This window comes from Methanobrevibacter wolinii SH, from assembly GCF_000621965.1.
Lineage (GTDB): Archaea > Methanobacteriota > Methanobacteria > Methanobacteriales > Methanobacteriaceae > Methanarmilla > Methanarmilla wolinii.
Map to the genome: position 1 here is coordinate 1 of NZ_JHWX01000014.1, position 57,671 is coordinate 57,671.

The 57,671-nt window shown below is 25.0% G+C and carries 43 protein-coding genes and 1 tRNA gene; 28 read left to right on the top strand and 16 right to left on the bottom strand.

Annotated features, from left to right (window positions below; genetic code table 11):
- Window positions 1-207: 207 nt before the first annotated feature.
- The 9 genes from T523_RS01595 to T523_RS01640 all read left to right on the top strand — a co-directional run bounded on the left by T523_RS01595 (window position 208) and on the right by T523_RS01640 (window position 14,142).
- A complete protein-coding gene (locus tag T523_RS01595) occupies window positions 208-1,173 on the top strand; it encodes a glycosyltransferase family 2 protein (protein ID WP_042707171.1) in 966 nt (321 codons plus the stop codon).
- Window positions 1,174-1,283: 110 nt separating this feature from the next.
- On the top strand, window positions 1,284-2,144 hold the full coding sequence (locus T523_RS01600) for a glycosyltransferase family 2 protein (protein ID WP_042707172.1): 861 nt from the start codon (window positions 1,284-1,286) through the stop codon (window positions 2,142-2,144).
- Window positions 2,145-2,442: 298 nt separating this feature from the next.
- Window positions 2,443-3,846 carry an undecaprenyl-phosphate glucose phosphotransferase gene (locus T523_RS01605; RefSeq protein ID WP_042707173.1) on the top strand — a complete coding sequence of 468 codons (1,404 nt, stop codon included), beginning with the start codon at window positions 2,443-2,445 and terminating at the stop codon, window positions 3,844-3,846.
- Between the two features lie 509 nt (window positions 3,847-4,355).
- Window positions 4,356-6,731, top strand: coding sequence for an OB-fold nucleic acid binding domain-containing protein (locus tag T523_RS01615; protein WP_042707175.1), 2,376 nt, complete (start codon window positions 4,356-4,358; stop codon window positions 6,729-6,731).
- Between the two features lie 36 nt (window positions 6,732-6,767).
- Window positions 6,768-7,703 (top strand): DNA repair and recombination protein RadA, encoded by a 936-nt coding sequence (gene radA, locus T523_RS01620; protein ID WP_042707177.1) that lies wholly within the window; start codon window positions 6,768-6,770, stop codon window positions 7,701-7,703.
- 548 nt (window positions 7,704-8,251) lie between these two features.
- Window positions 8,252-9,154 (top strand): AEC family transporter, encoded by a 903-nt coding sequence (locus T523_RS01625; RefSeq protein WP_042707178.1) that lies wholly within the window; start codon window positions 8,252-8,254, stop codon window positions 9,152-9,154.
- A gap of 579 nt (window positions 9,155-9,733) precedes the next feature.
- On the top strand, window positions 9,734-11,716 hold the full coding sequence (locus T523_RS01630) for a CoB--CoM heterodisulfide reductase iron-sulfur subunit A family protein (RefSeq protein ID WP_042707179.1): 1,983 nt from the start codon (window positions 9,734-9,736) through the stop codon (window positions 11,714-11,716).
- Window positions 11,717-12,095: 379 nt separating this feature from the next.
- On the top strand, window positions 12,096-13,364 hold the full coding sequence (gene glyA / locus T523_RS01635) for a serine hydroxymethyltransferase (protein WP_042707180.1): 1,269 nt from the start codon (window positions 12,096-12,098) through the stop codon (window positions 13,362-13,364).
- Between the two features lie 67 nt (window positions 13,365-13,431).
- Window positions 13,432-14,142: a dihydromethanopterin reductase (acceptor) gene (locus T523_RS01640; RefSeq protein WP_042707182.1), complete on the top strand. Its 711-nt coding sequence runs from the start codon at window positions 13,432-13,434 to the stop codon at window positions 14,140-14,142.
- 160 nt (window positions 14,143-14,302) lie between these two features.
- Here the strand turns inward: T523_RS01640 and T523_RS01645 are convergent, their stop codons facing one another.
- On the bottom strand, window positions 14,303-14,674 hold the full coding sequence (locus T523_RS01645; RefSeq protein ID WP_042707183.1) for a DUF192 domain-containing protein: 372 nt from the start codon (window positions 14,672-14,674) through the stop codon (window positions 14,303-14,305).
- 234 nt (window positions 14,675-14,908) lie between these two features.
- On the opposite strand from T523_RS01645, the gene T523_RS01650 reads away from it, so the two are divergent.
- From T523_RS01650 to T523_RS01680, 7 genes are all read left to right on the top strand, one after another.
- Complete coding sequence (locus tag T523_RS01650) at window positions 14,909-16,114, top strand: methionine adenosyltransferase (RefSeq protein WP_042707184.1); 1,206 nt, start codon at window positions 14,909-14,911, stop codon at window positions 16,112-16,114.
- Between the two features lie 395 nt (window positions 16,115-16,509).
- Window positions 16,510-19,827 carry an isoleucine--tRNA ligase gene (gene ileS / locus T523_RS01655; RefSeq protein ID WP_042707186.1) on the top strand — a complete coding sequence of 1,106 codons (3,318 nt, stop codon included), beginning with the start codon at window positions 16,510-16,512 and terminating at the stop codon, window positions 19,825-19,827.
- Window positions 19,828-19,883: 56 nt separating this feature from the next.
- Entirely contained in the window at window positions 19,884-22,043 is a 2,160-nt protein-coding gene (gene purL / locus T523_RS01660) for a phosphoribosylformylglycinamidine synthase subunit PurL (RefSeq protein WP_042707187.1), read from the top strand.
- Window positions 22,044-22,263: 220 nt separating this feature from the next.
- Complete coding sequence (locus tag T523_RS01665) at window positions 22,264-23,490, top strand: molybdopterin molybdotransferase MoeA (protein ID WP_042707188.1); 1,227 nt, start codon at window positions 22,264-22,266, stop codon at window positions 23,488-23,490.
- Between the two features lie 14 nt (window positions 23,491-23,504).
- Complete coding sequence (locus tag T523_RS09120) at window positions 23,505-24,215, top strand: class I SAM-dependent methyltransferase (RefSeq protein WP_042707190.1); 711 nt, start codon at window positions 23,505-23,507, stop codon at window positions 24,213-24,215.
- Between the two features lie 453 nt (window positions 24,216-24,668).
- Window positions 24,669-25,832, top strand: a complete 1,164-nt coding sequence (locus T523_RS01675) for a site-2 protease family protein (RefSeq protein WP_042707191.1) — start codon at window positions 24,669-24,671, stop codon at window positions 25,830-25,832.
- Window positions 25,833-26,564: 732 nt separating this feature from the next.
- On the top strand, window positions 26,565-27,398 hold the full coding sequence (locus T523_RS01680; RefSeq protein ID WP_052334599.1) for a class I SAM-dependent methyltransferase: 834 nt from the start codon (window positions 26,565-26,567) through the stop codon (window positions 27,396-27,398).
- Window positions 27,399-27,661: 263 nt separating this feature from the next.
- On the opposite strand, the gene T523_RS01685 is transcribed toward T523_RS01680, so the two are convergent.
- Together T523_RS01685 and T523_RS01690 are read right to left on the bottom strand one after the other, a co-directional pair.
- The gene (locus tag T523_RS01685) at window positions 27,662-28,075 is read right to left on the bottom strand and encodes a ferritin-like domain-containing protein (protein WP_042707192.1); all 414 of its coding nucleotides are present in this window, start codon (window positions 28,073-28,075) and stop codon (window positions 27,662-27,664) included.
- A 201-nt stretch (window positions 28,076-28,276) separates the two neighbouring features.
- Entirely contained in the window at window positions 28,277-29,509 is a 1,233-nt protein-coding gene (locus tag T523_RS01690) for an FprA family A-type flavoprotein (RefSeq protein WP_042707193.1), read from the bottom strand.
- Between the two features lie 508 nt (window positions 29,510-30,017).
- On the opposite strand from T523_RS01690, the gene T523_RS01695 reads away from it, so the two are divergent.
- Together T523_RS01695 and gdhA are read left to right on the top strand one after the other, a co-directional pair.
- A complete protein-coding gene (locus tag T523_RS01695; RefSeq protein WP_042707194.1) occupies window positions 30,018-30,827 on the top strand; it encodes a V4R domain-containing protein in 810 nt (269 codons plus the stop codon).
- A 595-nt stretch (window positions 30,828-31,422) separates the two neighbouring features.
- The gene (gene gdhA, locus T523_RS01700; RefSeq protein WP_042707195.1) at window positions 31,423-32,757 is read left to right on the top strand and encodes an NADP-specific glutamate dehydrogenase; all 1,335 of its coding nucleotides are present in this window, start codon (window positions 31,423-31,425) and stop codon (window positions 32,755-32,757) included.
- A 140-nt stretch (window positions 32,758-32,897) separates the two neighbouring features.
- On the opposite strand, the gene cobI is transcribed toward gdhA, so the two are convergent.
- Window positions 32,898-33,608 carry a precorrin-2 C(20)-methyltransferase gene (gene cobI / locus T523_RS01705; protein WP_042707196.1) on the bottom strand — a complete coding sequence of 237 codons (711 nt, stop codon included), beginning with the start codon at window positions 33,606-33,608 and terminating at the stop codon, window positions 32,898-32,900.
- A 249-nt stretch (window positions 33,609-33,857) separates the two neighbouring features.
- Between cobI and T523_RS01710 the strand changes: the two genes are divergently transcribed.
- A complete protein-coding gene (locus T523_RS01710; protein WP_042707197.1) occupies window positions 33,858-35,693 on the top strand; it encodes a helicase C-terminal domain-containing protein in 1,836 nt (611 codons plus the stop codon).
- A 296-nt stretch (window positions 35,694-35,989) separates the two neighbouring features.
- On the opposite strand, the gene T523_RS01715 is transcribed toward T523_RS01710, so the two are convergent.
- Window positions 35,990-36,063, bottom strand: a tRNA-Arg gene (locus T523_RS01715).
- Between the two features lie 124 nt (window positions 36,064-36,187).
- Between T523_RS01715 and hisF the strand changes: the two genes are divergently transcribed.
- From hisF to T523_RS01730, 3 genes are all read left to right on the top strand, one after another.
- The gene (hisF, locus tag T523_RS01720) at window positions 36,188-37,033 is read left to right on the top strand and encodes an imidazole glycerol phosphate synthase subunit HisF (RefSeq protein WP_042707198.1); all 846 of its coding nucleotides are present in this window, start codon (window positions 36,188-36,190) and stop codon (window positions 37,031-37,033) included.
- A 122-nt stretch (window positions 37,034-37,155) separates the two neighbouring features.
- Window positions 37,156-38,130, top strand: a complete 975-nt coding sequence (locus T523_RS01725; protein WP_042707199.1) for a DNA glycosylase — start codon at window positions 37,156-37,158, stop codon at window positions 38,128-38,130.
- A 341-nt stretch (window positions 38,131-38,471) separates the two neighbouring features.
- Window positions 38,472-39,860, top strand: a complete 1,389-nt coding sequence (locus T523_RS01730) for an MFS transporter (protein WP_042707200.1) — start codon at window positions 38,472-38,474, stop codon at window positions 39,858-39,860.
- 196 nt (window positions 39,861-40,056) lie between these two features.
- Here T523_RS01730 and T523_RS01735 read toward each other — a convergent pair whose 3' ends face one another.
- From T523_RS01735 to T523_RS01745, 3 genes are all read right to left on the bottom strand, one after another.
- On the bottom strand, window positions 40,057-40,485 hold the full coding sequence (locus T523_RS01735) for a peptidylprolyl isomerase (protein ID WP_042707201.1): 429 nt from the start codon (window positions 40,483-40,485) through the stop codon (window positions 40,057-40,059).
- Window positions 40,486-40,623: 138 nt separating this feature from the next.
- Window positions 40,624-41,658 (bottom strand): aldo/keto reductase, encoded by a 1,035-nt coding sequence (locus T523_RS01740; RefSeq protein ID WP_042707202.1) that lies wholly within the window; start codon window positions 41,656-41,658, stop codon window positions 40,624-40,626.
- 75 nt (window positions 41,659-41,733) lie between these two features.
- The gene (locus T523_RS01745) at window positions 41,734-43,296 is read right to left on the bottom strand and encodes an MFS transporter (RefSeq protein ID WP_084486360.1); all 1,563 of its coding nucleotides are present in this window, start codon (window positions 43,294-43,296) and stop codon (window positions 41,734-41,736) included.
- A gap of 426 nt (window positions 43,297-43,722) precedes the next feature.
- Here T523_RS01745 and T523_RS01750 point away from each other — a divergent pair, with 426 nt between their 5' ends.
- A complete protein-coding gene (locus T523_RS01750; protein ID WP_042707203.1) occupies window positions 43,723-44,895 on the top strand; it encodes an acetylornithine transaminase in 1,173 nt (390 codons plus the stop codon).
- 175 nt (window positions 44,896-45,070) lie between these two features.
- Here the strand turns inward: T523_RS01750 and T523_RS01755 are convergent, their stop codons facing one another.
- Window positions 45,071-45,475: an NUDIX domain-containing protein gene (locus T523_RS01755; protein ID WP_042707204.1), complete on the bottom strand. Its 405-nt coding sequence runs from the start codon at window positions 45,473-45,475 to the stop codon at window positions 45,071-45,073.
- A 216-nt stretch (window positions 45,476-45,691) separates the two neighbouring features.
- Here T523_RS01755 and lysA point away from each other — a divergent pair, with 216 nt between their 5' ends.
- Together lysA and dapF are read left to right on the top strand one after the other, a co-directional pair.
- Window positions 45,692-46,975, top strand: a complete 1,284-nt coding sequence (lysA, locus tag T523_RS01760) for a diaminopimelate decarboxylase (protein WP_042707205.1) — start codon at window positions 45,692-45,694, stop codon at window positions 46,973-46,975.
- 20 nt (window positions 46,976-46,995) lie between these two features.
- The gene (gene dapF, locus T523_RS01765; protein WP_084486363.1) at window positions 46,996-47,856 is read left to right on the top strand and encodes a diaminopimelate epimerase; all 861 of its coding nucleotides are present in this window, start codon (window positions 46,996-46,998) and stop codon (window positions 47,854-47,856) included.
- A gap of 360 nt (window positions 47,857-48,216) precedes the next feature.
- On the opposite strand, the gene T523_RS01770 is transcribed toward dapF, so the two are convergent.
- The 7 genes from T523_RS01770 to T523_RS01800 form a co-directional block, all read right to left on the bottom strand.
- A complete protein-coding gene (locus T523_RS01770; protein WP_042707247.1) occupies window positions 48,217-48,801 on the bottom strand; it encodes a HemK2/MTQ2 family protein methyltransferase in 585 nt (194 codons plus the stop codon).
- 2 nt (window positions 48,802-48,803) lie between these two features.
- The gene (rsmA, locus tag T523_RS01775) at window positions 48,804-49,667 is read right to left on the bottom strand and encodes a 16S rRNA (adenine(1518)-N(6)/adenine(1519)-N(6))-dimethyltransferase RsmA (protein WP_042707207.1); all 864 of its coding nucleotides are present in this window, start codon (window positions 49,665-49,667) and stop codon (window positions 48,804-48,806) included.
- A 301-nt stretch (window positions 49,668-49,968) separates the two neighbouring features.
- Window positions 49,969-50,655 carry a DUF655 domain-containing protein gene (locus T523_RS01780; RefSeq protein ID WP_042707208.1) on the bottom strand — a complete coding sequence of 229 codons (687 nt, stop codon included), beginning with the start codon at window positions 50,653-50,655 and terminating at the stop codon, window positions 49,969-49,971.
- A 501-nt stretch (window positions 50,656-51,156) separates the two neighbouring features.
- Window positions 51,157-51,501 (bottom strand): RNA polymerase Rpb4 family protein, encoded by a 345-nt coding sequence (locus T523_RS01785; RefSeq protein ID WP_042707209.1) that lies wholly within the window; start codon window positions 51,499-51,501, stop codon window positions 51,157-51,159.
- 6 nt (window positions 51,502-51,507) lie between these two features.
- Entirely contained in the window at window positions 51,508-51,798 is a 291-nt protein-coding gene (locus T523_RS01790; protein ID WP_042707210.1) for a 50S ribosomal protein L21e, read from the bottom strand.
- A gap of 341 nt (window positions 51,799-52,139) precedes the next feature.
- On the bottom strand, window positions 52,140-53,363 hold the full coding sequence (locus T523_RS01795; RefSeq protein WP_042707211.1) for a tRNA pseudouridine(54/55) synthase Pus10: 1,224 nt from the start codon (window positions 53,361-53,363) through the stop codon (window positions 52,140-52,142).
- Between the two features lie 97 nt (window positions 53,364-53,460).
- On the bottom strand, window positions 53,461-54,804 hold the full coding sequence (locus tag T523_RS01800) for a signal recognition particle protein Srp54 (RefSeq protein ID WP_042707212.1): 1,344 nt from the start codon (window positions 54,802-54,804) through the stop codon (window positions 53,461-53,463).
- A gap of 369 nt (window positions 54,805-55,173) precedes the next feature.
- Between T523_RS01800 and hpt the strand changes: the two genes are divergently transcribed.
- The 3 genes from hpt to T523_RS01815 all read left to right on the top strand — a co-directional run bounded on the left by hpt (window position 55,174) and on the right by T523_RS01815 (window position 57,659).
- Window positions 55,174-55,743, top strand: coding sequence for a hypoxanthine/guanine phosphoribosyltransferase (gene hpt, locus T523_RS01805; RefSeq protein WP_042707213.1), 570 nt, complete (start codon window positions 55,174-55,176; stop codon window positions 55,741-55,743).
- A gap of 102 nt (window positions 55,744-55,845) precedes the next feature.
- Window positions 55,846-56,856 carry a diphthamide biosynthesis enzyme Dph2 gene (gene dph2 / locus T523_RS01810; protein ID WP_042707214.1) on the top strand — a complete coding sequence of 337 codons (1,011 nt, stop codon included), beginning with the start codon at window positions 55,846-55,848 and terminating at the stop codon, window positions 56,854-56,856.
- Window positions 56,857-57,089: 233 nt separating this feature from the next.
- Complete coding sequence (locus T523_RS01815) at window positions 57,090-57,659, top strand: exosome complex RNA-binding protein Csl4 (protein ID WP_042707215.1); 570 nt, start codon at window positions 57,090-57,092, stop codon at window positions 57,657-57,659.
- The last annotated feature ends 12 nt before the right edge of the window (window positions 57,660-57,671 follow it).

A 57,671-nucleotide genomic window follows, 5' to 3' on the forward strand; every position in this document is an offset into this window, starting at 1 on the left:
TTATGTTGTTATTTGATTAGTTATGGTTGGTATGTTAGGATATAATTATGTTGTTATTTGATTAGTTATGGTTGGTATGTTAGGATATAATTATGATGTTATTTGATTTATCATGGTTGATATATTATAATTATTAAGATTAATTATAAATTTATTATGATAATTAATATTATTTGATTTAGTTAAGATTATATGATATGTGATAGTATGAAAGTTTCAATTATTACTCCTAATTATAATGGAGTTAAATTTCTTAAAGACTTTTTTAATTCATTATTAATTGAAGAAGATTATATTAAAGAAGTAATCATCATTGATAATGCATCAAATGATGGAAGTATAGAATATATTAATAATTTATCTTCTAATTATCCAATTGATATTAAATTAATAAAAAACACTAGAAATTTAGGTTTTGCAAGTGCTGTTAATCAAGGAATCAAAGTAGCTAAATCTGAATATTTATATTTATTAAATAATGATGTAGAAATTACTAAGGATACAATTAAAAATCTATTAGTAAAAATCAATTTATCAAATAATATTTTTTCAGTATCATCTAAGATGATTCAGTTTAATAATAGAAATCTTATTGATGATGCAGGTGATGAATATACAATACTTGCTTATACAAAAAAATCTGGAAATAATCAAGATATAAATAATTATACAGAAACTAGAGAAATATTTTCAAGTTGTGCTGGTGCAGCATTATATAAAAAATCTATTATTGAAGAAATAGAATATTTTGATGATAATTTCTTTGCATATATGGAAGATGTAGATTTAGCATATAGAGCTAAAATCAATGGATATAAAAATTATTTTTCTCCAGATTCAATAGTATATCATATTGGAAGTGGTACTACTGGAAGTCAATATAATGAATTTAAAGTTAAGATTGCTGCAAGGAATAATATATGGTTAATATATAAGAATTTTCCTATTCCACAGAAGATTGTTAATTTTATATTCTTACTTATTGGATTTACTGTAAAATATTTATATTTTAAAAAGAAAGGTTTTGGTGAAATTTATCTTTCTGGAATTAAAGAGGGTTTAAATTCAAGAAATAATTTAGAAAAAACAAAATTTAAAAGTAAAAATTGGAAAAATTATTTTAAAATAGAATGGGAATTATTAAAAAATACTTTTTTACTTATTAGAAAATAGATTTTAAACTAGATAAATATCTATGATAATAAAAATATTATATTACTAGAAATAAATTTTATCATTATATTTTAAAAGTTATTTCTAATATTCTTATTAGGGGTTTTACTATGGATTTATCAATTATAATTGTTAATTATAAAACATTTGAGATTACAAAAAATGCAATTAACTCAGTTTTGGATTCTAATATTAATTACAATTATGATATTTATTTAGTAGATAATGCATCAAATGATGGAAGTATTGAAAGACTTAAATCATATTATTCTAATGAAGATAGAATTAAATTTATTGTATCTGATATTAATGGAGGATTTGCATATGCAAATAATCTTGCACTTAGTAAAACCAATAGTGATTATGTACTACTTTTAAATTCAGATACTTTAATTAAAAAAGATACTCTTCAATTATCTATGGATTATATAAAATCTCATAATGATGTAGGTGCATTAGGTGTTAAAGTTTTACTTAATGACAATACTTTAGATAAAGCATGTAGACGTAGTTTTCCAAATCCTACTAATTCTTTCTTTAGACTTTTTCATATTCCAGTTAAAAATGATGATTTAAATAATTATAATTTAGATAATTTAGATGATAATGGAATTTATGATATTGATTGTTTAACTGGAGCATTTATGTTAATAAATTTTAAAGTCTTAAATAAAATTGGTTTTCTTGATGAAAGTTTTTTTATGTATGGTGAAGATATTGATCTTTGTTATAGGATTAAAGAAGCAGGATATAAAATAATTTATTATGGTAAAACAAGCATTACTCATTTTAAAGGTTCTAGTAGTAAAAAACAAAAATCAAAATTAGTATATGAGTTTTATAGAGCGATGTATATATTTTATAGTAAGCATTATACTAAAAAATATAATCATTTATTAAATATTCTAGTTTATATTGGTATAGCTATTTTATGTTTTTTAAAATTAATTATTAACTTTTTTAAAAGATAATTAAGTTTATTTTCTTATTTTTTTAAATCTGTTGAAATATTATTTTTTATAAAAATTTAAACTTATTTAATATTTGAATCAATTAAGAAAGTTTATTTTTAAAAATTTTAAGAATTTCAACAAAGATATTTTTTTATTAAATTTATTTCATTTTCATGAAGTAAATTATTATAATTTTTAAATTTTAAAAAATTTTAAACAATTTCAAAAAATTAATTAAATATTAATATTTTAATTTATATAATTATATATAATATAAAATAATTCATTAGTTTTATAAAACTTAAATAGTGATAAAATGATTAAACAAAATCAAAGATTATTAAATGGTGTATTAGTATTAGCTGATGTTTTTGTGATTGTTTTTTCATTATTTTGTGCAGCTTTTATAAGATTTAAAACTACTATTTTCGGACCTATTGGTGGTCATTTAGGATATGAATCTTATGCTTTATTTTTATTAGTAGCTATTTTACCAGTTTATTTGATTTTATATTTTTCATTTGGTTTATATAAACCATTTAGGACTCATAGAAGTATTTTTTCAGAGGCTAATGAAATTATAAAAGTTAATATTCTCGCATTTTTTGTTCTTATTACAATATTATTTATTATAAATCAACCAAATTTTTCAAGAATATTAATGTTTTTACTTGTAGTATTTGCAACAATATTTGGTGTTTTTGAAAGATCATTTGTTAGATTGTTCTTACAACATATTCGTGAAAATGATAAAAATCTTAAACATATTCTTATTGTAGGAGATAATGAATTAGCATATAATTTTGAGAAAAAAATTAAAGAAAATAAATATTTAGGTTATAAAATCTCTGGATTTTTAGGAAGAGCTGAAAATGTTGGTAAAGATATTGATGGTATTCCTATAATAGGTTCATTTTCTGATTTAGATAAAATCCTTGATAATCATAATTATGATAGAGTTATTCTTGCTATTCCTTTAAAGTATTATAAACATATTAATGAATTAGTAAATAGTTGTGAAAAATCAGGAATTAAAGCAGAAATTATTCCAGCATATACTGATTATTTCCCTGCTAAACCATCTGTAGACATGATTGAGGATATTCCAATTATTAATATTAGATATGTTCCTTTAGATGATGCATTTAATAAAACAATTAAAAAAATTTCTGATATTATTGTAGCAGTTATTGCAATTATTATTACTTCTCCAATAATGTTAGCTACAGCTATTGCAATTAAATTAACTTCTCCAGGACCAATTATATTTAAACAAACAAGAATTGGTTATCAACAAGAACCTTTTACTATGTATAAGTTTAGAAGTATGAAGGTTCAGAATAAGGATGAAGAGAAATCTGAGTGGACAACACCTGATGATCCACGTAAAACAAAAGTGGGAGATTTCATTAGAAGAACAAGTATTGATGAGTTACCACAATTTTTTAATGTTTTAAAAGGAGATATGAGTGTTGTAGGTCCTAGACCTGAAAGACCATATTTTGTAGATCAATTTAAAGAAGAGATTCCTAAATATATGGTTAAACATCAAGTACGTCCTGGTTTAACTGGATGGGCTCAAATCCATGGTTGTAGAGGTAATACTTCTATTAAAAAACGTATAAAGTATGATATTGAATATGTAGAAAATTGGCATTTAGGTTTAGACTTAGCAATAATGATTAAAACAGTCTTAAAAAGTAATTCTAATGCTTATTAATTTTCATTATTCTTATAAAAACTTATTATTTAGAGTTACTTGTAAACTATTATTTTTAAATTTTAAATTCAAAGGTTTTAAAGAACTTATAAATCATATTGTTTTAATACTTTTTTTTAATTTTATAAAAATATTTAATTTGAAAAATTATTTAATTTTCTATAAACTTTTTAATACCTTTAAAATTATTTATTTAGAGGTTTAATTTAAAATATATATACTAAAATTTTTTATTTAAGTTTTAAATTACTAATTAGTATCTTATAATACTTTTAGATTAATATTTTTTAATTATTTAATTCTATTAAAATAGGTATATATAAATATAGTTTATATTATAATCTATGAATTACATAATTATAATTATAATAAATTATTTTCATATTTTTGTATATTTATAATATTTTTTTATTGTAGGATTTTTAAAAATATTAGTTTTCATATGCTCTCGGGCTTGTCCTTTATATATGAAAATTGAAAGTATTATATAATTTATGTGAGGGTCTGGTATGGACGAAGAAATTCAAAAAGAATATGAAAAAATAAAAGATAAGATATCTGAAGAAGATTTTCTTAAGCTTTTAGAAGAAAAAAAGGAGTCTTATGGTGATGTAGATTTTATGGATGATATAGACATTGCACGTTTGATTACTGGTGAATATATCACTGAATCTGTTGAGTCTAAAACTGATGGTGTTATTAATAAACTTGAAGATTTAGAAGCAGGTCAAGATCATATTAGTGTAATTGGTAAAGTAATGTCTATATCAAACCAGAAATCATTTAAAACAAGAAAAGGAAATGCTGGAAAACTTTGTAATATTAGTATTGCTGATGATACAGCAAAAATAAGAGTTACATTTTGGACAAATAATATTCCTTTATTAAACAATTTTAATGAAGGAGATGTTATTCAAATTAATAATGTACAAGTTAAAGAAGGATTTAACAAAAATATTGAAATTCAGTTAGAAAATAATGCTACTATACATGTGTTAAATTCTGATGATTATCCAGATTTTCCAGAATATAAAGAAAACATTACTGATATAGGATCAATTACTCTTGATGATGATAAAGTTAATATAATTGGGAGAATTGCAAGATTAGGTCGTATAAATACTTTTAATGGCCGTAATGGTGAAGGTAAAGTAACTAATATTAAAATTCAAGATGCTACTGGTAGTATACAATACACTTTATGGAATAAAGATGTTGATTTAATTGATACTTTAAATCTTGAACAAGGTGATTCTGTTAAAATTTTAAATGCTAGTGTAGGAGAAAATAGAGACGAAATCACATTAACCCATAGAAATAGTAGAATTATTAAAGGAGATTTTGACATTCCTGAAGTTGAAATTTCTCCATTATTAAAAATTGGAGATGCTGAAGAAGTCAACGATGTAACTTTAATTGGTATAGTATCTAGAATTCAAGATGTTATCACTTTTACACGTAAAGATGGAAGTGATGGTTTTGTTCGTACTGTTGAGATAACCGATGACACTGGTTCTATTGGAGTAAGTCTTTGGGGTAATGATACTAAATTAGACCTTAAAAAAGGAGATATTCTAAAAATCGTTGGAGCTAATATTCAATATGATGATTATTCTTCTTCAGGATATAAAGTAAATACTACATGGGAAACTAGTATTACAATTAATCCAAAAGAACCTGCAGATTTAATTGAATTTTTAGAAGAAAATTATGCAGGTAGTTTTGGACCAATAAAAATAGAACAAGTTCAAAGCATTGATGAAGATGGTGAAGAAGTTGATATCTGTGGTCGTGTAATTACCATTGGAGATACTAGAGAATTCCAAAGGGATGATGGATCTATAGGTAAAGTAAAATCTGTTGATTTTGCTGATGAAACTGGATTGGTTAGTTTGTCATTATGGGATGAAAAATCTGAAGATGAATTAAATGTAGGTAGTGCTTATTTAATTGAAAATGCAAGGACTCGTTTAGGAATGTATGATATTCAATTGAATATTGGTAGAACATCAAGAATTATTAAATTAAATGATGAAGAATCTAAATATATTGCTTCACTTGATACTCTTGAAGAATTAATCTATGAACATAAAAATATTTCAGAATTAGATGAAGATGATCAAAATATTAAAGTTGTTGGAAGAATCTTATCTATTAATCCTATAAACAACTTTGTTAAAGCAGATGGTAGTGATGGTTCAGTTAGAAATATTGAAATTGGTGATAATACAGGTTCAATTCGTGTAGCTATATGGGGTCCTGATCCTGATTTTAAATTTAAAGTATCTGATCCTATTAAAATCATAAATCCACGTTTTAGCTTTAATAATGATGCATTAGAACTAAGTTTAAATGGTAATACTGGTATTTCAACTCCTACTGATAAAGAAATAAAAGCTTTACCATCATTTGAAGAATTACAAGATATTATTTATGTATCTAAAACACTTGATTCAGTTGAAGAGGATGATAAGAACATTAGAATTTCTGGTATGCTTATGAATCTCTCAGCGAATAATCTTTTACTTTCAAAATGTCCTACTTGTAGTAGTAGATTAAGTAAAGACGAAGATGGTTATTTCTGTGAATATTGTGGTGAAGAAGTTGATGAACCTAAATATACATTAATGCTTCCAGGTATGATTTCAGATGAAACTAGTGAAATGCAAATTACCTTCTTCGGTAAATTAGTAGAAGAACTACTTGAACTTAGTCAAGAAGAAATTGTTGATATTGTTTCAAAAGAAGGAGATATAGGTCCTTTAGAAGGTAAAGTTGAAAATCTTGAGGGAATGCAAATTGATTTAATTGCTGATGTAAGATTTAATGAATTTGATGAAGAACTTAGGTTAAATCCTAAAAAAATTATTTCTAAATCTTTTTAAATTATGAATAAAATTTATTATATGTGAGGAATTATTATGGTAGAATTAGAAGATTTACCAAATGTTGGTGAAAAAACTGCTCAAAAATTAAGAGATGCTGGTTTTGCTGATATGATGAGATTAGCAACAGCTACTGCTAAAGAATTATCTGTTAAAGCTGAAATTGGTGAAGGTGTTGCAGAAAAAGTCATTGAAGCAGCACGTAAATCTGAAAAAATTGACTTTGAAACAGCTTTTGATGTAATGGAGAGAAGGAAAAATGTTGGTCATATTACTGTTGGAAGTCAAGCTTTTGATGATTTAATTGGTGGTGGAGTTGAAACTCAATCAATTACTGAAGTTTTCGGTGAATTTGGATCAGGTAAAAGTCAAATTTCACATGAACTTGCTGTAACAGTCCAATTACCTGAAGAACAAGGTGGTTTAGATGGTGAATGTGTATATATTGATACAGAAAACACTTTTAGACCAGAACGTATTGAACAAATTGCTAATGGTTTTGGATTAGATGTAGAAGAAGTTTTACAAAAAATTCATGTAGCTCGTGCATTTAACTCTTCTCATCAAATATTAATGGCTGATAAAATTAATGAATTAATTCAACAAGGTAATCCTATTAAACTTGTAATTGTAGATTCATTAATGGCTCATTTTAGAGCAGAATATGTTGGAAGAGAATCTCTTGCAGTAAGACAACAAAAACTTAATCAACATTTACATGTACTTCAACAAATTGCTAATACTTATAATGTTGCTATATTCATTACAAACCAAGTACAAGCAAGACCTGATGCTTTCTTTGGAAGTCCAACTAAAGCAACTGGAGGACACGTTTTAGGACATGCATCAACTTATAGAATTTGGCTTAAAAAAGGTTTAGCAGGTAAAAGAATTGCTAGACTTGTTGATAGTCCTCATTTACCTGAAGGTGAATGTGTATTTAAAATCACTAATGATGGAGTTGTTGATTAAATATTTAATCATGAAATTTTAATTTTTTTTTAAAATTTCTATACTTTTAGTTTTAAATATTTTTTAATTGTCTAAGATTAAACTTAGTAATATATATAATTTTTGTATTTTTATAGGATTTTTTCTATATTTTTGTAAATATTGCTTATTTTTTCTAAATTTTTATAATATTTTTAATATTTTTTAAAAATATTTTTTTTAATTAATTTCTTTTAAAAATTCTTTATTTTTTATATTTAACTTTTAAATTTATTTATATATATTTATAATTTTTTAAAATCTTATTTTTAATATTTTATTTAGTTTAAACTATATTTAAATTATTTAAATGTTATTTTTTCTTATTTTATTTATAAGTTATCTTTATATACTCATAAAATAATATTTAATTATTTAACTAAATTTTACTTTTAATATTTTTAGTTAATGTAAATTTATAATTATTATTTAAGCTTTATAAAATTTTATTTTAAAATCTTATATTTCTTGATTTTATCTATTATTTTTTATAAGCGGTTATTTTTAATTTATTTATAGTTAGTGATAGAATGAGTCTAATAGAAACATTTATAGTTATTTTAATTATAATCTTTATAGGTTATATTGCTAAAAGGATTAATCTACTTGAAGTAAATAATGTAGATACCTTAAATAAAATTGTAATTAATATAGCTATGCCATGTTTAGTATTCTCATCATTATATACAACAAATACATCTTTATTTCCTAAGTTAGGTATGCTTCCTATTACAAATTTAATTGTTTGTGGATTAATTGCAGCAATTACTTATGGAATTTTATCTATTAAAAAAATAGATACTAAGAAAAAATGGAGTATTGTTTTAGTTGCTGCTATGGCAAATACAGGGTTCTTTGGTTATCCTTTATGTTTAGGAGTATTTGGTAATGATGGATTGATTAGAGCTATATTTTATGATGTAGGTACTACAATACTATTTATCTTATTTAACTTCTTATTCATTTTCATATTTGGTGGTAAACTTAAATCTGTTTTAAAAACAATTGCAACTTTCCCATTATTATGGGCTGTTGTTTTAGGTTTATTATTCAATGTTTTAAATATACAAATAGGTACTGTTGCTACTAATGTTTTAGATTATCTTAAAGCAGTTACTGTTCCTTTAATCATGTTATCATTAGGTTTATCTATTGATTTCAGAGGACTTAAGAAAAATTTAAATTGGGCAGCATTCACTTCTGTATTTAAACTTATAGTTGCTCCTATAATAGCAGTATTTGTTTTAAAACTTTTAGGAGTAAGTGGATTTGAATTCCAAATTGGTGTAATTGAAGCAACTATGCCACCTGCAATGTTAGCTTTAGCTCTTGCAATTAATTATGATCTTGATGTTCATATTGCGTCTGATTGTATTTTTGTTGATATGATTGTGAGTTTAATAATTTTACCTATTGTTATGTCAATTGTTTAAAATTTTAATAAAATTTTCAATTATTTAAATCTTATAATAATCTTTAATTTAAATTTTAATTATTTAAAATTTATAATTGGGATTTTATAAGTTTTTAATTAATTTATAGTTTGATATTTTTAATTGATTACTTTTTTTGCTCTTATTAAATAACTTAAATTTGATAAAATCTATTAGATTTTTAGTGGACTTAATTTAATTAATAATTTTTTTATATTTTATGTGAGATTTAATTATTTTAAATTAATAAATTTTCAATAGATACTATTGATTAAAATTCTATTTTTTAAGTTTTTTATTTAATTTTATTTACGTTCTTATTTTATCTTTTATTAAATATTAAGTTAGTAAAATTATTATTTTATATTTTTATCTTTATTTTTAACTTTAATTTAAATATAATCTTTTAAATACTCTTTATTTATCTTTATTTTTTAAAAATTTTTTTATTATATAAATACTTTACTTAATTTTAAAAATAGAAAGCTTTATTAATTGCAATGTTAAACATACATTTATCTAAGATTTTAATTTTTATAAAATATTAGATAATGTCACATACTTGTACAAGGTGATTTAATGGCAGAAGAAAAAAATAATGAAAACGAAGAATTAAGAATAGGAGTTTATGTCTGTCACTGTGGTGTAAACATTGCTGCAGCAGTAGATGTAGAAGCAGTTGCTGAATACGCAGGTACTTTACCTGATGTTGTAGTTGCTAAAGACTACAAATATATGTGTTCTGACCCTGGTCAATCTCTTATTCAAGAAGATATTAAAAAATATAACCTTAATAGGGTAGTAGTAGGTGCTTGTTCTCCAAGGCTTCACGAACCTACATTTAGAAGATGTGTAGAAGAAGCTGGATTAAACAGATACTTATTTGAATTTGCAAACTTAAGAGAACATGATTCTTGGGTACATATGAATGAACCTGAAGCTGCTACTGAAAAAGCTAAAGATTTAGTACGTATGGCTATTGCTAAAGCTAGATTATTACAACCTTTAACTCCTTCCTTAGTAGATGTAAATAACAATGCTCTTGTTATTGGTGGAGGAGTAACTGGTATTCAAACTGCTTTAGATTTAGGTGATATGGGATTCCATACTTATCTTGTTGAAAGAAATCCTACCATTGGTGGAAGGATGGCACAACTCGATAAAACTTTCCCTACATTAGATTGTTCTTTATGTATTCTCGCACCAAAAATGGTAGATTGTGGTAAACATGAAAACATTGAATTAATTACTTATGCTGAAGTAAAAGATGTTGATGGATACATTGGTAACTTCACTGTTACTGTAGAGAAAAAACCTAGATATGTAGATGAAAAATTATGTACTGGTTGTGGAGCTTGTTCTGAAGCTTGTCCTATCGAAATGCCTAACTACTTTGATGAAGGTATTGGTATGACTAAAGCTGCTTACATTCCATTCCCTCAAGCAGTTCCATTATGTGCTACTATTGATAAAGATTACTGTATTGGATGTAAACTTTGTGATGCAGCATGTGCTCCTGGAGCTATCGATCACGATCAAAAAGCTGAAGAAATTAAACTTGAAGTTGGTACTATTATCGCAACTACTGGTTACGATCCATACGACCCTTCAGGTAAATATGAATATGGTTACGGTAGATACTCTAATGTAATTACTGCTATGGAAATTGAAAGGATGATTAATGCATCAGGTCCTACTACTGGACATGTTGTTAAACCTTCTGATGGTAAAACTCCTAAACGTGTTGCATTTATCCACTGTGTTGGTTCAAGGGATGAACAAATTGGTAAACCATACTGTTCCAGGGTATGTTGTATGTACTCTATGAAAAATGCTCAATTATGTATTGATCACGAACCTGATACAGATGTAACTTGTTACTACATGGATATTCGTGCATTTGGTAAAGGATTTGAAGAGTTCTACAAAACATCACAAGAAAAATATGGTATTGAATTCTTAAGAGGTAGACCAGCAGAAATCATTGAAAACGATGATTTAACTTTAACTATTAGGGCAGAAGATACTTTACTTGGTAAAGTAACTGAATACACCTATGATTTAGTTGTATTATCTGTTGGTTTAGAAGCTCCTCATGGTGCTAACGAATTAAGACAAACCTTAGGAATTTCCAAATCTGCTGATGGATTCTATATGGAAGCTCACCCTAAATTAAGACCTGTTGATACTTTAACCGATGGTGTTTACATTGCTGGTGTAGCACAAGGTCCTAAAGATATTCCTGATTCTGTTGCTCAAGGTTCTGCAGCAGCAGGTCGTGCAGCAATTCCTATGGCACAAGGTAAAGTAGCAATTGAACCTATTACTGCTACTTCTGATGAATCTATTTGTGGTGCTTGTGAAGTATGTGTTGAACTTTGTCCATTTAGTGCAATTAGTATTGTTGGAGACGAAGGTCATAAACATGCTGAAATTAATGTAGCATTATGTAAAGGATGTGGTACCTGTGTAGGTGCATGTCCATCAGGTGCTATGGATCAAAACCACTTCAAAACAGATCAAATTATGGCACAAATCGATGCTGCTCTTGAAGATATGTAGATTTATTGGATTTTATCCAATATCTACTTTTTATCTTTTTTAACTAATTTTAAACTATTTTTATAAGATTTTAAGATTTTTAATAACTATATTTTATTTTAATTATTTTTATCTAAAATTTCTTAATTAAAATATAACTTTTTTTTTAAAATCATTTTTTAAATATAATTTTTAATGATTTTAGATAATTATTATATAATTTTAAAATTAGATGTAAACTAATTTTTAATGATTTTACATAATCATTATATAATTAAAAAATTAAATATAAATTATATAAAATTAATAATTTTAATTTTATTGAAATTTATTTTTTTTAATTTAATTGAGTTAAGTTTATTGACTTATGTTTGTTGATAATATTTATAGGTGTTAATTAATGTCTAATCAAGAAAATATTAGTAAATTCCAAAATTTTATGAAAGATCATAATGATTGGATGAGAAACAGTATTAACCTTATTGCTAGTGAAAATATTACTAGTACTGATGTTAAAACTGCAATGGTATCTGATTTGTCTCATAGGTATGCTGAAGGTAAATCTCATGAAAGATTGTATCAAGGATGTAAATACATTGATGATATTGAAGATTTAACTGTAGATTTAAGTAAAAAATTATTTGATGCTAAATATGTTGATGTAAGAACTATTTCAGGTGTAACTGCTAATTTAGCTACTTTCTTTGCTTTTGCTGATTATGGTGATAAGTTACAAGCTTTAGAAGTACCATTTGGAGGTCACATATCTCATGCAGGTGTTTCAGCTGCAGGTATTCATGGTTTAAAAACAATTTCTCATCCATTCAATCCAGACATAATGAACATCGATATTGATAAAATGAATAAAAAAATCCTTGAAGAAAAACCTAAATTAATTCTTTTTGGTGGAAGTTTATTCTTATTCCCACACCCAGTTAAAGAAGCTCGTGAAGCTGCTGATGAAGTTGGAGCTAAAATTTTATATGATGGAGCTCATGTTTTAGGTTTAATTGCAGGTAAACAATTCCAAGATCCTTTAAGAGAAGGAGCAGATGTTTTAATGGGAAGTACACATAAATCATTCCCAGGTACACAAGGTGGAATTATAATATCTAATCATGAAGAATATGCAAATAAATTAGATAATGCAGTTTTCCCTGGTGTTGTAAGTAATTATCACCTTCATCACATTGCTGGTCAAGGTATTGCTACAGCTGAAATGTTAGAATTTGGTGAAGCTTATGCTAAACAAATTATTAAAAATGCTAAAGCTTTAGCTCAAGCTTTATATGAATTAGGTTTTAATGTTTTATGTGAAGATCTTGGATTTACTGAATCTCACCAAGTTGCTGTTGATGTTTCTGATATTAAACCAGCTAGTCAACTTGCAGTTGAATTAGAAGAAAATAATATTATATTAAATAAAAACCTTCTTCCTTGGGATGATGTAAATAATAGTGATAATCCTTCAGGATTAAGAATAGGTACTCCTGAAATTACTAGAAGGGGATTAAAAGAGAAAAACATGTCTGAAGTTGCAGAATTTATTAAAGCTGTTGCAATGGATGGTAAAAATGTTAAAGAAGAAGTTAGTGAATATATGAATAACTTTGATAAAGTTCATTATGCTTTTAAAAATGATGAAGCATATAAATATATTCAATTCTAATTTTTTCTTTTTTTTTAAATTTAAAAAACTATTTTTATAATAAATTTTAATCAATATTGATGATATTATGCGTATTGGATGGGCATTTACTGGAGCAGGACATTTATTAAAAGAAAGTGTTGATGAATTTGTAAAACTTGCAAAAGATAATTCAGTTACTGTTTTCATGTCAAATGCAAGTATTGAAGTATTAAAAATGTATGGTCTTTATGAAACTGTTGTTAAATACACTGGAGGCCGTTATAAAGAACTTGCTACTGATGAAAATCAAAAATATAGTTATCCTATTACTGGTAGATTATCTTTAGGTAAATATGATATTTTAATCCTATCTCCAGCTACTGCAAATACTGTTGCAAAAATAGTTCATGGAATTTCTGATACAATTGTTACAAATGCTGTAGCTCAAGCAGGTAAAGGTAATGTTCCAACTATTGTAGTTCCTGTTGATATTACTCCTGGTGATATTGATACAGTTTTACCTTCAAAATTAGAACTTAATAAATGTAAAAAATGTGATCCTTGTACAGCAGCACTTGCTTGTCCACATAATGCTTTTATTCCATATAAAGAGATTTCACTTTTAAATTGTGTTGGTTGTGGTCAATGTAAAATATCTTGTCAATATGATGCAATATCTGAAGGAAAAATCATTCAAATGCATATGAGGGATATTGATATTAAAAATACTGAAGAACTTAGAAAAATAGATGAAATCACTGTTTTAGAGCATCCTTCAGAAATTATTCAATATATTGATGAAAATATTAATAAATAAGTTTTTCATTTTTTAAACTATGGTTTTATCTTTTTTTATTTGATGTTTAATAATCTTAAATATTATTAATATTAATTTTTTTTAAATTAAGTATTTTAAAATAAATTTTTATTGATTTTAATATTATTTTTATAAAAATAATGCTTTAACATTTAATATTTTACTTATTTAAATTACTTATTGTTATTTTACTACCTATTTTTATATTATTTTTATTAATAAACTTATATTCTAATTCTATTATATATTTTGATTCTTTTATTGGTGTATAAAAGCTCCAAGGTCTTAAACTACAAGTTTCAAAGATTATATCTTCATCATCAATAAATATAATATCAATTGGAATTCTCATAAAAAAGCTATGGATTTTAGCTTTTACTATATAATGTTTAGGTATAATAAACAATAATGGATATTCTATTTTATTTTTTAACATTAATCCTTTAAATCTTTCTAAAAAGCTGTTACATATCTTAACTTTAATATTTATTGTGTTTTCTTCATTATAAATCTTTAAATTTTTAATTTCCATAATTTTATCTCTTATAAAATTTAAATTTATTTAAGATAAAAATAGAATTTTAATTTTAATTATTTTAAGTTGAAATCTTTATTTAATTAAAAATTTATGCTTATAATAATAATTATTATATACTTTATTGATGAAAAATAAAAATATAATAATTGAATTTTTTAGAAATTTAAAATTCACTAAATTTATTTTATAAATGTTATTAATTATCTAAAAAAATTTCGATGTGATTAAATGAGAAATATAATAGTCGAAGAATTAAATCAAAAGTATATTGAAGATTTAGATATTGAAATTGTTGAAAGGAAAGGAATAGGCCATCCAGATAGTATTAGTGATGGTTTAGGTGAAACTGTAAGTCATGCATTATGTGAAATGTATATGGATGAACTTGGTGGAATCCTTCACCATAATACTGATGAAGTACAAATCACTGCTGGTGAGTCTGACCCTCATTTTGGTGGAGGACAAATATTAAAACCTATTGATATTCTTTTAACTGGTAGGGGAGTTCATGAATATGATGGAATTAAATTCCCTCTTGAAAGAGTTGCTATTGAATCAGCAAAAGAATTTTTAGATGAAACAATTATTAACCTTGATGTTGAAGCTGATACAGTTGTTGAATGTAAAATTGGTCAAGGTTCTGGAGATCTTGTAGATGTTTTCTCAAGACAAGGTGCAGTTTCAAGTAATGATACTTCATTTGGTGTAGGTTATGCTCCATTTTCTGAAGTAGAAACTATTGTTAATAAAACTGAAAATTTATTAAACTCTAAAGCTTTTAAAGCTAAACATCCTGCTGTTGGTGAAGATATTAAAGTAATGGGATTAAGAGAAAAAGATAATATTACTCTTACTATTGGTTGTGCAATGGTTTCTAAATTTGTTGATGATAGGGATGCATATATTTCTATTAGAGAAGAATTAAAAGATATTGTTTCAGATCTTGCATGTAAATATACTAATCGTCCTGTTGAAGTATTTGTAAACACAGCTGATGATGATACTAAAAAAGATGAATCTGGTTATTATTTAACTGTTACTGGTACTTCTGCAGAAATGGGTGATGATGGTTCAGTAGGTAGAGGAAACAGAGCTAATGGTCTTATTACTCCATGCAGACCAATGTCTATGGAAGCAACTTCTGGTAAAAATCCTATTAACCATGTAGGTAAAATCTACAATTTACTTTCTAATAGAATTGCTAATGATGTTGTAGAAAATGTTGAAGGAGTAAAACAAATCAATTTAATGATTTTAAGTCAAATTGGTAAACCTATTGATCAACCTAGAGCTGCTACTTCTCAATTAATTTTAGAAGATGGTTACAAATTAGATGATGTAAATAGTAAAGTTGAAAACATCATTGATTCATGGCTTGAAAATATATCAGTTATTACAGAAGATGTTGTTAAAGGTAAAGCTAAAACATTCTAAGTTTTAGCTTTGATTAAATGATGGTTTTTGTAAACTATTATATTTCATTTTTTTCACTTCTTGAATATAATTAAAGTTTTCATTCATTATCTTTTTAGGTTGAAATATTAATTGTAAATTAAAAGTTTTACTAAATTTACTAGTTTTAATTTACAATTATTATAATATTTCTAATTTATTAGTCTACTAATATTATTAACATTATCTAAATTATTAGATTTTATTTACTTTTTATTAATAATGGATTTTTAACTTAAATACTTAAGTAAAATTTGTTATAAAATTAAATCTTTATTTTAGTTGAGTATTGCTAATTTTTAGTAGTTTAAATTTTTTTTATAATTTAATTTTTTTTATATATTTTTCAATTTAATATCATTAAAAGGAGAAAGTTTATGCCAATAGAAGAGGCAGAAAAATCATATGAATTTGCTAAAATAGATAAATCTGTACATGAATTTTGGGCAGATAAAGATATTTTTGCTAAAGTTAATAAAATAAGAAAAAATGGTCCACAATATTCTTTTCTTGATGGGCCACCATATTGTAGTGGTAAAATCCATTTAGGTACTGCTTGGAATAAAGTTATTAAAGATACTTTATTACGTTATAAAAGTATGAATGGATTTTCATTAAGAAGACAAGCAGGATGGGATATGCATGGTCTTCCTATTGAACATAAAGTAGAAGAATTAATGGGAATTAAGAGTAAACAAGAGATTGAATCTAAAGTTGGTATATCTACATTTGTAGATAAATGTCAAGAATTTGCTTTTAAAAATAAACTTGCAATGACTAAACAATTTAAATCTCTTGGTGTTTGGATGGATTGGGATAATCCATATATGACTTTAGATCCAAATTATATGGAATCTGCATGGTGGACTTTAAAAAGAGCTAATGAACAAAATTTACTTACTCGTGATAAACGTGTAATTAGTTGGTGTCCTCATTGTGAAACTGCACTTGCTGCAGCAGAAATGGATTATGAAGAAAAAGAAGACCCTTCAATTTATCTTAAATTCCCACTTAAACAATCATTCTTATCAAAAGAAGAAAATCCTGAAGGACTTAAAGAATATGTTTTAGTATGGACTACTACTCCATGGACTATTCCTGCAAACCTTGCTATTTGTATAAATCCTAAATTTGATTATAAATTTGTTGAAAAAGATGGGGAAATTTACATTTTAGCTGCAGATTTAGTTGAAGATGTTTTAGGATATGAAAAAACAATACATAAACATATTATTCCTTCCGAAAATGAAGATGAAGAAGATAAGGTAGTTAAAGAAGTAACTGTTAATTATAAGTTTATTAAAACAGTTAAAGGTTCAGATTTAATTGGTTTAAAATATGTTTATCCTTTCCTAGATGAAATTCCTAAACAAAAAGAGTTTGATTCACTTGAAAATGTACATACTATCTTACCTGGTGACCATGTAGAATTAGGTGAAGGTACTGGTTGTGTACATACTGCTCCAGGTCATGGTCCAGATGATTTTGAGGTAGGTAAAGCTTATAATCTTCCTATATTTTGTCCTGTAGATGAAAGTGGTAATTTCAATAAAGATGTAGGAGTATATGCAGGTAAATATACAAAATCTTATAATCCAGTTATTATTGATGATTTAATATCTAAAGGATTTATGTATAAAAATGGAACTATTAACCATAGATATGGTATTTGTTGGAGATGTAAAACTCCTATTATTTATCGTGCTACTGAACAATGGTTCTTAAAAGTTACTGATATCAAAGATAAAATGTTATCTGAGATTGAACAAGTAAATTGGACTCCTAAATGGGCTGGTGAAGGAAGATTCCATGATTGGGTAGATAATGCTAAAGATTGGACTATTTCAAGACAAAGATATTGGGGTATTCCAATACCTATTTGGATATGTCCTGATTGTGGTGAAGTTAAGGTCATTGGATCTATTGCTGAATTAAAAGAATCTTCTCTTATTGATACTAATGTTGAAGATAGTAAATTAGTTCACAGACCATTCGTAGATGAAATACCAATAGAATGTCCTAAATGTAATGGAAAAATGAAACGTATTCCAGATGTTTTAGATGTATGGATTGATTCTGGTGTTGCAGGATGGGCTTCTTTATATTATCCAAATGAAGAAGATAAATTTAATAAATGGTATCCATATGACTTCATTACTGAAGGTCATGACCAAACTAGAGGATGGTTCTATTCTCAATTAGGTACTGGTGTAATATCTTTAGGTAAAGCTCCATATAAAAATGTTTTAATGCATGGATTTGTATTAGATGAAAATGGTAAAAAAATGAGTAAATCTCTTGGAAATGTTGTAAGTCCTGAAGAGGTTATTGAAAAGTATGGTGCTGATGTACTTAGATTCTATCTTTTATGGGCATGTAAACCTTGGGATGACCTTAAATTTGTATGGGATGAATTAAACAATGTAAATAAAATGTTTAATATTCTTTGGAATGTTTATGTCTTCTCTACAACTTATATGTCTTTAGATAATTTCCAACCTGAAAAATGTACTAAAGATAATATCCATTTAAGAAAAGAAGATAAATGGATTATTTCAAGAGTAAATACATTAACTAAAGAAGTTGCAAAAGATATTGAAGATTTATATTTCCATAAAGCAACACGTAAAATCATGGACTTTATATTAGAAGATTTAAGTCGTTGGTATGTACGTTTAATTAGAGGAAGAACTTGGGTAGAAAGTGATGATCCTGATAAATTAGGTGCATATTATGGTTTATATACTGCAATTGTCTCATTAATAAAACTCATGGCTCCATTTACTCCACATATCTCTGAAGTTATATATCAAAATCTTGTAGTTGGAAATCTTTCAGATGCTAAAGAAAGTGTACATATGGAAGATTGGACTGTTAATGAAGATTTAATAAATAAAGATCTTGAATATGAAATGGATATTGTAAGAGAAGTAATTGATGCATCTATACGTGCAAGAGATGTTGCAAGATATAAACTTAGATGGCCTGTAAATGATATTACAGTCGTTTCTGAAAATGAAAAAGTATTTGATGCTGTTAAAGATTTAGAAGATGTAATTAAAGATCAATCTAATACTAAAAATGTAATATGTTCTTCTGAATTTGATGAATTATCTTATATTGCTAAACCTAACCTTAAAATATTAGGTCCTAAACTTAAAGGTGATATTGGTATTGTTAAAAAATACTTTGGAGAAGCTGATGGTAATATCATTAAAGAAAACCTTGAAAATAATGGTTCAATTATTGTTTCAGGTGTTGATTATCAAGGAAATAATAAAGATATTGAGTTATCTTCAGAAGAAGTTTTATTTGATACTGAACTTCCTGATGACTTTGTATCATCTGAATTTAAAGGTGGAAATGTATTTGTAAATACTAAACTTACTCCTGAAATTCTTTCAGAAGCTATGTCTAGGGAATTAATTAGAAGAATTCAAGATATGAGAAAAGATATGGATTTAGATGTTGAAGCTAATATTGATGTTAGTGTAAGTTCCTCAGAATCATTTAAAGATTTAGTTATTAAACAAATTGATTTAATTTCAAATGAGGTTAGAGCTAATAATCTAACTATTAATGTTGGTGAATGTAAAAATATTAAATCTAATGAAGGACAAGATATTAGTAACGAGTATACTAAAAATTGGAAAATTGAAGATGAAGATTTAATAATTAAAATAATTAAAGATTAAATTTAATTATTTTATCTTTAAATTTTAGGAGTATAATAATTATCTCGGTGATTTTAATGACTTTAATGGATTCTGAAGTAGAATATATCACTAATTTATTAGGTAGAAAAATGAATTCCTTAGAAGAAGGAATGTTAGATGTAATGTTTTCAGAACATTGTTCATATAAAAGTAGTAGACCTTTCTTAAGAAGATTTCCTACTGAAGGAAAAAACATTATTTTAGGTCCTGGTGATGATGCAGGACTTGTATCTATAACAGATAAATATGCTCTTGCAGTAGGTATGGAAAGTCATAATCACCCTTCTGCAGTAGAACCTTATGGTGGAGCAGGTACAGGTATTGGTGGAATTTTAAGGGATATTATATCAATGGGTGCTATGCCTATAGCACTTCTTGATCCATTAAGATTTGGACCTTTAGAAGATCAAAAATCTAAATATATCTTTGAAAATGTAGTTAAAGGTATTTCTGATTATGGAAATAGAGTAGGTGTTCCTACTGTTGCAGGAGAAGTTGAATTTGATGAATCATTTAGAACTAACCCTCTTGTAAATGTTATGTGTGTTGGACTTGTTGAAAAAGATAAAATAGTTTATGGTAAAGCACCTAATGTAGGGGATGTATTCTTTTTAATGGGTGGAACTACTGGTAGAGATGGAATTAATGGTGTAACTTTTGCTTCTGAAGAGTTAACATCTGATAGTGAAACTGAAGATAGGCCAGCTGTACAAGTTGGAGATCCATTTACTAAAAAAAGAGTTCTTGAAGCATCACTTGAGATTATGGATAAAATTAAAGTTTCTGGTGTTAAAGATTTAGGTGGTGGAGGTTTAACTTGTTGTATTTCAGAGCTTGCTGGTGCATGTGATAATGGTGCAATAGTTGATCTTAATGCAATACCTCTTAGGGAAACAGGTATGACTCCATATGAAATAATGTTATCTGAATCACAAGAGAGAATGGTTTTTGTTTTAAATAAAAAAGATGTTGATTTAGCTTCTAAAATCTGTGATAAACATGAGCTTCCTTCAGCTGTTATTGGTGAGGTTGTTGAAGGACATAATATGATTGTTAAAGATTTTGAAAAAAATCAAGAATTATGCAATCTTCCTACAATATTACTTTCAGACCCACCTTCAATTGATAGAGAAGTTAAAAAACCTATTAAAGATGAATCTAGGAGGAAAATCCCTAAAATTAGTGTTGAAGATGCATTAATTGGAATTTTATCTTCACCAAATATTGCAAGTAAATCCTGGGTTTATAAACAATATGATTATGAAGTTCAAGTTAGAACTGCAGTAAAACCAGGTGATGATGCAGCAGTACTTAGAATTGATGATGAAACTGCTATTGCATTAACTGTAGATTCTAATCCTATTCACACTAAACTTAATCCATTTGATGGTGGAGCAGGTTCAGTAGCAGAAGGTATTAGAAATATTGTATCTGTTGGAGCAAGTCCTTATGCAATTGTAGATTGTTTAAACTTTGGAAATCCTGAGAATCCTGAGATTTTATGGCAATTTAAAGAATGTATTGAAGGAATGTCTCAAGTTTCTGAGAAATTTAAAGCACCTGTTATTAGTGGTAATGTAAGTTTTTATAATGAAAATGAAGGAGCTAAAATTAATCCAACACCTGCAGTTGGTTTAATTGGTGTTGAAAAACTTGATAATATTAGAACACTTGAGTTTAAAGAAGAATCAGATAAAATTTTATTAATAGGTGAAACTTTTGATGAACTTGAAGGTTCTGAATTCCATAGGGCTTTATTTGATATAGAACAAGGTGATGCTCCTAAAATTAGAATTGATGATGAATTTAATGCAGCTAAATCTATTTTAGATTTAATTGATGAGGATTATGATAAAAATATAACTGCTATTCATGATTGTTCTGCAGGAGGTATTGCTGTTGCTTTAAGTGAAATGGCAATAAAATCTAATATTGGTTGTGAAATTAACACTGATAATATACCTAAAGACTCTGAAATGGATTTATGTAATTTACTATTTTCTGAATCACATGGTAGATATATAATGACAGTTAAAGCAGATGCTTTAGATGATGTCTTATCCAAAATAAATGTTCCAGTAGCATGTATTGGTGTAGTTAAAGGAAACAGTTTTAAAATTAATGATGATATAGATTTATCTGTAGATTCACTAAAAGATGCTTATACTGGTGTTATTGAAGAGCATATGATATAATTTTTAATATAATTATAATTTAATTATTTTTTTATTTTTTTTAAAAATTAATTTATTTAATTATAAAAATATTATATGTTTTTTATTTTTAAATAGAAATTATTTAATAAATTATTTCTTAATCTTTTAATTAAAAATTTATTCTTATAAAATTTAACTTTGTAATTTTATAATTGTCTTTTTATTATAGTTTATTTTTAAAATATAGTTGGGATGTAAAATGTTTTTATCAAAATTAATGCCTCTTAATGAAGCAGTTTCTAAACTCAATGATAATCAGAAATTTACAGATACTGAGAAAATAAGTATTGATGAAGCTTATATGAGAGTTTTAGCTGAAGATATTAAATCTTTTCATAATTCTCCACCATTTGATAAATCTGCAATGGATGGTTATGCTCTTATAGCTGAAAACACATTTGGTGCATCTAATAATGTTCATAAAGATTTTAAAATCATTGATAAAATTGGTGCTGGTGATTTTTCAAATAAAACAGTTCATGATGGTGAAGCAATTTCTATATCTACAGGTGCACCTATACCTGATGGAGCAAATGCTGTTATTATGGTAGAGTATACTTCTTCTAATGGTGATACTTTAACTATTCACTCACAAGTTACTCCTGGTGAAAATGTAAGTCCTAAAGCAGAGGATATTAGTAAAGGTGATGTTGTTTTAAAATCAAACACTTTAATTCGTCCTCAAGAATTAGGTTTAATTGCATCTGCAGGTTATAATGAAATTGAAGTATTTAAAAAACCGAATATTAAAGTTATTATTACTGGTAATGAATTAGTAGAACCTTCTAAAGAATTAGAAACTAAATCTAAGATTATAAACTCTAATAAGTATACAATTGCAGCATTAGTCAAAAGTGCTGGTGCAAATGTTACAGTATCTCATGCACATGATAATTTTGATGAAGTTAAAGAAGCAATTGATAGTGCAAGTAAAGAATATGATGTTGTTATTACAACAGGTGGTACTGCAGTAAGTGATGGGGATGTTGTTCTTGATGCAGTAGAGGATCTTGGAGAGATTCTTTTCCATGGTGTTGCAATGAGACCTGGAAAACCTGCAGGTGCAGGAATCGTTAATGATACTCCTATATTTACATTATCTGGTCAACCTGTTGCAGCAATGAGTCAATTTGATATATTTGCAAGAACTTATATTATGAAAATGCAAGGTATTAAAGATTATGAATTTAATATAGTTAAAAGAAAATCTCAGTTAAAGATACCATCAACTTTAGGACGCACTGATTTTATTAGAACTAATGCAGATAATATTCATGCTCGCCATATCTTAAATAGAGGTTCTGGTATTATAAGAAGTATGGTTGAAGCAAATAGTTATATTATAATTGATGAAAATAATGAGGGTATTGAAAAAGGAGATTCTGTTGATTTAGTATTTTTTGATTCTATGAATTGGAATGCTTGATTTAGGTGAATATTATGGGAAATAGTCTTTTTAATTTTATTTTAAACAAAAGTAATAGTTATAACTATTATAAAAGAGAACATGATAACTTAATAAAAGAAAATAATAATCTTAAAAAACAAATTTCTTCTTTAAATAATCGTGTAAGTGAACTTGAAAAGAATATTCGAGCTCCTTCTAATTTTCCAGGAAGATTTCTAACAAAGGAGGATGTTTTAACAAAGTTCAATGAAACTTATTATGGTGCATCAAGATGGGATAAATTCTATCAAGAAATGGTTGAGGTTTTATCTAGGATGGATGATGTTCATAAAATATTAGAATTTGGTCCTTATAAAGCACCTCTTGTTGAAAATGAGGATGTTATTGATCTTATGGATCGTTCAGAGTATTTCCCATTTAATATTAATAAAGTAATTGTTCATGATTGTACTAAATTTCCTTATCCTATTAAAGATAAAGAGTATGATCTTGTTATTTTATCTCAAGTTCTTGAACACTTTGGTATTATGGGTGAACAAACTGAAGTTTTTAAAGAATTAGCTAGGATTTCAAAAAGAGCAGTTATTGCCTTACCTTATAAATGGTTTAGTCCATTTGCAAGAGATCATCACATGATTGATGAGAAAGTTTTTGATTCTTGGCAAGGTGAATTTAAGTATTCTTATCAAAATATTAATACTAAAAATCAAACAATTTTAAGAATATATGATTTTGAAGATTAAATATATAATCATTAAATATTCTTTAATTATTTTTAATCTGTTGAAATCCTATTTTTTATAAAAATTTAAACAGTATTTAATGTATGAAAATCCATTTTAAGAAAGTTTATTCTAAAAATTTTGAGGATTTCAACAAAGCCATTATTTTAAATATTCTAATTATTTTTAACTTATTTTTAGTATCTTTTTTATTTTTAGTTTATTTTTTTAGTTGTGTTTTAATATTTTTTAACTTATTTTTAGTATCTTTTTTATTTTTATTGTGTTTTATTTATTTTTTAGCTTATTTCTATTTTCTTTTTTTAATTTTTAGAAAATTTATATAATATAAATAATAAAAATTAACTATATTTTTAGCTTTGTTAAATAGTATATTCTTAATTTATTTTTTTTAAATTAAAATTATGAAATTCAAAGTTTTTATTATTTATTAAATTATTATTAAGTGATATTGTGAATGGTATATGGTATTATGTATTTGGTTTTATTCTTGTATGGACCATTTTAGCATTATATAAAATGTATCATGAAGACTCAAACTTAGAAATGGGTTTTCCAATAATTATGTGGAGAACTCATAAATTTATAGATTTTATAGATAAACTTGCTAAAAAAGCCCCTAGGTTTTGGAAATGGTATATGAATATAGGTATTGTTATATGTTTTGGTGCAATGGCATTGATGACATATATTTTAATAATATCTCTTGGAACAGTTACAAAAACTCCATCTGTATCTATTCTTATTCCTGGTGTTGATATTCCAGGTTCTCCTATTTTCATTCCATTCTTATCTGGATTTATTGCACTTGTCCTTTTACTAATTGTACATGAATTTTCACATGGTATTCTTGCAAGGGTAGAAAATATTGATGTTAAATCAATGGGTTTATTGTTATTTTTTATAATTCCTGGTGCATTTGTAGAACCTGATGAAGAACAAGTACTTAAAGCTTCAAGAATAAGCAAACTTAGAATACTTGCAGCAGGATCAATGGCGAATATTGTTCTTGCAGTAATTGCTTTACTTGTATTTGCATTACTTGCTAATTGTGTGATTCCTACAGTTTATGATCAAGAAGGAGTTGAAGTAACACAAATCGTGAATAATGCTCCTGCAGTAGGTCATATTAGTAAAGGGGAACTTTTAACTGGAATTAATAATAAAACTATTAAAAATTCAACAGATTATGTTAATGCTGTCCATAATTTAAGTCCTAATACTACAGTTAAACTGAAAACGAATAAAGGAAATTCTAAATTTAAATTAGGTGAAAATCCTAATAATAAATCTATTGGTTATATGGGTATTAGATGTCAAGAACATTTTGTAATTAAAGAAAATATTAAAAATACATATGGTGATATTTTACCTTGGTTCTGGTTAAGTTTAGAAGATTTATTTAAATGGATTTATATAATTAACCTTTCAGTAGGTTTATTTAATTTACTTCCAATGAAACCATTAGATGGTGGAAAAATGTTTGAAGAATTATTATCTTATAGATTATCTGAAGATAATACTTATTTAATTACATTATTCACTTCAGTTTTTATTGCTATGGTAATTATTGCTAGTCTTATTATTGGTATTTTAGTTGGATTTAAAATTATTTAACTCTATTTTTTTATTTTTTTGGTTTGTTGAATTTATTTATTATAAAAATTTAAACAATAATTAATGTTTGAAAATCAATTTTAAGAAAATTTATTTAAAAGATTTTGAGGATTTCAACAAAGCCTATTTTTTATTAAATTTATTTTTTCTAGTTTAACCTATTTTTAGAATAAGTTTTTTATAAAAATTTAAACAGTATTTAGTATTTTAAAATTAAATTTAATAAGTTTATTCTAAAATCATGAGGATTAAATCAATTTCATTTTTATTAAAAATTAAAACAATATTTTATTGACTTAAAATTTATAAAGATATATATTTTTTTAATCTAAAATATTAAATTTTAAATAGGGATTATTTTTAATAAACTTATTTAAAGATTCTTTAAGTGATTTTATTTTTTAAAAATTTTATAAAACGTATATATTTTAATTAATATATCTACATTACAAATATCAATAAATATATTTTAATATTTAGGATTAATTTAATTAAAAATTTATTAAATTAAAGTAAATAAATTTAAATCAATATTATAATATTTAATGTAAATTTTAATATATTATAATAAATTATTATTAAAAAAATTAGTAAATCTATATTAATAAATTATATATGATATTTTATTTATAATATAAATTGATATTATTGAAAGATTATGATATTATTTAAATATTATTCTAAAAATCATATGATTTCGACAAAGTTATTAATTAAAGTGAGGGGGTTATTATGGGTATTAAAAATTATTTATTATCTAGAAGTAATAGTTTTCAATATTATAAAAATAATAATATTAAATTAAATAAGGATATTGATAATCTTAAAAAACAAATTGAAATTTGTAGAAAAAATAATAATTTACTTAACGAATCAATTAATGATGTTGTTTCAAGTGGTATAGAACGTTTTTGTCCTATATGTAATAAAAAAGTTCCTTTTTTTACAGTGATTAATGGTAGAAAACATGCATCATGTCCTAGTTGTCACTCTTTTGAAAGGACAAGACTTCTCTTTTATTATATTAAAAAATATTATAATGATATCTTTAATTTAAAAGAAAATAAAAAACTATTACATTTTGCTCCAGAAAAACAATTGTTTTCTATTTTTAGTAGATTAAATAATCTTGATTATTGGCCAGTAGATATTGATTCTAATAATAATATTAGAAAACAGGTAGATATGTGCGATATTCCTTTTGATGATGATTATTTTGATTTTATTATTTCTTGTCATGTTTTAGAACATATTCCTAATGATATAAAAGCTATGTCTGAATTGTATAGGGTTGTTAAATCAGATGGTGTGGTATTTTTAATGGTTCCATTATTTAGAGATTTAGATAAAACATTTGAAAATGAGGAGTATAATACTGATGAATTAAGAACTAAATATTTTGGTCAGAAGGATCATGTTCGTAAATATGCTATGGATTTTAAAGATAGGTTAGAATCAGTAGGTTTTAATGTTAGTACTTTTGGTCCAGAAGATATTGATAAGAATTTAGTTGTAAAATATGGTGTTTCAAATAAAAATGATATTGTTTTTATTTGTAAAAAATAGTTTATCTTTTATTTATTAAAAATTTTTTTTATTTAATCTTACTTTTTTAAATCATTAATTTTATAATATAAATTTATTTTTAATTAATTTATTGAAATTTTTAATCTATAAAAATAAAGATTTTTGAAATTAAATTTTAAATAAAATAGTTTAAGAAAATTAAATCTTTAAAATATTTTTAATAATAACTATTAAATTTTATAAAAAAAGTTGAAATCTATAAAAAATTTTTAAAAAAAAGAAAAAATTAGAAAAAATTAAATCTAGAAGTATCTTTCGATAATTCCTTCTAAGATTTTAGCATGACGTCCTTCGTCTTTAGAACTTTCTCTAAAGAAGTCAGCTGCATCTTCTAAGTTTGCTGCTTTAGCTTTTTCAGAAGCTTCTCTTTTTTCTACATTAGCTTTTTGTTCACCATCTAACATCATGTCAATGTTTTCTTTTAAGGTTGGTTTGATTACAGCGTTCATTTCAGCAAATCTTGCTGCATGTTCTGCTTCTTCCCATGCAAGTCTTTTGAAAACTTCAGCTAATTCGCCATAACCTTCTCTAGATGCTTGTCTAGACATTGCTAAGTACATACCTACTTCTGAAGTTTCTCCTTTAAAGTTTCCTGCTACGTCTTTTTCTACATCAGTACCTACAGTAGTACCAATTTTATGAATATATTTTACCATTATATTACCTCACATTTATATATGTACTTTATCTAACTTAAAGTTTTTTAAATTTTTAATTTCTTAATATGATTTTATATTGATAATTTATTTAGTATTTTAGTAAATTAGTTTATTAATTAAATAATGTTTCAATTGTATGGATTAAACATTATTCTTTATAAAATAGATTAAGAGATTAGGATAATCTCTTAATTAAATCTATAAATCAAGTTTTTTAGCTTCTTGAACTAATTTTCTACCTAATTCATAGCTGTCTATTTTTTCATCTTCAGTTGGGATATAGTAAATTTCATCAGTATCAACAACATCGAATCCACAACTGTTTAATTCATCTTTTAAGAATTCAACGGTTCCACCTTTACCTCCCATTGATCCAAAGGTAACTGCTGGTCTTTTGAATCCGGTTCTGTTAAAGTGTAAACCTTTTAAGTAGTACATTAAGTCTCCAAGACTTGGGTATGGTGCATCGTTAATTGTTGGTGCTCCAATTGCAACTGCTTTACTTGTTAATATACTTTTTACGATTTCACTTCTTTCATCTTCATGTAAGAAGAACATTTCTACATCGTAACCTTCTGCCATTGCACCTTCAGCAACTTCATGCGCCATGGTCTGGGTAGAGTAATGCATAGTATCATATACAATGGTTACTTTATCTTCAGCTGCTTTTCCAGTTGCCCAGTTACTATATGCATTAATAACTTTCATTGGGTCAGTCCATATTTGACCATGGGAAGGAGCAATCATTTTAATTTTATCAAGTAATCCAAGATCGATGATTTCATCGAATTTTTTAAGTACTAAATTTGAAAGTGGTGTGATTAAATTTGCATAGAATTTTTGTGCTCCATCCATAAGTACTTCTTCTGGAATGTCGGTATCAAATCTTTTTGAGTAGCATAAATGTTGACCAAATGCATCGTTAGGGAATAATATTCCATCTTCAACAAGTAATGTAAACATACTATCTGGCCAATGGAGTAAAAATGCATCTAAAAATGCTAAAGTTCTTCCACCAATTTCTAAACTGTCTCCAGTTCCAACGGTTTTGAAATCTGCTCCTTCTAATTTAGGGTAGTGTTTTAATAAACCTTTTACTGCAATTTCACTACAGTAAATAGGTGCTTCAGGGAATCTTTTATGTAAATCATATAAAACTCCACTGTGATCTTTTTCAACATGGTTTTGTACAATGACATCGACTTTTACATCTTTTCCTTCTTGTTCAAATGCATCGTCTATACGTGCCATAATTTCTTCAGTTTTACCTGGGTAAGCATTATCAATTACAACATTTTTGTCTTCACCAAATACAAGGTAAGCATTGTAAGTTGTTCCATCTAAGGTGTATCCGTGGTAAGTTCTAATATCCCAGTCGATTACACCAATCCAGTATACTCCGTCTGCAATTTTTTGAGCTTTAGCTTTCATAATATCACATTATTTAACTTTTAATCTTATGTTCGTACTAATTCGAACATTATTTATAAGTAGTTATACATATTATATAAATGTTTTTATTAATCTAGGTAAATTGAATTTTTTATTGAAAGTATTAAATTATTTATATATTTTAATAAAAATTTAAATAATTTTTAAAATAATAGATTAAATTTTAATATTATTATAAATTTAAACCATTATATTAATAAAAATTAAATTATTTAATTTAAGTTAAATTATCTTATAATATAGCTTAAATCTAATAATCCTTAATTATTTATTTTTTATAATTAATTGATTAAATAAATAAAAAGTTTAAGAAAAATAGTATTTTAATTTATTATTTTTAATTTTATCTTAAAATATTGTATATTGTATAAATTTATATAATATGATTAACATATATTGAATTAATTACAAACAATAAATATATTTTTTAATCATTTACTTTTTATCATTTGGAAAAACATGATAAAAAATTTTAGAGGTTGTAAAAATGATTAGCAATAATGTTGAGGGTAAAATATTAGACAAAACTAAACCAATACAAATTTTTTCTAAAAATGATGGTAGTGTTGGCGTTAATGTAGTAAAAAGTCCTGTTAAGCTTACAATTTTAGAAATGCTTAAAACTACTGATATGGAATTTGATGAAATTGTTGCTAATACTGGTAGATCTAAATCAACAATTTCTGTTCATCTTAAATCTTTACGTGAAAAAGGAGTTATTAATTATAGATTTAATCCTCAAGACAATCGTAAAAAGATTTTTTATATTAATTCTAAATTTTTAGGTGAAATTAAACCATCTATACCTAAAGAATTAGATGAAAGAAAAGCAAATTACTTATTAGATAATATTATTAATACTGGTGATGATTTTAATTTCTCATTATTATTATACCATACTTTAAGATCTACTTTAATTCAAGAAGGTTTTAATATAAATCCTATATTATATGAAACTGGATGTAATATTGGTAAAGCATTATTCTCTAAATTGTATGATGAAGATTTAAATAAATTTTTAGAAAATATTAAAAAATTTTGGGAAACAAAAGGTTTAGGTAAACTTAGTGTTGAAGTTGGAGATATAATTGTAGTCACTGCTGTTGACTGCTTTGAATGTGGTTTATTACCAAAAACAGGTAAACCTTCATGTTACTTAGATTCTGGTATTCTTGAATCTTTATTTACTTCTTATTTCAATACTGATGTTGATGTAACTGAAATTCAGTGTTATACTATGGGAGATGAATGTTGTAAATTTACAATTGAATCTTTAAATGATGAGTTTAACCTTTAAATTTTAATATTTTCTTTTTTATTTTTATATAATAGATTTCTTGTTTAATTAACTATTTTTTTAATTTATATAGTGGATTTTTTCTTTAATTAATTATTTTTTTAAAGAATTAACTTCTTATTAACTTTACTTGTTTTATAAAATCTTTAATTTATTTAAAAACTTAAGTTCTTATTAAATTTAGACTTTTGAAATTCTTAAAAAACTTTTTTAAATTTAATTTCAATTATAAATCTTGTTTATATTATTATAAAAAATAAATCAAAAGACTAATTTTATTCTTTTTTGCTAAAATTAATTCTTACTTATATTGATGATTTTAACAATATATTATTTTTTAAATTTAAATAATTAAAAAGTTTTTAATATTTTTCCTGATTTTTTCTTTAAATATTACTAAAAACACTTAATTAGAAAATGTATTTATATTAAGATATTCAAAATAAGATTGTGATATGGAAATAGTGTTCCATGGGAATAAGGAAGACTTCTTCCGACTAACTTTATTCATGGATACAATATCGCTAGTAATATAATATTTAAGTATTATATTTTGTTAAAATATTAAAAAAAATCAAAGGGAGATATTAAAAATATGTCTTATGTCGATGATGTAATTGCTAAGGTTACTAAAGAAAACCCTGGTGAACCTGAATTTCACCAAACTTTAAATGAAGTTTTAAACTCTTTAAGAGTTGTTGTTGAACAAAATGAAGAAGAATACAGGAGAGATGCTCTTTTAGAAAGATTAGCAAATCCTGAAAGACAAATTAAATTTAGAGTTCCATGGGTAGATGATAATGGACAAGTACAAGTAAATACTGGATATCGTGTACAATTTAATAGTGCTATTGGACCTTACAAAGGGGGTCTTCGTTTCCACCCTTCAGTAAATATTGGAATTATTAAATTTTTAGGTTTTGAACAAATCTTTAAAAACTCTTTAACTGGACTTCCAATTGGTGGAGGAAAAGGTGGATCTAATTTTGATCCTAAAGGAAAATCTGACCGTGAAGTAATGGCTTTCTGTCAAAGCTTTATGAATGAATTATATAGACATATTGGTCAAGATATTGATGTACCTGCAGGGGATATTGGTGTAGGTGCTCGTGAAGTTGGTTATCTTTATGGTCAATACAAAAGATTAACTGGTCAATATGAAGGAGTTTTAACTGGTAAAGGATTAAGTTTCGGTGGTTCATTAGCAAGAACTGAAGCTACTGGTTATGGATTATTATATTTCACTAATGAAATGTTAAAAGCTAATGGTGAATCCTTTGAAGGTAAAACTGTAACTGTTTCTGGTGCAGGAAATGTAGCTATTTATGCAATTGAAAAAGCATATGAATTAGGTGCTAAACCTGTAACTGCTTCTGATTCTACAGGTTGGGTATATGATCCTGAAGGAATTGACTTAGCATTACTTAAAGATGTTAAAGAAGTAAGAAGAGGAAGAATGTCTGATTATGCAGCAGAAAGATCTTCTGCAGAATACCATGAAGGTAGAGGAGTATGGCAAATTGAAGCAGATGTAGCTTTACCATGTGCAACTCAAAATGAATTAGGTATTGAAGATGCTAAACAATTAGTTGCAAACAATACTTTCGCTGTAGCTGAAGGTGCTAACATGCCTACTACTCTTGAAGCAACTAAATACTTACAAGATAATGGAGTATTATTTGGACCTGCAAAAGCAGCTAATGCTGGTGGGGTAGCTGTATCTGCACTTGAAATGAGTCAAAACTCTGAAAGATTATCTTGGACATTTGATGAAGTAGATACTATGTTAAAAAGAATCATGAAAGATATTTTCACTAAATTAGATACTACTTCAGCTAAATATGATGCAGAAAAAGATTACGTTCTTGGTGCTAATGTAGCAGGATTTGAACGTGTCGTTGATGCTATGCAAACTCAAGGTATTGTATAAATCTAAATTGAATTATGATTATTTCATAATTCTCTTTTTTTATTAATTTTAATTTGCTAAAACTATTTTTAAATTTTAAGTATTTTAATAAAATATAATTTTTTACTGTTTTTAATTAAAATAAGTTTAAAATGATAAATTTATTTATCATTATTATTATCAAATTTTACTATTGTAGTTGTAAGATATGGTTTATCTTTTGAAAATCCTTTAAGAATTTTCTCATTTTCACGTGTACAATTTTCAACAGATGTAATATCTTTTTTCCTTGGATCTTCATTTATTATTTCTTCAACTTCACTAGTGTTTCTTGAAGTTTTCATAATAACAAATGTGTCTCCTTTATCTATTAAATCATTTAATCTTTCATCAATTTTTGGAATAACAGTTAAAATTTGATTTTTCTCAACTAAAGGTTTACCAATACTTGCAGCACATGCAGTAAATGAGGTAATTCCTGGAATTATTTCAATTTCATATTTATCTTCGAGATTTTTTTGTACATATGTAAATGTTGAGAATATAGATGGATCACCTAATGTAACAAATGCAACATCATGTCCATTATTTAAATATTCAGCAAGTAAAAGTGAAGCTTGTTCCCAATTTCTTTTTAAACTTTTAACATCTTCTTTCATAGGAAATACCGGTTCTACTATCATTAATTTTTTATTTTCTCTTTTTTCAATAAGGGGTTCTACAATAGATAAAGCAATACTATGTTTATTTGGGGATGAACGTGGTGCAAAGATTACAGGAATTTTATCAATTATTTTTGCAGCTTTTAATGTTATAAGTTCAGTATCTCCAGGTCCTACACCAATTCCATATAATTTTCCTTTTTTAACCATTTTTTCACCTAATGAAAATATTAATATTAAAATTCACTTTTGAATCTATTATTTAGTAAATTAATAGATTATATTTAATTTTTATATATTATTCTTAAAGACTCTATAAATTCAAGTCTTTTCCTAAATATTATATTTTAAATTTTAATCTTTTTTAATCTTTCTTAATTTTTAGATTTTATTTATTATAAAATACTTTTCAAATACTATCATAATATTTAATATATTAATATTTCAAATATATTTATTATGACTGATTCTTTATTTTGTCCTAATTGTGGTATGTTAAAAGAAAATTGTGTTTGTGGTAAATATAAAAACTCAAATAAATCTAATTCTTTAGATGATTTTTCAAATAAAAAACCAAATAATACAGTTGATGATATTATACCTGATGTTTATTCTATAGAGAATCATAAACTTAATAATGATAGAATAAATCAATTAAAAAAAGAATACCCTAATATTGATAATGATATTATTGAAAATTTTCCATTTCCATCACCACGGACTGGACAATTAGATATTATTCAAAATATTGAAGATGCAATTTCTAAAGGATATAAATATATTGTATTAGAAGCAGGAACAGGTACTGGTAAATCTGCAGTTGCTACAACACTTGCAAATATTTATGGTTCTGCATATATTCTTACAATGACAAAACAATTACAACATCAGTATTCTAAAGAATTTGGTTTTCCTATAGTTAAAGGAAGATCTAATTTTTCTTGTTTAATGGGAGGTTCTGAATCTACTTGTGATATGGGTGTATGTAAAACTACAGTAAATTCTAAAAAATTTTTCTGTCCATTTTCAATTACAAAAGTTCCTAAATTAACTTCAACTCTTGCATTTGAAGATTCATTTGGAAATGATATTTATTATAATTCTGATAATCATTGTAATTATTGGGAACAAAAAGCAAATGCTATTAATTCACCAATAACCTTAATGAATTATGATTATGCAATTCTTGAGTTAAATTATGTTAAACATTTTGGTAGAAGGTCTCTTTTAATTCTTGATGAGGCTCATAATATTGAAAATAAATTGATGAATAGTTTAGAACTTACTTTATCTAATCAAAGACTTGAAAAAGATATTAAAAGAAAAATTTCTAAAGAGACTCTTAAAGATGGTAGTGTTGAAGATTGGATTCTAGAACTTGAATCACTTTATGAGTCCTATCAGGATGTAGATTTAAAAGATTTACCTATGAATAAAGTAGATAGAATTAGGAGAACTATTAGTAGAATTAAACTTTTAAGAGATCATCTTGAACATGAACCTAAGAATTGGGTTATTGATTCTAATGAGTATAGTGTATCTTTTAAACCATTAAGAGTTAATAAATATGTTAAAGATAATCTTCTTAAATATGGGGATATATGTATATTTATGAGTGCAACTATTTTGTCTCATAAAATGTTTTCAAAATGGTTAGGATTAAATCCAGATGAAGTTTATTATATTAAAGTGGATAGTCCATTTCCTCCTGAAAAAAGACCTATAATCCTTGATTTAGTAGGTAAAATGTCTAAAAATAGAATTAAAAAAACAGCACCTAAAACTATACCTATTATTAATAAGATTTTAAGAAAACATAATGATGAAAAAGGATTAATACATTCTCATAGTTATAAATGTTCTAGATTCATTACTCAAAATATTCCTAATGCAAGATTAATTTCACATACATCTGCAAATAGACAGAGAGTTCTTGATTACTTTGAAAAGGATTCAGATCCACTAGTTCTTGTATCTCCATCTATGAGTGAAGGTGTTGATTTACCTTATGATAAATGTCGTTTTCAAATAATTTATAAAGTACCATTTCCTTATCTTGGAGATAAACAAATCAACTTAAGGCAAAAAAGAGATAAACGTTGGTATGCATATAAAACAGTAATGACAATTATGCAAGCATATGGTAGAGGAATGAGAGCTGAAGATGATTATTGTACAACATATGTTTTAGATAAAGATATTTTAATGTTATTTAAAAGTCCATTATATAGATCTCTTATTCCAGATTTCTTTAAAGAAGCAATTGTTGAAAATGATTATATAAAATTTAATTAATCTTTTTATTATATTTTTTTAAGCTTTGTATATTTTTTTATTTTATTTAGTATATTTTATATGAAATTTATTTTTGGCTTTGTTGAAATTCTTAAAATCTTTTGAATAAATTTTCTTAAAATTAATTTTCAAGTATTAACAAGTTTGAATTTTTATAAAAAATATATTTCAACAAACCATATTTTTTAAAATAAGATTATCTATAATTTAATAATTTTATTTAGATTATATGAAATCTATTTTTTAAATAAGATTATCTATAATTTAATAATTTTATTTTAGATATTTAAAAATAGCGGACCTAGGGGGATTTGAACCCCCGGCCTCGGGATCCGAAGTCCCGCGTCATTCCAGACTAGACCATAGGACCATATTAATACTTCTATTTTTTTTAATTAATAAATCTATTTTTTTAGTATATTCCTTTTTTAATTATAATATTTTTTATATTATTAAACTAATATACATAATTAGTATAAAATCAAGGTTATATTATGTTAACTAAAAGAGTTATTCCATGTTTAGATTGTGACCTTCAAGTTCCAGAAGGTCGTGTTGTTAAGGGAGTAGAGTTTAAGGAAATCAAATATGCAGGAAATCCTGTAGAACTTGCAACTAAATATTATGAACAAGGTGCAGATGAAATTGTAATTCTTGATATAACTGCTTCACATGAAAGAAGAGAAACAATGGTTGATGTTATTAAAAAACTTACTGAAAATGTATTTATACCTATATGTGTTGGTGGTGGAATTAGGAAAGTAGATGATTATCTTAATATGCTTAAAGCAGGTGCAGATAAATGTTCTACTAATACTGCAGCTATTCATAATCCTAATTTAATAAATGAAGCATCTGAAATTGTAGGTTCACAAGCTTGTGTTGTTGGTATTGATGCAAAAAGAAAATATGTAAAAAGTCCTGAAGATGCTCCTGATAAAAATGTTGTAGAAATTAAATATCCAAGATTAAGTGATGAAAGTAAATATTGTTGGTTTGATTGTAGTATTTATGGTGGCCGTAAATTTACTGGTATTGATGCAATAGATTGGGCAATAGAATGTCAAGAAAGAGGCGCTGGTGAAATTCTTTTAACTTCTATGGATGCAGATGGTACAAAAAATGGTTATGATCTTGATTTAACTAAATCAATTAATGATGCAGTGGATATTCCAGTAATTGCTTCTGGAGGTGTAGGTAGTCCTAAAGATATTAAAGAAGCATTTGAAAAAACAGATGTTTCTGCTGCATTAGCTGCAAGTATCTTCCACTTTGATGAATATCCTGTACCTCTTGTTAAAAAATATTTAAGTGAAAATGGAATTAATGTAAGATTATAAATTTTATACATATTGTTTATCTAAATAAAATTATTATTTAATTAATATTAAATTAGTTTATGAAATGTTTAAATGGAATTAATGATTTAATTAATTAAATTAACTTAATAGAGGATGTTTAAATGGAATTTAATGATTTAATTAATATTAAATTAACCCAAGAATCAGGTCAAACTTCACAAGCCCCTTGGAAATTTGATGAGAATAAAAGGACTTATAATAATGTTATATTAATAAATAATATTCCAGTATTATTAAAGATTTCACAGGAAAATATTAATTCTTTTAGTTTAAATTATGAGATTCCAGAAGTTATGAATGATTTTATTATAGATAAAAAGGATTTTGAGTCTAAAATTTATTCTGAAGTAAGAAGAATATTTGATCTTGATTATGATATTAATAGTTTCTATAAGTATTTAAAAAATGATGAAAAGCTTGCTCCTGCAGTAGATTTTTGTAAAGGATTAAGACTTTTTGAAGCTATTGATCCATTTGAAGCTATTATTTCATCAATTTCATCTTCAAATAATTCTATTGCAAGATGGACTAATAGTATAAATGATATAAAAAGGATTTGGGGAGATGAATTTAGTTTTCCATCTGGAACTTATTATAAATTTCCTCCTTCTGAAGTTTTAATGTCTGCATATGAAACAAAAGAAGAAGAATATGAATCTGATGATAAACAAAGAAAATTAGAATCATATACAAATAATCTTAAATCTTGTGGACTTGGTTATAGAGTAAAATATGTTAAAGAAGCAAGTGAAATATTTTCACTTGAGGCTGATTTTAATGAGTTTTTTAATATGACTTATGATGAGGCATTTGATGAGATTATTAAGATTAAAGGAGTTGGTCCTAAAGTAGCGGATTGTATTTTATTATATGGTTTTAATTTTAAAGAAGCATTTCCAACTGATGTATGGATTAAAAGAATTATGTCTTATTTATATTTTGATAATGAAGATGTTTCTGTTAAAAAAATAAGAGATTTTGGTATGGATAAATTTGGGGATTATGCCGGATATGTTCAATTGTATCTTTTCCATTATGCTCGTAAATCTGGACTTATGAATATTTTAAAGAAATAGTTATTTAATTATCTAATTTAAGTTTTTTAATTATTTTAAAGTATTTTTAATTAATATTTTTTTTATTGAAATATTGATTTATTTTATTTTTAGGCTATTTTTTATTTTAAAATTTAATTAATATTTTTTTATTTTCAATTTAATACTTTTTTTTTAAAAAATTATATAATTGTTCTTATATAAATGATATTTAAAGAAACTTTTAAAAAAGGAGTATTTTTTGTAATTATTTATTCAATTATAAAATTTTAATATTTAAAATATTAATTTCATTTTAATGATTTTAATTTATAAAATATTTATAAATATTGCCTAAAGTTCTTTTAAAAAAAGGTGAGAATATGAATAAAAAATTAGATTTAGAATTTTATGTAATTTTTGTGTCTTTTATTACATCTTTTTTTGGAGTATTTTTATCTAATGGTGTAGTTGTAGGGTTACCTGCAATTGGAAGTAATTTTGGAATGAGTAATATAGTACAAAATTGGGTTTTAACTATTCTATTTCTTGTAATTGCAGCATGTACTATACCAGCAGGGCAAATATCTGGAAAATATGGTGTTAAAAAGTCTTTGATAGTTGGTCTTGTTATTTACTTAATTGGATCTATTGGAGCATGTATATCATTTTCAACAGAATTATTTTTTATATCTAGGATTATCCAAGGTATTGGTATTTCAATTGTAAATGTTGCTGCAATGGCTATGGTTGTATCTGCAGTATCTCCTAAAAATAGAGGTAAAGCATTAGGATATACTGTTACAGGTGTTTATTTAGCTATTTCACTTTCTCCTGTTATATGTGGATTTTTAGTATATAATCTTGGTTGGAGGTCTATGTTTTATGTAGTAATCCCATTCTTAGTATTATCTATATTTTTAATTATATTTAAAATTCCACATGAATGGAGAACTTATGAAGAAGATTCACTTGATATTATAGGTTCAATACTTTATGCATTTGGTATATTATCATTTGTATATGGTTTTACAACATTAAATACACATAAAGGTTTAATATTTACAGTTATTGGTATATTGTTACTTATTATATTTGGAGCTTGGGAATTAAAACAAAAATCTCCTGTATTTAATGTGCGCCTATTTAATAATGCAAAATTTTTATCATCAAATATTGCATCACTTTGTAGTTATCTTGCAATTATGGTTGTAACAACAATAATTAATTATCATCTACAGTATGTTAGAGGATGGAATTCACAAATGGCTGGAGCAATGCTTATTATAACTCCAATTATAATGGCTATAATGGCACCAAATGCTGGAAAATTATCTGATAAAATACATCCTCAAAAATTAGCAGCTATTGGAATGAGTATTGCTACACTTGCATTAATAATATTTACATTTTTAAATCCTAAAACTCCTCTTTATCTTATTATCATTGCAATGATACTTCAAGGTTTAGGAATGGGACTTTTCTCATCACCAAATACAAATGCAATTATGAGTTCAGTACATCCAAAAGATGCACCTACTGCATCAGCATCACAAGCTGCAATGAGAACAATTGGTCAAACTTTAAGTTTAGGACTTTTAACTTTAGTATTCTCATGGGTAATGGGCACTTTAACTTTATCTACAAAATATGCAGTATTAATTGTAAAAAGTTCTCAGATTATTTGTGGAATTGGTGTAATATTTTGTATATGTGCAGTATTTGCATCACTTGTAGGAATTAAATCAAAAGATAAATTTAATACTAGTTAATTAATTTAACTACTTTTTTATTTTTTTAATCTTCTTTTATTTTTTAAAAATTAGTCTAGTTTTTTTTAGTTTTTAAAATTAGTTTTTATTTACTAGTAGTGTGGTTTTTTAGTTTTTAAATTTAGTTTTTATTTAAGAAGTAGTTTTTTTAGTTTTTAAAATTAGTAATATTTATAATAAAAGTAGGTAAAGGAGATTATCCTTGTACTCTAACTTTTGTCATTTTATCTCCTTGTTTGATTTTATAAACAACATCCATACCTTCAATAACTTGACCAAATACAGTATGAACTCCATCTAAGTGATGTTGTGGAGATAAAGTTATAAAGAATTGACTTCCACCAGTATCTTTACCTGCATGAGCCATAGATAAAGCACCAGTTCCATGTTTATGTGGGTTTCCTTCAGTTTCACATTTGATTGTGTAACCTGGTCCTCCAGTTCCATCTCCTCTAGGATCTCCTCCTTGAATAACAAAATCTGGAATTACTCTGTGGAAAGTTAATCCATCATAAAATCCACTATTTGATAGTTTTTCAAAGTTAGCAACAGTTCCAGGAGCTTCGTTAGGGAATAATTCTAATATAATTGTTCCTTTTTCAGTTTCCATAGTAGCTTTTTTCATTTTATCACTTTAATTTTTTTCATGTTCTAATAATATTTTTATTGAACATCTATAATTTATGTTTTAATTAAATATTAAATTATAGTTTTTTATTTAAATTACTTTATAATTTCTTTAATTAATTATTATTAATATTATTTACTCTTTATATGTATTTATTTTTCCAGATAATACATTTTGATAATCTTTGTAATTTTCACGAAGAAGTCTTGGAATATCAAGTTCATATGGACATTTTTTAATACATTCACCACAATCTTCACATTCAAGAGTTTTTTCCATCATTTTTTCATATTCTGGAGTAAGATATGGCTCAGTAGGGAAACGTCTAATCCATAATGACATTCTAGCACACATATTAATATTAATATCATTAGGACATGGTTGACAATATGCACATCCTCTACAAAAGTCTCCAGATAATTCTTTTTTATCTTCTTTTATTATATTTTCAAGTTCACTATTAAGCTTAATATTTTCTTTTTGATAAGTTAAGAATTCATCTAATTCACTTTCTTTTTGTATTCCCCATATTGGTAAAACTGTAGGATATTCTTCCATAAATGCATATGCTGCTTTAGACTCTTTAAGTAATCCTCCACCCATAGCTTTCATTGCAATAAATCCTATATTATTTTTATTACATAATTCAATAATTTTAAAATCTCTTTCTTCACTTAAATATGAAAAAGGATATTGCATAGTTTCAAATAATCCACTTTTAATCTCTTTAATTGCAAGTGCATTTTTATGTGAAGTTATACCTATATGATTTATTAAACCTTCTTTTTTTGCTTCAAGGAATACATCATATATACCATGTTCATCTCCAGGTTTTGGACAAAATGGAGGATTATGAAATTGATATAAATCTATATAATCTGTCTTAAGATTTTTAAGACTAGTTTCTAAATCTTTCCATACTTCCTCTGGGGTTAATGATTTAGTTTTACTTGCAATATATATGTTTTCACGAACATCAGATAATGCTTTACCTATTCTCTCTTCACTATTTGAATAAGCTCTTGCAGTGTCATAAAAGTTAATTTTATTATTGTATGCTTTTTTTAAAAAATTTATTGCATCTTTTTCTTCTGCCCTTTGAAGAGGTAATGCTCCAAAACCGAGTTTATTAACAATTATGTTTGTTTTTCCAAGTTTTACACTTTCCATATTATCCTCTTTTAAATTTATAATTTATTTATTATTTATCTTATTTTAATTAAATATAATCATAGATTTATTTTATTAATTAATATGATTATTATTAAATAATTTATTTTTTCTTTTAATTTTAGTATCATCTAAAAATAAAGTTAATATTAAACCAATCGAAAGAAGTAATATTGTGAAATTCATCACTAACTTCATTGCATCTTTAATTACTAAATTAACAATTTTCTTTATTATTGGTTTTTCCTTAATTTCTTTTCCACTTACATGACCTAATTTTTCAAAGTAAACATGTAAATTAGATTTAAATTCAGAATCGCTTATATGATTTGGAGCATAAGTATTAGTTGCATCATGTAATCCACCAATAGCACCAATAATTAAAATACATCCAATAATTGCAGTACCCATTGAACTTCCTAATGTTTGGCCAGTAGTAATAAAACCAGAAGCAGTACTTTGACTTTTAGGAGGAGTATTCCTTAAAGAAATATCTACACTTAATGATATTATAAGACCTAATCCTGCACCAAAAATAATTAATCCTAAGAATAAATCACTAAATTTAGTATCTAGTGTAAATCTAGATTTAAAAGCTAAAACTCCAATAATTGAAATAATAAAACCTAAAACCATTATATATTTATGATTAAATTTAACTGCTAATTTAGGAGCTAAAAGTGAAAATATTAATAAACTTATAGTTAAAGGTAATAAATTTAAACCAGTATTAAATGCATTTAATTTTAATACAGATTGTAAAAATAAAGAAACTGCAAATAATGACCCTGCAATTGATAAATTTGTAATTAACCTTATAATCATACCTAAAGATAGATTTTTCTCTTTTAATAGAGAAACATCAAATAAAGGTATTTTATTATTAGATTTTCTTTTATTTTCAAATAAAATAAATACTAAAATTAATATTAAACCACAAATCATAAGAGCTAAACTTTTAATTCTATCTGAAATTAATGTTAGAACACCTAAAACAAATAATATAATACCAGTTACAGATAAAATTGCACCTATAATATCAAAATCAGCTAATTTTTCTGTTTTAATAAATACTGGTATCTTTTTATAAAATATAAAAATAAATAGGATTATTATAAGTTCAAAGACAAAACCAAATCTCCAACTTAAAAAGCTTGTAACAACTCCTCCAAATAAAGGACCAATAGCTGCAGCAATCCCTACAATTGCACTACTAATTGCTAATGCAAATGTACGTTTTTCACTATTATAACTACCACTTATTATAGAGATAGTAGAAGGAGTCATTAATGCTCCACCAATTCCTTCTAATAAAGACCATCCAATAAATAACATTGTGGAATTTATACTTAAAGATGCAATCAATGCACCTAAACCATAAATAAATGCTCCAGTTAAAAATATTCTTCTTTTACCAAATATGTCTTGGAATTTAGATCCAACTAACATTAAAGATGCAGTAGTTAATGTATAAAAACAGATTATTCCTTGTACAGTTCCTATTGTAGTATTTAGATCAACTATTAAATTAGAAATAGATACATTCATAAATGTAGTATCTAAGGTTATAATAAATGATGCAAAGGCAACTAATATTAATGGAAACCATGATTCCTGGTTATTCATATTTTCAACCATATAAATATAACCTCATTTGATTAAATTGATTATTAATATATTAAAAAATAAAATTACTATTAATTTTATTTTAATAATATAAATATATTAAGTGAAATCTTCAATTTTTTTAAGACTTTTTTTATTTTTATATAATATAAAATATTTGAATTAAGATTTTCTTAATATTAGGTATTTTAGATTATTATAATTTTAGATTAAAAAATTTAACTTAACATTTAGTATTTTAGATTATTATAATCTTAGATTAAAAAATTTAACTTAATAAATAGGATATTTAATAATAATTTTTTAAATTAAATTTATATTAAATAAAATATAGAATTATTACTGAATATTTTATTTATTATAAAAATTATTTACTTAATTTTTAGAACTTTAAGAAGTTATTTTATTATTATTTAATTAAATTAAGGTGTTATTATTATGAATACTAAAGAAGTTATGGATAACTATGATAAATATGTAATGCATACTTATGGTAGACAACCTATTGTCTTAGATCATGGACATGGAGTTAAAGTCTATGATAAAGATGGAAATGAATATTTAGATTTCTTTGCAGGAATTGCAGTAAACAATGTTGGTCAAACTAATGAAAAAGTTGTTGAAGCTATTAAAAATCAAGCTGAAAAAATGATTCACACATCTAATATTTATTATAATGAGCCAGCAGCAATACTTGCAGAAAAATTAGCAAATAAATCTCACTTTACAAAAACTTTCTTTTCTAATAGTGGAGCAGAAGCTAATGAAGCAGCTATTAAACTTGCAAGAAAAGCTACTGGTAAAGGCGAAATTATCACTGCATTACAATCTTTCCATGGAAGAACTATGTTAACAGTTACTGCAACTGGTCAAGATCAATTTAGTGCACCATTTAAACCATTACCTCCTGGTTTTAAACATGTTCCATATAATGATTTAAAAGCTATGGAAGATGCAATAAGTGATGATACTGCAGCTATTATGTTAGAAGTAGTTCAAGGTGAAGGTGGAGTAAATGTTGCAAACCAAGATTATATGAATGGAATCCAAAAATTATGTGATGATAATAATATATTACTTATTATTGATGAAGTTCAAACTGGTGTTGGAAGATGTGGATCTTTCTTTGCACATGATTTATTTGGAATTAAACCAGATATTGTAAGTCTTGCTAAAGGTCTTGGTGGAGGAGTTCCTATTGGTGCAACTTTAGCAACTGAAGAAGTAGCTTCTGCATTTGTACCTGGTGATCATGGTTCTACTTTTGGTGGAAATCCACTTGCAGCTGCTGCAGCTGATGCTGCAATTGATGTTATTGATGAGAAAAATCTTTCTCAAAATGCTAAAGAAATGGGTGTATATCTTAAAGATAAATTAAACACTTTAAAAGATAAATATGATTTTGTTTCTGATGTAAGAGGTTTAGGTCTTTTAGTAGGTATTGAACTTACTATGGAAGGTGGAAGCATTGTTGATAAAATGAGAGAAAAAGGTGTTTTAATCAATTGTACTGCAGGTAATGTTTTAAGAATTGCTCCTGCACTTATAATTACAAAAGAAGATATTGATGTTATGGTAGAAAAATTAGATGAAGTATTTTCTGAAATCTAATTTTTATTTTTTTTAACTATCTATATTTTAACATTTAAAATCTTTAATTTTTAGAATATTTTTTAAATTCAATTTTAAGAACTAATACTCTTCAAATTAGAAAATAAGTTTTTTAATAGACTCTATATTTTTTTATTATTTCTTTAAATTAAAAAAATAGGTTTTTTAATAGATTCTATATTTTCCAATTCTTCTTTTTTAAAACATTTAATGTTGTATGACTTAAATCCATAGTTTTAAGTTCATTTATATTTTTCCAAGCATAATCTATATGTTCATCACTAATTTTAACTTCATCATCTTCAAGTATATTTACATACATATAGATTTGTATTGTTATTATTTTTGCTTGTTCATCTTCAATAGCTTCATAGAATTTACATGGTTCAACTTTTAAATTTGTTTCTTCTTTAAATTCTCTTCTTAATGTTTCATCAAAATATTCAGTATGTTCTGCTTTTCCACCTGGAAATTCCCATTGATTTGGAAAAGTTTTACTTTTTGGATGTCTTTTTAAAACAAGTATTTTTTCATTTTTTTTAGCTATTCCTCTTACAGAAAGTCCATATCCTTTTTTCATATTATTATTCTCCTTAATTCTTTTATTAAAATAAAATTTATTTTAGCTAAAATTTATATATTAATAAGTTTATATAAGTAATGTTATCTTTTTTAAAATAAATTAAATATTAAAAATTATATAATTAAACTTAAGGAGTATAATATTTTTATTAATAAAATTATTATATTGATTTTAAACTATTGATAAAAATCTTTTAAATTCTGGAGGATTATAATGGATTTAAATATTAAAGTAAATGAAAAAGACCATTTAGATATTGGTGGTGCTGATGCATGTGACCTTGTAGATAAATTTGGTTCACCAATATATGTAATTGATGAAAACAGAATAAGAGATAATTATAATAGATTTTATAATGCATTCTCTAAATATTATCCTGATTTTAAAGTATTTTATGCTTGTAAAGCAAATACAAACCTTGCAGTTATGAAAATACTTGAAAGTGAAGGATGTTGTGTAGATACAGTTTCACCAGGTGAAGTTTATACTTGTGAAAAATTAGGTTTCTCACCTGATAGAATATTATTTACAGGTAATAACATCACTGATGAAGAACTTAAAGAAGTTCATGATATGGGTGTTATTTTAAATGTTGATTCAGTATCAGCAATTAAAAGACTTGCTAATGTTGTAGACCCTAATGGTCTTAAATTATCTATTAGAGTAAATCCTATGGTAGGTGCTGGACATCATGCACATACTATTACTGGTGGTGTAATGAGTAAATTCGGTATCATGGATAATGAAGCAGTTGAAGTATATCAATTAGCAGAAGATTTAGGATTTGATCCTGTAGGTATTCATTCTCATATTGGTTCAGGTATATTAGATCCAGAACCATTTAAATTAGCAATAGGTTCTACTATGGATATTGCAGGTAAAGTTCATGAAGAAGCAGGAGTTGATTTTGAATTTGTAGATTTTGGTGGAGGTATTGGTGTACCTTATACTCCTGAAGAAAAAGCATTAGATATTGATCATTTTGCTCATGAAAATGTTAAATTCTTTGAAGAAAAACTTAAAGAATATAATATGGGTAAACCTACAATGTTTTTAGAACCAGGAAGATATATTGTTGCAGATGCAGTTGATTTACTTGTTAAAGTTAACAGTGTAAAACAAAGTTATAGGAAATATATTGGTGTAGATGCAGGATTTAACACTTTACTTAGACCTACTATGTATGGATCTTACCATCATATTGTTGATGCAAGTAAAATGAGTGCACCTATTAAAGAAGAAGTTGATGTTGCTGGAGATGTTTGTGAATCTGGAGATTTATTTGCTAGAGACAGACCATTACCTGAAGTTGAAGAAGGAGATGTTTTAGGAATATTAAATGCTGGTGCATATGGATTTACTATGGCATCACATTATAACTCAAGACCTTTACCTGCTGAAATTTTAGTTAATAATGGAAATGCAACAGTAGTACGTAAAGCTGAAACATATGATGATTTATTTAGAAATCAAATTATTCCAGATTACTTACAATAATCTTGGAGGTAATTCAAATGATTGATTTAAAAGGATTAAAATTTTCAAAAATGCATGGAATTGGTAATGATTTTGTAATTATTGATGAAAGTGCAGGTACTGTTATATCTGAATCTGATAAACCAGAAGCATGTCGTTTCTTATGTGATAGACATTTTGGTGTAGGTTCAGATGGAGTATTATTTGTTGAAACTTCATCTGAAGCAGATATTGGTTACAGAATGTTTAATCCAGATGGTTCAGAAGCAGAAATGTGTGGTAATGGTATTAGATGTTTCGCTGATTTTGTATATAGGAAAAAAATACTTGAAGCAGAATCAATGACTGTTGAAACAAAAAGCGGAATTAAAACTATTGATATTACACTTGAAAATAATGAACCTAAATTCTTCAGAGTAAATATGGGTACATCTACATTTAAAACTGATGAAGTCCCTATGATTTATGATAGTGAAGAATGTGTCAATAAAGAATTAGAAGTTGGTGGAGAAAAATTTAATATTACTGTATTAAGTGTTGGAAATCCTCATGTTATTATCTTTGTTGATGATGTTGATAGTGTAGATATTGATAAATTTGGTCCTCTATTTGAAACTCATAGATTATTCCCTGAAAACATTAATGTTCACTTTGTAGAAGTTATTTCTAAAAATGAAGGTAAAATGAGAACTTGGGAACGTGGTGCTGGTGTAACTCTTGCTTGTGGTACTGGTGCTACATCTACAGCTATTGCAGGATATAAAAATGACCTATTTGATTCAAATGTCCTTTTACACCTTCCTGGTGGAAACCTTAAATTTACAGTTTATAAAGAAGGAGATCAATTAGGAGCATTTATGGAAGGACCTGCAGAATTAGTATTTGATGGAGAAATTCAATAATTTCTTCATTTATAATTTTTTAATTACTATTTTTATTAGTTTATACTTTTTATTTACTTTAGTATATATTATATTTAAGTTATAATTTTTACTCTAGTTTTTATTTTTTAGCTATTTATTAATTAATTCAATAATTAGGTTTAAAGACTTTATTAAAAATAAGTTCTAATAGATTTTTTTAAAAAATTTAAGTTTTTAAAACAACTAGCTATTTAAGAATCTATTTTAAAAAAAGTTTGTAGATAAATAATTAAGTTAATTAGTGATTTTAGAATAGTAATTATTTTAAAACTTATTTAAATTTTATAATAATGTAATTATTAAAGTTATATTATATCTTTATATTTAATATGATGGATTTTATAATAATGTAGCAGTTATTAAAACTACATCTTCAAAAAAGAAATGTTGTTTTTTTGTTATTTCACATATAAATCCTTCATTTTCTAAAATTTCAAATGTTTTTTCAATATTAGATAATGATGACTGTATCATCTGAACTTTTCCATGTTCATTTAAATGTTTTTTCAATCCATATAAAAAGGGATCTATGACTTTTCTTCCATCTACTCCGCCGTCAAATGCATAATTTAAATCATCATTAATAATGTCTTCATCTTCAGTTGGTAGATATGGAGTATTAAATAAAATTACATCAAACTTTCTGTTTTTAAAAGGTTCATAAAGATTTCCAAATACAAGTTCAATATCATCAATACCATTATTTTTAAAATTCTCTTCTGCAATTTCAAGAGCATTAAAATTAATATCACTTACTGTAATTTTATCAGATTTTTCTCTTGCATAAAGTGCAACTAATCCAGATCCTGTACCAATTTCTAAAACTGTATCATTTTTATTTATTTGAAGATTTTCTTCTAAAAGAAAAGTATCTTCTGCAGGTTTGTAAACTAAATCATCAGTTTTAATTTCATATTTTCCCATTTTCATAAAATATCACTTAATAATTGTGTAATCTCAAGTATCTCTTCAGGACTTAAATTTATTACTCTTTTTTCAAGTAATTCATTTAGTTTATCTGAATTTATATTTTTAATATTTGTTTTTAACTCTTTTTTATCACTATAACCTAATTCATGTCGGGAATTTATTATGGAATTTTCTGCTTTTTTATTTTTATGTTGAAATAATGCCTTACAAACTTTTTCATAATTTTCAAATATTTCTTCATCTTCAATTTTATTATTTGGTGTAAGTTTTACAACTGCAGAGTCTACTTTAGGTTTAGGTATAAAACATTCTGAAGGAACTTTTGTTAATAATTCAATATCTACTTTAAAATGTAACATTGCAGATAGTCTTGAATAATTTCTTTCATTAACATTACTTAACATTCTATCTGCAAATTCTTTTTGATACATTAATACTCCAAATTTAAAAGGATAATTAAGAAGTTTAAATGTTATTGGTGAAGATATTTGATAAGGGAGATTAGATATTATTTTATCAAATTTTGGAAAGTCTACCTTAAGTGCATCATCATTTATAATTTCAATATTGTCTATTGAATTATCTTTTATACGGTTTTTTAAGATATTAATAACTTTCTTATCTTTCTCAATACATATTACTTTTTTTGCCTTTTTAGCAATTTCTAAAGTTAATGTACCTATTCCTGGTCCAATTTCTAAAATAGTATCTGATGAGTTAATATCTCCAAATTCAATTATTTGATTTCTTTTAGCACCATCTATAAGGAAATTTTGACCTAAACTATGATTTAAAGTTAGATTATATTTCTTTAAAATATTCTTTGTTTCTTTTGCTAATGAAATTTGATTATTATTCAATTAATCACATCTTTAGAAAATATTTCTTAAGTCCTAATATTAGTTTTATAAGGTATGGAAAAAATTTTACAACCTTAATATATTTATTACACTTTTATATTTATTTTTATATGTCATGGAAAAATTTTATAACATTAATATATTTTTTAGGATTTAATATTTGTTTTTATTGGATTTACTTAATTTTAATATAGATTTTATTTTCATTTAAAAATAAAACTTATTTTAGAAATTTAAATTTTTAATTGTAAGAATATTATAACTTAAATTATTAAATAAGTGTTTATTAAATACTTATTTTTTAATTTTTATTATTTTTGAATTCTTTTTTAGATTTATTTTTATTTCTATTTTTTCTTTTTTGTTCCCTATAATATTCTCTCATTCTTTCACTAGGAATTTGAGTAAATAGATAATATTTCTTTTTACCTTTTTTAACAGTATTTGGATCAAGTTCTTGTATTACTCTATTTGTAATCATGTTTACTGGATTTGGTAATGAAGGTACTCTATTTTGTAAATCTTTGTAAGATTCAAATGGTTTTTCATCTCTTGCTTTAATAATATTCCACATTGTTTTTTTACCTATTCCTGGAAGAAGTTCAATCTTATGTAATCTAGTACTTAATGAACCTGCAGTATTAAAGAAATTAATATATTTATCTTCTTGTTTTTCAACGATTTCTTTTATTGCATATTCAAGTTCAACACGACTAGTAGCTGTTAAGTTATTATAATCAAGTTTTCTTACGGTTTTTATTTTATCTCTTTTTCCAGAACCAATATATAATTTTTCATGTATCTCAATATCCACATTATCTTTTGGTATGAGTTCAAGAAGTGTGAATTTATCTGTACCTATTGATTGTACTATTGGTTTGTTTTTAAATTTAGTTCCACTTTTATTTACATAACCTAACCTAAGATAATCTAGGACTATAGCATATTCTTCTTTTTTAAATTTATATTTATCATTGTTTTTTTTCATTTTCCTCACTTCTTTTATTATGTTAAGTCCTTAATTTTTAATATTCATATATTAAATTAATTATCTTATAATATATTCATTATATTTAATATATTTTGTTTTATTATTATTCATTTAAAGAAAATTTAGTATATGTTTTTTATTTTATTTTACTTAAATAAAAAATAATATTTAATAAGAATTTAAGCTTTCTATTAAATCTGTTTATTTTTTACTTTAATTATATCTGGATTTATTTAAAATAAAGTTTCTTAATATTTTTAAAATATAATTTATATATTTTAGTTTATTTAGGATTCTTTATTTAGAAGATATAATTATATAGTTTTAAATTTTTAATTTTATTAGTTAATATAAATTTTATACAATATTGAATTTATTGTATTTAAAAATAGTTTTTTTTAAGTTTATTAATTAAAAATTAAAATATTATAAAAAAAGTTTTTTAAAGTTTAGAGTAATTTAAAATTTATTAAAAAAAGATAATTGTAGTAAAAATAACTATTCTTCATCATCTACTACATATTTATCTACTATTTCGAGAATTTCTTCCATATCTTCTTTACTTAATGAAATTCTCTCTTTAGCGAATATTAATCTCATATCAGATAAATCTTTAGGTAATAAATCAGCTACACGAACAGCATATTTTTTAGGAAGTTTTCCTTCAAGTTCTTCAATCATTTTATATGTATCTTCTTCAGAAAGTTTGTTGAAAGTAAGAACATGATTTAATGTAATATTTTGTTCGTAACTAAGGTCATTATTTTCACTAAATTCTTCTAGAATTCTTTTTACTTTAGCTGCAGGTATTGGCTCTTTGCTAACTGTTTTTTTACCTATCATTTATATTCACTCTTGCATTTTTAAGTGGTCTGGTCTAACAATTAATTCTTTACTTTTGTTACCATCTTTTAAACTTACAATGTAAGCTTGTCCTTTTTTACCAATAATTTCTCCAGTTTTTCCATGGAATCTAGAATGTGGTTGACCTCTGTGAATACTAGGGTCAATAATAATATGTACTAAATCTCCATTTTCAAAAGTTTGAAGTTTGTTAGTAATAGGGTTAGAACGACCTTTACGTGATTTTTTAGTCAATTTTTTTCTTGATCTACTTTTAAATCCTCTTGATCTTTGCATTTTTATAACCTCTATGTATTAATTTAATATGAATAATGTTTTTATAAACTATTCATTTTTAATGAATAATCCTTATAAATTTACATTAAGAAAAAAATAATTTGTAAATTGTAATTTTTATAAAAACATAGTTTTTAAAAGTTTAATAATAAAATGGATAAATTTCATAAAATTTCGATAATAAGATTAATTCTTAAATTCTATGATTTTTTAGAAATATACTTTCCATTAATTAATAATATTAATTTATTACTTTAAAGCTATTAATATACTTTTAGTTTTATAGTAATTTTTTTATTATTTTTTTATATTTTTTATTTTTTTTAGTATTTATTTTTTTATTATTTTTTACTTACTTCAACAACATCTAGTTGACTACATATGCACTGATTATTAAGAAGTCCAGTAACACTTGGATTAGTTCTTCCTTCATCTGAAGAGATTAATTCTTTAATATATAATCCTCCTTCAGTTTTAATAGTCATTTTAAATTCTTTTGGATTAATAATCTCACAATTCAATCCTAAAACTCTTTTTTCTCTAATTTTATCTGCTCTTCTATGAGATACTCTATTTGGGGTTCTTTGTTTAATTAAATCTAGATTTTGTAAAATTTCTAAATCTTTTTTATTAACTTCATTTTCACATTTAACAATTGCTTCATAAATTTTATATGCATCTGGAGAAGATACTTTTATTTCTCCTTTACGATTTCTTTTACAATATTTTAAATGGTTGTATTTAGTTTTACCATTTGCATATTCATTTACTTCTTTTTCTAATTCACTAAGATTTAATTTTCTAATTTTAGGTTCAACAACTTCAAGAACAAATGGTCTACCATCACCTAACATTAAAACATCAATATCTTCTCTTCCTGCACCATGAAATTTACAAAATCTTCCTTTAGTTTTTTTAAGGACTATATCAGACATAATTTCTTCAACAGATTCAGAATACATTTTACCAGTGTAATTACAATATTTGCAACCTTTTCCATGACATTCCCTACAAGGCCATTTAGTTTGAGGTATTCCTCTTTTATATTTATTATAAGTTCCTTCTATGAATATTGGATTAATTTGTATATACACTGTTGGTTCTTCATTATTAAAATTTAATTCAATAACAATTTCATTATCTTTAAATTCTACAATTTTACCTAGTCTTTTTTCTAGTTCTAATCCAATTGTTCTATTGATTTCTTTTTTAATGTTTTCTGTATTTAAATCAAATTTTTTATCAAATATTTCATCTTTTTTTAGAATTTCTTTTGGAACTTTTGAACCTACTAAGAAATTATCAAATTCTAAATTTATAAAATTGATTTTTTGATTTATTCTTTCATATAATTCATTATTTATTTTATCAAATAGATTATTACAGATATAACATTTTTCATTTGGATTTTCTATAGATAATTCTTTTCTTATAAGTTCTCCTCTTTCTTTATTTGTTAATCCTTCTATTTCATTAGAAAACTTACGTCCTAAACAATGATTACAAATCGTATTGTTTGTATAATCAATTATTTCTTTTGCTTTTTTTAATACTTCTTTGTCCATATTATCTACTTTTAAAGTTTTAAAAATAAGTATTATTTTTTTAAAATCAGATTTTTATTTTAATTAGCTTCAAAAATTAAGTGAATAATTTAGTAGATTATTTTCTTCTACCAAATTGATTCATTAAACGAGCCATATTTCCTCCACCAAATCCACCACGTTTTCCAATACCTTTCATTGCTTTTTTACTATTATTATAATATTTAAGAAGTTCTTTGATATCTTTTTCTTCAACACCAGCACCTCTTGCAATCCTTTGGATACGTGATTGTTTTATGATTCTAGGATTTTCCATTTCTTCTTGTGTCATTGATGACATAATAATTTTATAGGTGTTTATTTTATCTTCTGTCATCTTTGTATATTCTTTAGGTATTTTATTACCTAAACCTGGAATTAAATTCATGACTTGTTGCATTGGTCCCATTTTATTCATCATTTCAAATTGATTTTGCATATCTACAAGGGTGAATTTACCACTCATCATATTATTCATAGTTTTTTGAGCAATATCTTCATCAATATTTTCTTCTGCTTTTTCAATAAGTGATTGAATATCTCCCATTCCTAATAATCTTGAAATGAATCTTTCAGGATCAAATACTTCAAAATCATCTATTTTTTCTCCAGTACCAATGAATTTAATTGGAGCACCAGTTTCTGCAACTGCAGAAAGTGCACCTCCTCCTTTTCCAGAACCATCTAATTTTGAAATAATTATAGAACCAATATCTGTTGCTTCAGAAAATGCTTTTGCTTGTTCACCAGCGATTTGTCCAATGGTACCATCAATAACAAGAATAGATTCACTTGGATTAATGATTTTATCTAATTTATTCATTTCTTCAATTAAATCTGATTCTTGTTTATGTCTTCCTGCAGTATCAAAAATTATTATTCTTTGATTTTTGAATTTTTCAAGACCTTTTTTTGCAAGGTCTAATGCATCTTTATTTTCAGGGTCACCATATAATGAAATATCTAATTCTGTAGTTAATTGTTTTAATTGTTCATATGCTGCTGGTCTCCATGTATCTGTACATACTACAGCTGGATTATATCCTTTTTTAATTAAATATTTACATAATTTACCTATAGTTGTTGTTTTTCCACTACCTTGTAATCCTAAGAATAATATTTTAAATGGTTTATCTGTAATTTCAAGTTTTGCTGCTTCAGAACCAAGTAAGTTAACCATTTCTTCATATATAATTGTTATAACATATTCTCTAGCAGTAATTCCTTTAGGTGGTTTTTCATTTAGTGCTCTATCTTCAATTTTTTTAGATAATTTAAATACTAATTTAACATTTACATCTGATTGAATTAATGCACGTTGTATATCTTTTACAACTTCTTTAACTGTTTTTTTATCTATAACAGTCATTCCTGCTAATTTTTTAATACTGTTACTTAGGTTTTCTCCTAGATTTCCTAACATATTATTAACCAGCTTTTATTTTTTTAATATTTGATTTTTTTAAGTTTAAATCTTTACTTTGTTAAAATCTTTTTAAATCATGAACTTTTAATTTAAATAAATAAATTTAATAAACTTAAATTTTTAAATAAATACGTTTTTTAACAAAGTAATATTTTAATATTATGTGATTATTTGATAAGTTTAATATAAAATCAATAATATAATTAAATATATAAAATATGATTTAAAAATTTATTTATTATTATATTATTTATGTACTATTTAAATTGTACTTTATTTTTTTATTATTTTTAAAAAAATTTTAAGGTTAATATTTAGATTGTACTTATTTTTATTATTTTTTAAAATTTTATATGTAGTGAAATTATGCTTGAAGAATTAAAAAAATCTTTAATTGAAGCACCAGTTGTTAAAAAAGGAGATTATGATTATTTTGTTCATCCTGTTAGTGATGGAATTCCAACTATGAAACCAGAAGTTTTAGTTGAAATTTCTGAAGTTGTTAAAGATAATTTTAACATTGATGTTGATAAAATAGTTGGTATTGAAGCTATGGGTATTCCTTTAGCTACTGCATTATCTATTGAAACAGGTATTCCTTTTGTTATAATTAGAAAAAGACATTATGGTTTAGATGGTGAAGTTGCTATTCATAAAACTACTGGTTATGGTGAATCTGATTTATATATAAATGATTTACATAAAGGAGATAAAGTTTTATTAATTGATGATGTAGTTAGTACTGGTGGAACTTTGATTAGTACTATTAAAGCTCTTGAAGAAATTGGAGTTGACCTTGTTACAATTATTGCAGTATTAGATAAAGGAAATGGAAGAAATATTGTTGAAAAAGAAACACATCATAAAATTGGTTCTATTGTAAAATTACATATTGAAAATGGTAAAGTTGTAATTGATTCTACTATTGCAGATTAATTTTAATATTCTTAAATTTTAAAATTTTTATATTTTATTTAAATTTTAAAATTATTTTTTTTAGTTTTTAATTTTAAATATTTACTTTTTAGTTTGATTATTATGTCAATGTATAATATGGAAGTTGAAAAGGTTATTAATCATATTAATAAAAAAGGATATAAAAATGTAGGATTGCAATTTCCTGAAGGATTAAAAATGCAGGCTGTTTCTATTGCTCGTAAAATAGAAGATGAAACAGATGCTACTGTAATTATTTCTGGTGATCCTTGTTTTGGTGCATGTGATGTTTGTGATAAAAAAATGGAAGGTATAGTAGATATGATTGTTCATTATGCTCATACTCCTCTTCCATTAAAATATAAAGTTCCAGTAATGTTTATTGAGGCATATTCTTCAATAAATGTTAAAAGATCATTAGATAAAGCATTAGAACTATTGGAAGATTATAGTAAAATTGCACTTGCTACTACTACTCAACATTTACATCTTTTAGGTGAAATTAAAGATTATCTTGAAGATAATGGTAAGGAAATAGTTATAGGTTCCTCTTCAAAAGGTACTACTAAAGGTCAAGTCTTAGGATGTAATTTTTCATCAATTAAAAATCTTGATGCAGAAATTTATCTTTTCATTGGAAGTGGAAAATTTCATCCATTAGGGATACATCTATTTACTAAAGCTCCTGTAATTGCAGTAGATCCTTATAATGGTGAGGCAAATGAAATTTCTGATTATGCTGATAGAATTTTAAGAATTCGTTTTGCAAGAATTATTAAAGCAAAATCTGTTAAAAAATGGGGAATTCTTGTATCTTCTAAAGAAGGGCAATATAGGATGAGTCTTGCAAAAGAAATTAAAAAAAGCCTTCAAGATGAAAATATGGAAGCTTATATTATTTTAGTTGATAAAATAAGTCCTGAAATTTTACTTCCATATATGGATTTAGAAGGATTTATAGTAACTGCATGTCCAAGAATTGCTATTGATGATTCTGCTATGTATAAAAAGCCTCTTATAACTCCTAAAGAATTGGAAATTGTTTTAAATAAAAGAAAATGGGAAGAATATGAATTAGATGAAATTCTCTTTCATGAAAGATATAAAAAATAGTTTCCTAAATTAATAAAGAAAATTTTATTTTATTTTTTTAAATTTAAGTTTTCTTTAAAAATTGAAATTTTTTATTTTAATTTAAATCTAATTTTATTATAAATATCATTTATTTTTTAGAATATTTAATTAAGTTTATATTATAATAAAATTATAAATACATATTTATAGTAAAGAAATTATTTAATATGATATTTATTTTTTAAATTTCCTACTTATTTAGAGGTGTATAAATGAAAATAAAATCAGGAGATTTAGTAATGCCTGGAGATTATTTAGGAATTGTAGAACAGTATTTACCTGGTGAAGGAACCTATGATGATGATGGTAATATTAAGTCTTCTATTTTAGGCAATGCAAATTTAGATTTGAAAAACAGAATTGTTTCTGTTTCTCCACTTACTGGAACACCTGTACTTTTAAAGCTTGGTGATGAAGTTTATGGGCAAATTGCTGATTTACGGAGTCAAAGGGCTATAGTGGACATAATAAGTAAGGTTGATGAAAATAGGGGGCTTGCTCTTCCTTATTCAGCTTCAATTCACATATCTCAAGTTGAAAATGATTATTTAGATTCTTTATCTGATGCATTTAGAATTGGAGATATTATTAAATGTAAAGTTTCTCGTATTACTGGTGATAATGTAGATTTAAATACTGAAGATGAATCTGATGGTGTAATTAAAGCTATGTGTATTCGTTGTCGTTCTTATCTTAAACCTACTAATAGGAGAAATGAGTTAATTTGTGAAAAATGTGGTAAAAAACAAAGACGTAAAATGTCTTTGGAATATCTATATTAAGGTAAATATTTT

Bases quoted from the DNA above. Each gene is read 5' to 3' on its own strand.
- ileS (WP_042707186.1), top strand. From the start codon at position 16,510: ATGCCAATAGAAGAGGCAGAAAAATCATATGAATTTGCTAAAATAGAT.
- T523_RS09120 (WP_042707190.1), top strand. From the start codon at position 23,505: ATGGGAAATAGTCTTTTTAATTTTATTTTAAACAAAAGTAATAGTTAT.
- cobI (WP_042707196.1), bottom strand. From the start codon at position 33,608: ATGGTTAAAAAAGGAAAATTATATGGAATTGGTGTAGGACCTGGAGAT.
- T523_RS01680 (WP_052334599.1), top strand. From the start codon at position 26,565: ATGGGTATTAAAAATTATTTATTATCTAGAAGTAATAGTTTTCAATAT.
- T523_RS01800 (WP_042707212.1), bottom strand. From the start codon at position 54,804: ATGTTAGGAAATCTAGGAGAAAACCTAAGTAACAGTATTAAAAAATTA.
- T523_RS01785 (WP_042707209.1), bottom strand. From the start codon at position 51,501: ATGATAGGTAAAAAAACAGTTAGCAAAGAGCCAATACCTGCAGCTAAA.
- glyA (WP_042707180.1), top strand. From the start codon at position 12,096: ATGTCTAATCAAGAAAATATTAGTAAATTCCAAAATTTTATGAAAGAT.
- T523_RS01645 (WP_042707183.1), bottom strand. From the start codon at position 14,674: ATGGAAATTAAAAATTTAAAGATTTATAATGAAGAAAACACAATAAAT.
- T523_RS01650 (WP_042707184.1), top strand. From the start codon at position 14,909: ATGAGAAATATAATAGTCGAAGAATTAAATCAAAAGTATATTGAAGAT.
- T523_RS01640 (WP_042707182.1), top strand. From the start codon at position 13,432: ATGCGTATTGGATGGGCATTTACTGGAGCAGGACATTTATTAAAAGAA.
- T523_RS01630 (WP_042707179.1), top strand. From the start codon at position 9,734: ATGGCAGAAGAAAAAAATAATGAAAACGAAGAATTAAGAATAGGAGTT.
- T523_RS01780 (WP_042707208.1), bottom strand. From the start codon at position 50,655: ATGAAAAAAAACAATGATAAATATAAATTTAAAAAAGAAGAATATGCT.
- T523_RS01740 (WP_042707202.1), bottom strand. From the start codon at position 41,658: ATGGAAAGTGTAAAACTTGGAAAAACAAACATAATTGTTAATAAACTC.
- lysA (WP_042707205.1), top strand. From the start codon at position 45,692: ATGGATTTAAATATTAAAGTAAATGAAAAAGACCATTTAGATATTGGT.
- T523_RS01625 (WP_042707178.1), top strand. From the start codon at position 8,252: ATGAGTCTAATAGAAACATTTATAGTTATTTTAATTATAATCTTTATA.
- T523_RS01735 (WP_042707201.1), bottom strand. From the start codon at position 40,485: ATGAAAAAAGCTACTATGGAAACTGAAAAAGGAACAATTATATTAGAA.
- T523_RS01685 (WP_042707192.1), bottom strand. From the start codon at position 28,075: ATGGTAAAATATATTCATAAAATTGGTACTACTGTAGGTACTGATGTA.
- T523_RS01750 (WP_042707203.1), top strand. From the start codon at position 43,723: ATGAATACTAAAGAAGTTATGGATAACTATGATAAATATGTAATGCAT.
- T523_RS01605 (WP_042707173.1), top strand. From the start codon at position 2,443: ATGATTAAACAAAATCAAAGATTATTAAATGGTGTATTAGTATTAGCT.
- T523_RS01690 (WP_042707193.1), bottom strand. From the start codon at position 29,509: ATGAAAGCTAAAGCTCAAAAAATTGCAGACGGAGTATACTGGATTGGT.
- T523_RS01745 (WP_084486360.1), bottom strand. From the start codon at position 43,296: ATGGTTGAAAATATGAATAACCAGGAATCATGGTTTCCATTAATATTA.
- T523_RS01755 (WP_042707204.1), bottom strand. From the start codon at position 45,475: ATGAAAAAAGGATATGGACTTTCTGTAAGAGGAATAGCTAAAAAAAAT.
- T523_RS01600 (WP_042707172.1), top strand. From the start codon at position 1,284: ATGGATTTATCAATTATAATTGTTAATTATAAAACATTTGAGATTACA.
- T523_RS01665 (WP_042707188.1), top strand. From the start codon at position 22,264: ATGTTTTTATCAAAATTAATGCCTCTTAATGAAGCAGTTTCTAAACTC.
- T523_RS01615 (WP_042707175.1), top strand. From the start codon at position 4,356: ATGGACGAAGAAATTCAAAAAGAATATGAAAAAATAAAAGATAAGATA.
- T523_RS01815 (WP_042707215.1), top strand. From the start codon at position 57,090: ATGAAAATAAAATCAGGAGATTTAGTAATGCCTGGAGATTATTTAGGA.
- T523_RS01695 (WP_042707194.1), top strand. From the start codon at position 30,018: ATGATTAGCAATAATGTTGAGGGTAAAATATTAGACAAAACTAAACCA.
- T523_RS01595 (WP_042707171.1), top strand. From the start codon at position 208: ATGAAAGTTTCAATTATTACTCCTAATTATAATGGAGTTAAATTTCTT.
- hisF (WP_042707198.1), top strand. From the start codon at position 36,188: ATGTTAACTAAAAGAGTTATTCCATGTTTAGATTGTGACCTTCAAGTT.
- T523_RS01790 (WP_042707210.1), bottom strand. From the start codon at position 51,798: ATGCAAAGATCAAGAGGATTTAAAAGTAGATCAAGAAAAAAATTGACT.
- radA (WP_042707177.1), top strand. From the start codon at position 6,768: ATGGTAGAATTAGAAGATTTACCAAATGTTGGTGAAAAAACTGCTCAA.
- T523_RS01725 (WP_042707199.1), top strand. From the start codon at position 37,156: ATGGAATTTAATGATTTAATTAATATTAAATTAACCCAAGAATCAGGT.
- T523_RS01730 (WP_042707200.1), top strand. From the start codon at position 38,472: ATGAATAAAAAATTAGATTTAGAATTTTATGTAATTTTTGTGTCTTTT.
- dph2 (WP_042707214.1), top strand. From the start codon at position 55,846: ATGTCAATGTATAATATGGAAGTTGAAAAGGTTATTAATCATATTAAT.
- hpt (WP_042707213.1), top strand. From the start codon at position 55,174: ATGCTTGAAGAATTAAAAAAATCTTTAATTGAAGCACCAGTTGTTAAA.
- gdhA (WP_042707195.1), top strand. From the start codon at position 31,423: ATGTCTTATGTCGATGATGTAATTGCTAAGGTTACTAAAGAAAACCCT.
- T523_RS01710 (WP_042707197.1), top strand. From the start codon at position 33,858: ATGACTGATTCTTTATTTTGTCCTAATTGTGGTATGTTAAAAGAAAAT.
- T523_RS01770 (WP_042707247.1), bottom strand. From the start codon at position 48,801: ATGGGAAAATATGAAATTAAAACTGATGATTTAGTTTACAAACCTGCA.
- purL (WP_042707187.1), top strand. From the start codon at position 19,884: ATGACTTTAATGGATTCTGAAGTAGAATATATCACTAATTTATTAGGT.
- T523_RS01795 (WP_042707211.1), bottom strand. From the start codon at position 53,363: ATGGACAAAGAAGTATTAAAAAAAGCAAAAGAAATAATTGATTATACA.